The following is a 56,539-nucleotide window of genomic DNA, read 5'->3' as shown; positions in this document are numbered from 1 at the left end:
GAGCTGACTCACGGCAGCACCGCCGGGACCATCGGCGGCGCCGTGGTGGGCGGCGTGATTGGTCACGAACTGGGCAAGTAAGCAAACCCTGGCCCCTGAGCCCAACAAGCAGAAAGGCCGCTTCGTGCGGCCTTTCTGCTTGTTTTGCGGGATGCCGTTCAGGCTTTCGGCCGGCACGACGCACCGCCGGTCGCCCGCCGCAGCCGCTGCCACACCAGTACCGGCAGCCGCAGCACGAAGCCGGCCAGCAGCCGCAGATGCATGCCGGTCAGCAACAGGTTGTCGCGCAGATAGCGGAAATGCGATACCCCACCCTCGCGCTGGCCGAAGTAGCGCACCGGCGCATCGGCGTTGATGGGGCGCACGCCGCGCCAGCACAGGCGCACCGCTACTTCCGGATCAAAGTCGAAGCGCCGCATCCAGCGGCTCTCGCGCATGACCGCGCGCAGCGGCGCGACCGGGTAGACGCGAAAACCGTACAGGGAATCCCCGATGCCTGCCCAGAGCGTCTCGACATCCACCCAGAAGTTGGACATGCGCCGCCAGTAGACCCGCTCGCGCGGTGCGCTGGCGTCGAACACGGGCCGGCCCAGCACCATGGCGCCGGGGTTGCGCTGCGATATCGCCATGAACTGCGGAATCAGGTGTGCAGGATGCTGCCCGTCCGAATCCATCACCAGCACATGCGTAAAGCCAGCGGCGGCGGCGGCGTCGATGCCGTGCAGCACTGCGGTGCCCTTGCCCTGGTTGCGCGGCAGCACCAGTACGCGCAGCCCGGGATCGGTGGCCGCCTGCGCCAGCAGCCACTGGTCGCTGCCATCGGTGCTGCCGTCCACGACCACCCAGACCGGCGTCCAGGCGGCGCGCGCCGCGCGCAGCACTTCATGCAGGCGCACGCCGGGGTTATAGCTGGGGATCAGCACCAGGTGCGTGGCGGACGGCTCGGTGCCACCCATGGGGCAGACGCTGCCGCCGGTCACCAGTGCGGGCCCGGGCATGGCTTGCTGCGGCATGTCGTGCTCCGGTCCTGGCTTTGGGAAAGGGCGAAAGGGTGGGTGCGGCGAGCCGGGGCTAGCGCGTGCGGTGTTCCGCCAGGTAGGTGGCCAGGCTGCCCAGCGAGGCAAAGATGGTCTTGTTGTCGGGGTTGTCCGAACGCAGTTCGACCCCGTACTTGCGCGACACCAGCAGTGCGATCTCAAGGATATCGATGGAATCCAGCCCGAAGCCTTCGCCATAGAGCGGCGTGGTGGCATGGATGTCCTCCAGCCGCAACTCGACAATGTCGAGTTCGTCGATGATCAGGCGGGCAAGTTCGGTTTCGAGTTCGGTCATGTCGCTAGGTGGCTGGAATGCCGCTGCGGCATGGGTCCGGGCAAGGTTGTCCAGTCCGCACGGCAGGGCAACCGATGCTATCAAAAGGGGCAAATCCCAGCCAGTTGAGAGAAGTTTAGTAACAACAAAGGCGGCCCTTTTGGGAATCATCATCACGTCGGGCCGGTCTTTTGGGGTATAAAGCGTTCGCTTCGCGCACCATGCAGCGTCATTTCCGGCAACGCTTTGCGCCAAGCGACTTACGCTACACACAATATACCCTCGCAGATGCCATCGAGCCAGCAATTCGACCGCCCCTCCACGCCCGCCGCGCCGGCCATGCCTTTGCGGCAGGATGCCGTGCCGCCAGGCCAGCGCCATGGCTGGATTGCCGCGGTAGCCGCCTTTGTCGCCTACGAATCCGCCCTGCACCGTGCAGCACACCAGCCGGGTGCCGAAATCGCCGCCTTGTGGCTCGGGGCGGCGCCGTTCCTGCTAATCGGCTTCCTTGCCTGCCGCCGCGCCGGGTGGCGCCTCCCTGCGCTGGCTGGCTTGCTGGCAGCCTGCGCCGCCTTGTGGATCTGGCGCTTGCCGCTGGCCACGCATTTCGGCTGGACCTATTTCCTGCAGCACGCCGGCATCAACGCCGCGCTGGGCGTGATGTTCGCGCTGAGCCTGCGCCCCGGCCACACGCCACTGTGCACGCAGATCGCGACGGCAATCCATGGCCAACTGCCCCCCGCGCACCTGCGCTACACGCTGCGCGTGACCCAGGCCTGGACGCTGTTCTTTGCCGCGATGGTGGGTATATCGACGCTGCTGTTCGTGCTGGCGCCGGTGGCAACCTGGTCCAGCTTCGCCAATCTGGCCACGCCGCTGCTGATCGCGCTGATGTTCGTGGGCGAGGCCGTGTGCCGCCGCATCGCTTTCCCGGGCATGGCCCACGGCGGCCTGCTGGACGCGGTGCATGGCTATCGCGCAGTCATGGCTGCCCGTGCGGGCCGGCCCGGTTTGCCGCGCTGACGCGCCGCACCCCGGCCCCTACACTGGCAACAGGCACAGGCTCCGCCCCATGACCACGCTCCCCATCGTCGCGCATGCCTCGCCCGAAGACATCATCGCCTGGGCGCACGGGCGGCCTGTCAGCGTGCGCCAGTTCCTGGCCGATGCGTCCAGCCTGGCCACCGCGCTGCCGGCAGGCGGGCACGTATTCAACGCCTGCACCGACCGCTACAGCTTCGCCGTCGGCCTGTGCGCCGCGCTGCTGGCGGGCAAGGCCACCCTGCTGCCGCCGTCCCATACGCCGGAGATGGTGCGCCAGCTGGCCGACTTTGCCCCGGACGCCTTCTGCCTGCATGACCAGCCTGACGCGGCGTGCGCCATGCCGGCGTTCCGCTATCACGACGGCCTGCGCGGCGCCGCCACGGACGGGCCGACCGAGATCCCGCAGATTGCCGCGACCCAGGTCATGGCGTACGTGTTCACGTCAGGCTCGACCGGCACGCCGGTGCCGCACCGCAAGACCTGGGGCGCGATGGCCCGGTGCGCGCATGCCGCGGCACAGCGGCTAGGCCTGCTGGATGGGCGTGCCTGGACCGTGGTGGGCACGGTGCCGCCACAGCATATGTTCGGGCTGGAAGCCACGGTCATGCTGGTGCTGCAGGGCCGCGCGGCACTGGTGGCGGCCCCGGCCTTCTATCCGGCCGACGTGCGCGATGCCCTCGCCTCGGTGCCGGCGCCGCGTGCGCTGGTCAGCTCGCCCGTGCACCTGCGCACGCTGGTGCAGGCGGGCATGGCGATGCCGCCGGCAGACCTGGTGCTGTGCGCGACCGCCCCGCTTGGCCGCCAGCTGGCGGGCGAGACCGAGACCCTGTTCGGCGCTCCGCTGTGCGAGATCTACGGCAGCACCGAGACCGGCCAGGTCGCCACGCGCCGCACCGCGCAGACCGATGCCTGGACACTGGTGCCTGGCGTGCGGCTGGAGGCACGCCAGGGCGACGGCGGCGACACCGAGACCTGGGCCGAAGGCGGCCATATCGAACAGCCGGTGTCGCTGGGCGACGCCATCGCACCGCTGGATGCCGGCCACTTCCTGCTCCATGGCCGCAAGGCCGACATGCTGAATATCGCCGGCAAGCGCACCTCGCTGGCTTACCTGAACCACCAGCTCACGGCCATTGACGGCGTGCGCGACGGCGCGTTCTTCATGCCCGATGATGCGCACGAAGGCGACACGCATGGCCACGTGGTGCGGCTGGTGGCGGTGGCGGTGGCGCCAGGCGTCGCCCCGGCGCAGCTCCAGCAGGCGCTGCGCGCGCGCATCGACCCGGCCTTCCTGCCACGCCCGCTGCTCTTTGCCGACAGCCTGCCGCGCAATGCCTCCGGCAAGCTGCCGCGCGAAGCCCTGGCGGCGCTGGTCGCAAGGCTTGCCGCGGCACACCACGGCGAGAGCGTGGCAAGGCCCGGCTTTGTCATCGACGCCGATCACCCGGCCATCGCCGGCCACTTTCCCGGCCATCCGATCGTGCCGGGGGTGGTGCTGCTGGACCACGCGGTGCTGGCACTCGGCGCGGCGCTGGGCCGCCGCCTTGCCGTCACCCAGGCCGGCGCCATCAAGTTCCTGAGCCCGGTGACCCCGGGCGAGCGCGTGGAGATCCTTCACCAGGCCGACGCAGCGGCCGATGGCAGCGAGAGTATCCGCTTCACGCTGCGCAGCGCCGGACGCGATGTCGCCAGCGGCACGCTGCAAGTGCGTGGCGCCGCGCCGCAAGCGGGGGCATCGGCATGCTGAGCTGGCTGTGGAAGCGGCAGCCGCCGCTGGAATCCGAATGGTCGCACCGCGAGGAGCGCGGCAGCATCACGCTGCTGCGCGTCATGACGTGGATCTCGCTGGCACTCGGCCGCCCCGTCGGGCGCGTGGTGCTGCGGGGGATTGCGGCGTACTTCATGCTGTTCGCACCGGCGGCACGCCATGCCTCGCGCGCCTACATGGACCGCGCCCTCGGGCGCGAGGCCAACTGGGTCGATGGCTACCGGCATGTGTTCACCTTCGCCTCGACCATCCATGACCGCATCTACCTGCTCAACGGCCGCTTCGACCTGTTCGATATCCGCCTGCACGGAGAGGCGCAGCTGGAAGCCGCGATGGCGCGCGGCCGTGGCGCAATCCTGCTGGGTGCGCACCTGGGCAGCTTCGAGGTGGTGCGCGCGCTCGGGCGGCGGCACCCGGAGATGGAAGTCGCGATCACCATGTACGAGGAGAATGCGCACAAGCTCAACGACGTGCTGCAGTCGATCAACCCGGCGATGCGCCAGGACGTGATCGCGCTGGGTCGCTTCGACACCATGCTGCGGGTGCGCGACTACCTGGACCGCGGCTACATGATCGGCATGCTGGCCGACCGCACGCTGTCGCAGCGCGCCACCGACCCGGTGCAGCAGTGCAGCTTCCTCGGCACGCCCACGGGCCTTCCGACCGGCCCGCTGCGCATGGCGGCGATGCTGCGCCGGCCGGTGTTCTTCATCACCGGCCTGTACCGCGGCGGCAACCGCTACGATGTGCACTTCGTGCCGCTGGCGGACTTCACCGACACCGCGCGCGGCCAGCGCGAGGCAGCCGTGCAGACCGCGCTGGCGGAATACGTGCGCCTGCTGGAGCAGTTCTGCCGCAGCGCCCCATACAACTGGTTCAACTTCTACGATTTCTGGCACGCCGGCCCGCCGCTGTCTGAACAGCCGCCGCCGGGCAACGAGCCATGACCCGCGAGCCGTGAGCAGCCCCTGATGTCCCTTTCCAGACGCCCTTTCCGCTTCCTGCTGTCAATGCTGCTGGCCGGCGCCATGCTTGCGCTGGCCGCACCGTCCGGCGCCGCCACGTTTGGCGTCGACCAGCTGATGTCCACCCTGGCGCAACGCAAGTCGGGGCGCGTGCTGTTCACCGAGACCAAGTACCTGGCGATAGTCGACAAGCCGGTGCAGTCGACCGGCGAACTGCTGTTCACGGCGCCCGACCACCTGGAGAAGCGCACACTGGCGCCCAAGGCCGAGAACATGGTGCTCGACGGCGACATGCTGACGGTCGAGCGCGACGGCAAGCGCTACACCATGCCGCTGCAGAACTACCCCGAGCTGGCCGCCTTTATCGAAAGCATCCGCGGCACGCTGGCAGGCAACCGCCAGACGCTGGAGCGCTACTACAAGCTCGGCCTGGAAGGCCGCGCCAGCCGCTGGACGCTGACGCTGACACCGGCGGACTCGCGCATGGCCGCTGTGATCAGCCAAGTGCGCATCGACGGCAGCCAGGATGTGCTCGACCGCGTCGAGATCCGGCAGGCCGACGGCGACCGCTCGGTGATGAAGATCCGACCTGCCGGCCGCCCATGAGCGCAGCGCCGCCCGCAACGATGCGCCCAGCGACGCGCCGGATCGCGCTGGCACTGTGGATCTTCGCCATGCTCGCCTGCGCGGCCGTCATCAGCCGCACCACCTTCACGGCCGACCTCTCGGCCTTCCTGCCGCGGCTGCCCAGCGCCGAGCAGCAGTTGCTGGTGAACCAGCTGCGCGACGGACTGGTATCGCGCCTGGTCCTGGTCGGGATCGAAGGCGGCGATGCCGATGGCCGCGCCGCGGTATCGCGTGCCATGGCGGCACAGTTGCGCGGCGACCCGCGCTTCACGGCGATCCAGAACGGCGAGCCGGTCAACCAGGCCGCAGACCGCCAATACGTGTTTGCGCACCGCTACCTGCTCAGCCCCGCGGTCACGCCGGAGCGCTTCAGTGAACGCGGCCTGGCGCAGGCGCTAAATGAATCGTTCGAGCTGCTGGCTTCGTCCGCCGGGCTCTTCACCAAGTCGCTGCTGCCGAGCGATCCCACCGGCGAAGTGGCCGCGATGCTGGCACAGCTGGATGCCGGGCAGCGCGTGCCCATGCACGCCGGCGCCTGGGCGTCGCGCGACGGCAAGCGCGCGGTGCTGCTGGCCCAGACCGCCGCCGCGGGGTCTGACACGGATGCGCAGGCACAAGCCATCGGGGCCGTGCGCGAGGCGTTTGCCAAGGCCGCGACGGCTGGCCAGTACCAGCTGGTGATGACCGGGCCGGGCGTGTTTTCCGTCAATGCACGCGACACCATCCGCCATGATGTGGAGCGCCTGTCGACCATCGGCGTGGCTATCATCGTCACGCTGCTGCTGCTGGTCTACCGCTCGGTGCCGCTGCTGGTGCTGGGGCTGGTGCCGGTACTGAGCGGCGCGCTGGCGGGCATTGCCGCGGTCAGCCTGGGCTTCGGCGGCTCGGTGCACGGCCTGACGCTGGGCTTCGGCACCACGCTGATCGGCGAGGCGGTCGACTATTCGATCTACCTGTTCGTACAGTCCGCGCAGTACACGCGCGACGGCCGGCGCGACGAGCGCGCCTGGCTGCGCGGCTTCTGGCCAACGGTGCGCCTGGGCGTGCTGACCTCGGTCTGCGGCTTTGCCTCGCTGCTGCTGTCGGGCTTTCCGGGGCTGGCGCAGCTGGGGCTGTATTCGATTGCCGGGCTGACGACCGCGGCGCTGGTGACGCGCTTCGTGCTGCCGCAGCTGGTGCCGGCCACGCTGCACCTGCGCGACGTGGCGCCGCTGGGCCGCCGGCTGCAGTGGCTGGCGGCGCGCGCGCACCGGGTGCGCTGGCTGGTGCTCGTGCTGGTGGTGGCAGCCGGCACGGTGCTGGCCATGCACCGCGGCACGCTGTGGGGCCGCGAGCTGCAGGCGCTGAGCCCGGTGTCGGCCAGCGACCAGGCCCTCGACACCCGCTTGCGCGAGGACCTTGGCGCACCCGACGTGCGCTACCTGGTGGTGCTGTCCGGGCCGGACCAGGAGTCCGTGCTGCAGGGCGCGGAGCGCGTGGCACGTGAACTGGACCCGCTGGTGGCGCAGAATTTCATCGGCGGCTACGAGAGCCCGGCGCGCTACCTGCCCAGCGCGGCGACCCAGCGCGAGCGCCAGGCCAGCCTGCCGCCGCCCGACGAGCTGGCGCAGCGCCTGCGCGCCGCCATCGCCACGCAGCCGGTGCGCGCGTCCCTGTTCGCGCCGTTCCTGGCGCAGGCCGAGGCGGCGCGCACCGGGGCGCTGCTGCGGCGCGAGGACTTGCGCGGCACATCGATGGCGCTGGCTGTCGACGCGTTGCTGGCGCGGCGCGACGGGCGCTGGAGCGCCACGCTGCCGCTGCGTGCACCGGCCCACACCCCGCAAAGCACCGGCGCGGCCGACGGCGTCGACACCAGCGCAGTGCGGGCCGCGGTCGCGCGGGCCGGCGTCGCTGACACGCTGTTCGTCGACCTCAAGGGCGAATCCGACCGCCTCTACACCGGCTACCTACGCGAGGCCTTGCTGCTGTCGCTGGCCGGCCTGCTGGCGATCATCGTGCTGCTGGCCGTGGCGTTGCGCTCGGCACGGCGCGTCGTGGCCACGGTGTTGCCACTGGCCGCGGCGGCGCTGGTGGTGCTGGGCGGGCTGGCAGCGCTCGGCCAGCCGCTGACGCTGCTGCACCTGGTGGGCCTGCTGCTGCTGATGGCCGTGGGTTCCAATTACGCGCTATTCTTCAACGGCCCCGCGGCGGGCAGCCAGGTGGCGGGCGCTTCACCGCATACACTGGTGTCGCTGCTGCTGGCCAACCTGACCACGGTGGCCGCCTTCGGCCTGCTGGCGCTGTCGAGCCTGCCGCTGCTCAAGGCCTTCGGCCTGACGGTAGGTCCAGGTGCCGTGCTGGCCCTGTGGTTTTCGGCGATCCTGGCGCGCCCCGCGGCGCCGGACATAGCCGGGAGTGCAATATGAATTCGTATCCCGCACCGCGCGTTGCCTTGCGCGGCACCTCCAACAGCCGCCCCTGGCGCCCCACCCCGCTGCTTTATGGCACCGCCGCCGTGCACCTGGGTGCCGCCGGCGCGATCCTGGCGTACCCTGAAGCCATGGGCATGGCGCTGGCCGGCGTTGGCGCCGCCCATGCGGCAATGTGCGCCGCCGGCCTGTGGCCGCGCAGCCGGTGGCTTGGCCCCAACCTGCTGCGCCTGCCGCCCTCGGCCAGTGACTGTGTGGCACTGACGTTCGACGACGGCCCCAACCCGGCGTTGACGCCGCGCGTGCTCGACATGCTGGACCAGCATGGCGCGCGCGCGACCTTCTTCTGCGTCGGCGCGCGCGCCGCGGCGCATCCGGAACTAGTGCGCGAAATCGTCCGCCGCGGCCACGCCGTGGAAAACCACAGCATGTACCACCGGCTGCACTTCTCCGTCTTCGGTCCCGGACGCATACTGCGCGACATCGGTGCCGCGCAGCAGGTGCTGACCGACCTCACCGGCCAGGCGCCGCGCTTCTTCCGCGCGCCCGCGGGGCTGCGCAATCCCTTCCTTGAGCCGGTGCTGTGCCGGCTCGGGCTTCAGCTTGCCGCCTGGACCCGGCGCGGCTTCGATACCCGTTGCGGCGACCACGCGGCACGCGTGGCACAGCGCCTCACCGGCAAGCTCGCCGGGCGCGACATCCTGCTGCTGCACGACGGCAATCCCGGCACCGATGCCGCCGGCAACGCGCACTGCACCACGGTGCTGCCGGGCCTGCTCACCGCCATCGAACAAGCCGGCCTGCGCTGCGTCACGCTGCGCGCGGCCGTGCCGCCGGCCTGAGTGAGCTGCTGCTTGTTACAATTGGCACAGCCTTCCGAGATTCCTTTCCATTCGTTCCACCTAAGCCGTGTCCCCCCTCCTGTTCTCGCATTTCACGGCCACCAGCTGCCTGGGCGCCGGTGTAGACGCCACCCTGTCGGCACTGCGTGCGCAGCGCGGCGGCCTGGCGCCCTGCCGCTTCGGCGGCGTCGAGCTCGATACCTTCGTCGGCGAGGTACCCGGCCTGGACGCCGTGGCACTTCCGCCCGCACTGGCCGAATTCGACTGCCGCAACAACCAGCTGGCGCAACTGGCGCTGGAGCAGGACGGCTTTGCCGCGCGCGTGCGCGAAGCGGCGGCGCGCTACGGCGCCCACCGGGTCGGCGTCTTCCTGGGCACCAGCACCGCGGGCGTGCTGCAGACGGAACTGGCCTATCGCCAGCGGGATCCTGCCAGCGGCGCGCTGCCGCCGGGCTTCCACTACGCCACCACCCACAACCCCTACTCGCTGCCCGCTTTCCTGCGCCAATACCTGGGGCTGGCCGGCCCGGCGGCTGCGGTATCTTCGGCCTGTTCATCCGGCGCCAAGGTGTTCAGTTCGGCACGGCGCATGCTGGAGGCCGGGCTGATCGATGTAGCCGTGGTCGGCGGCGTCGATTCGCTGTGCTACACGACCCTGTACGGCTTCAATTCGCTGGAGCTGTTGTCCGACCAGCCGTGCCGGCCCTATGACGTGGCGCGCAACGGCATCTCGATCGGCGAGGGAGCGGCATTCGGCCTGCTCGAGCGCGTGGCCGGCACCGCGCAAGCCGATGCCATCCTGCTGGCCGGCATCGGCGAATCGAGCGATGCGCACCATATGTCGACCCCGCACCCCGACGGGCTGGGCGCGCGACTGGCGCTGGAGCAGGCACTGGCCAGCGCGGGCGTAGCGCGGACACAGGTCGGCTACGTCAACCTGCATGGCACCGCCACGCGCAGCAACGACGCAGCGGAGGCGATGGCCATGGCCGCGGTGCTGCCCGGCACGCCTTGCAGCTCCACCAAAGGCGCCACCGGGCATGCGCTGGGTGCCGCCGGCGCGCTCGAAGCCGTCATTTGCGCGCTGGCGCTGCGCCACGGCCTGGTGCCCGGTGGCATCAACACCACGCAGGTGGATCCGGCGCTGGACGTGAACTACCAGCTCGCCAACCGCGAAGCACCGCTGCGCTATGCAATGACCAATGCTTTCGGCTTCGGCGGATCCAACTGCACCCTGCTGTTCGCCCGCGCGGACGCAGCATCCCACTGAGCATCGCCATGCCGCAGCACGTGTATATCGAAAGCATCGGCCTGCTCGGCCCCGGCCTGACCGGCTGGCAGCAGGCCACTGAAGTCCTTGCCGGCCGCGTGCCGTATGCGCACGCGCCGACCGAGCTGCCGCCACCCGCGGGCCTGCCGCCGGCAGAGCGCCGCCGCACCGGCCCGACCGTACGGCTGGCGCTGGGGGTGGGCCAACAGGCCGTTGCCGCCAGCGACTGCGAAGCCGCGCAGCTGCCGACGATCTTTGCCTCGTCCAGCAGCGACGGCTTCAACTTCCATGCGATCTGCGAAGCGCTGGCCGAGCCTGAGCCGCTGATGTCGCCCACGCGCTTCCACAACTCCGTGCATAACGCGACCGCCGGCTACTGGTCGATCGCCGCGGGCGCGATGCGCACCTCCAATGTGCTGTGCGCCATGGATGGCAGTGGCAGCGCGGGCTTGCTCGAATGCGTGCTGCAGGCCGCCGCCGATGCCGAGCCCTGCCTGCTGATCGCCTATGACACCGGCTATCCCGCGCCGTTGCACAGCCACCGCCCGATCCCCGATCCCTTCGGCGTGGCCCTGCTGCTCACGCCGCGGCAGACCGCGCGTTCGCTCGCGCGCATCGGCGTGGCGCTGAAGCAGGCACCGGCCACGGTGATGCCGGACGCCGCGCTGGAAGCGCTGCGCAGGTCGGCGCCGGCTGCACGCATGCTACCGTTGCTGACGGCCATCGCCCGCGGCGAGACTACCACCGTGGTGCTCGATTATCTGGACACGCTGCAGCTAGAAGCGGAGGTGGAATGCCTCGGTGGCCAGGCGAATGGCTGAGCTGCTGAAAGACCGCGACTGGATCGCGGCACGCATTCCGCACCAGGGCACGATGTGCCTGCTCGACGGCGTGCTGGCCTGGGATGCGACATCGGTTCGCTGCACGTCCGCCACGCATACGCGCGCGGACAACCCGCTGCGCGCGCAGGGCCGGCTGGCCGCAGTCAGCGGGATTGAATATGCGGCACAGGCCATGGCCGTGCACGGCGCATTGCTGGCGGAAGCGGCGCCAGGCAAGGACGCGCAGCGCCCGCGCTCGGGCTACCTGGCCAGCGTGCGCAGGCTGGTGCTGCATGTGGAGCGGCTCGACGATATCGACGCGCCGTTGCAGGTTGAGGCGCAGCGTATCAGCGGTGAAGGCAGCAGCGTGCTGTACGCCTTCACCGTCAGCGCCGCGGGCCGGGCACTGCTGTCAGGCCGCGCGGCGGTCATCCTGGATGCCGCCGCAGCCGGTCAAAGCGCCGACCGCAGCGCCGGCTGAAACACTTCAGCGCGCCGGCAGGATCTTGCCCGACACCGCGCCGAAGCCGACGCGATAGCCTTCGCCCTGGCAGTAGCCGGTCATGATCACGTCGTCGCCATCCTCCAGGAAGCCGCGGCGGCTGCCGTCGGCCAGCGTCACCGGTTCGGCGCCGTTGCGGGTCATTTCCAGCAGGCTGCCGTAGGAATCCGGCGTGGTGCCGCTGATCGTGCCCGATCCCATCAGGTCGCCCACGCGCACATTGCAGCCCGACACCGTGTGGTGGGCCAGCTGCTGCGCCATGGTCCAGTACATCGCCTTGAAGTTGGTGCGGCAGATGGTGCTGGGGGCCGCGGCTCCCTGCGGCTGCAGCGCGACTTCCAGCGCGATGTCATAGGCGTTCTTGTCCTGCTGCTGCAGGTACGGCAGCGGCTGCGGCGACTGCTCGGGGTTGTCGCGGCGGAACGGCTCAAGCGCTTCCATCGTCACCACCCACGGCGAGATCGAGGTGCCGAAGCCCTTGCTGTTGAACGGCCCCAGCGGCACGTACTCCCACTGCTGGATATCCCGCGCGCTCCAGTCGTTGAGCAGCACCATGCCGAACATATGCGCCGGCGCATCGGCGGTGCTGATGGGCTCGCCCAGCGCCGATTCCTTGCCGACGATAAAGCCCATCTCCAGTTCGAAATCCAGCTTGCGGCAGGCGCTGAACACCGGGCGCGCCTCGTTCGGCAGCTTGATCTGGCCGTTGGGGCGATGCAGCGGCGTGCCGCTCACCACCACCGAGCTGGCGCGGCCGTTGTAGCCGATGGGGATTTCCAGCCAGTTCGGCAGCAGCGCGTTGTCCGGGTCGCGGAACATGCGGCCGACGTTGGTGGCGTGCTCCTTGGACGAATAGAAGTCCGTGTAGCCCGGGATCTCCACCGGCAGGTGCAGCGTTGCGGCCGCCATCGGCACCAGTGCCTTGTCGCGCAGTGCGGCGTTGTCGCGCAGCGCGGCGTCATCACCGGACAGCAGCGCGCCCAGGCGCTTGCGGGTTTCGCTCCACACCGGCTTGCCCAGGGCGATAAAGCGGTTCAGGCTGCCAGCGGCAAACGTGCCTTTGGCAGCGGCCGGCAGGAGGCCGGCTTCATCCAGCGCGGCAAGGTCCAGCACCTGGTCGCCGATGGCAACGCCGACGCGCGGGGCCTGGCCCTTGGTCGAAAACACGCCATACGGCAGGTTCTGCAGCGGGAAGTGGGACTGGCCGTCGTTGGCGGAAGCGATCCAGCTGGTCTTGGGGGCGGTCATTGGGATACTCCGAAAATTTGGTGGCACTTGTCGCGTGTGGTGACGCGTCATGCTTGACGAGCGCCTGCCCTCTCCCCCGGCCCCTCGCCCGCTTGCGGGAGAGGAGAGAAAACCGGGCGGGGGGCCAGGCGCCCGGGATTAGCGAGTGTTCGGGTTGAAGTGTTTCTTCAGGCCCTGCCAGCACGTGTAGTAGTCCTGCTGCAGCGAGGCCGACTGCGCGGCATACGGCGTCGGGCGGATCACGCCCGGGGTCTCGAACATGAAGGCCATGGAGTCCTCGATGTGGTGCGGCTGCGAGGTATCGGCGGCGCTGGCCTTCTCGAAGGTTTCCGCATCCGGGCCGTGGCCGCTCATGCAGTTGTGCAGGCTGGCGCCGCCCGGGGCAAAGCCTTCGGCCTTGGCGTCGTAGACGCCAGTGACCAGGCCCATGAATTCGCTGGCGATATTGCGGTGGAACCAGGGCGGGCGGAACGAGTCCTGCATCGCCAGCCAGCGCGGCCCGAAGATGACGAAGTCGATGGTGTCCACGCCCGGCGTGGCCGACGGCGACTGCAGCACCAGGAAGATCGACGGGTCCGGGTGGTCGAAGCTGATCGAACCGATGGTATTGAAGTGGCGCAGGTCGTACTTGTACGGGGTGTAGTTGCCATGCCAGGCCACCACGTCGAGCGGCGAGTGGCCGATCCCGGCGCGCCACAGGTTGCCCTGGAACTTGGCCACCAGTTCGAAATCACCCTCACGGTCTTCATAGCTGGCAACCGGCGACAGGAAGTCGCGCGGGTTGGCCAGGCCGTTGGAGCCGATCACGCCCAGGTCGGGCAGTTGGAACAACGCGCCGTAGTTCTCGCAGATATAGCCGCGCGCCTCGCCCTCGGGCAGCTCCACGCGGAAGCGCACGCCGCGCGGGATCACCACGATCTCCTGCGGCTCCACTTCCAGCCGGCCCAGCTCGGTCACCATCAGCAGGCGGCCCTGCTGCGGCACGATCAGCATCTCGCCGTCGGCGTTGTAGAAGAAGCGGTCCTGCATCGACTGGTTGGCCAGGTACAGGTGGATGCCGCAGCCGGTCATGGCCTCGGGGCCGCCGTTGCCGGCCATAGTGACGATGCCATCGACAAAGTCGGTCGGCACCGACGGCATTGCCGGCGGGCTCCAGCGCATCTGGTTGGGCGACGGCGGCACCTGGTCGAAACGGCTCAGGAAACGCGACTGCTCGATCTGCGTGAACGGCGTATGCATCGCGGCCGGGCGGATGCGGTACAGCCACGAGCGCCGGTTGTGCGCGCGCGGCGCGGTAAAGGCCGTGCCGGACAGCTGCTCGGCGTACAGGCCGTAGGGCGCGCGCTGGGGCGAGTTCCGGCCCACGGGCAGCGCACCGGGCAGCGCCTCGGTGGCGAATTCATTGGCGAAGCCGGACATATAGCCGTTCTCGGCGAGCTGGGTGTGCGTGAGTGTCATGGTGTCGTCAGCGTTCCTGGGTCTCGATCCATCTGGCGCTGCGCTGGCGCCTAGCGGCCTCTTGCTGGGAGTGCCTGCCGGTTCGTATTCAGCCTGTGCGTGGTGCACGAGGCAAAAATTACGGAATACGTAATGCATTTACCATATCGTAATCTCCAGCATCGGACGTGTCAAACGGCATCGCGTGCGCATGCGCCGGACGCCGCTTGCATTGCAGTTGTAGGTGGGAAACGGGAAAAGCGGGAAGAAACCAGCCAGGCGCTGGGACGCGCGCTGACGCCGGCGCGGCAGCAATCGCTCACGCAGCTGAAAGGGGAAAACCGGGAAAGGCGGGAAAGCGCCGAAGCAGGCAGCCGGGCCTGCGGCGTCATCCACGCCGGGCGTCGTTCGAACGGCGCTCAGGACAATAGCGACCGGCGCGGTGCGGAACGCCCCGCGCCGGTTGTCATGCGGTGGCCTGGAGGCCAGCTGCCGGTGCCGGCGCGTTGCGAACCCGGCCGGCCAGGCAGCGGCGGGTCAGACCGGCTTGTGGCCCTCTCCGGTTCCGGAGCCGAAAGCGCCTCCGGAAGCCGGCGCCGCAGCCGGCGCGGCCGTGCTTCCGGCGGCCGGCTGGCCTGCCATGGAAGCTGCCGTCACGCCGCCATTGCGGCTGGCAATAAATGCGTTGACGTCTGCAGCAAGATGCTGCGGGGCCAGCACGACTTCCAGGCCCAGCGCCTCGCAGGCGGCCAGGAACGTCGACATGCGGGGATCGGCCTGACCCGACTCCGCCCGCAGGTAGGCTTCCCGGGAAATCCCCGCTTTACGGGCGACGTCCTCCTGCTTTAGCTTGCGCGCGCGACGCAACGCCCGCAGTTGCCGGAACGGTTCGCTAGCGCCTCTTGGCACGGCTGTACTGTTCATGTCGGTCTCCAGTCACCAGTGAAAAAAAGTGCGCGGACGTGCATTCGAGTATAGAGCACGCAAAGCGTTCCGTATGTAACCGCAGAAACACTTTGTGCAGATTTCTTAGAAGTCCGCCATCCCGCCCTGACATCGGCCGACTGGCGAACGTCAAAGAGCCGGATCGTGCACAACATCGCTGAGCCGCCCAATCTCTAACGGGCCTTGGCGGTTTGCGTTGACGTCACATGCCTATCCATATGACGTTATGGCCTCGCGGACACAAGTGCGCAAGTCGGGGCAAATACCATGCATCTGGTTTCGTTGACAAACCGACCGGTCGTGCTATTCTCCAGACCATGCAAAAAGGACAACTCACCCGCAACGCCATCGTCGAACAGGCACTGGACACCGCTGCCAAGGTCGGCTTCGAACAGTTGTCGCTGGCCACGCTGGCCGCGGACACCAATATGTCGAAGAGCGGCCTGTATGCGCACTTCAAATCCAAGGAGGTGTTGCAGCAGGCAGTGCTCGACCTGGCCGTGGAGCGCTTCGGCGAGATCGTGATCCGGCCGGCGATGCGCCAGCCGCGCGGGATGCCGCGGCTGCAGGGGCTGTTTGAAGGTTACCTGGAATGGCTGGGCGGCACGGTGACGCAGGGACGTTGCCTGTTCACGGCGCTGGGCCAGGAATACCGCGATCGGCCGGGCTCGATCCGCGACCTGGTGGTGCAGTCGCTGAAGGATTGGCACAGCACGGTTGCGCGCGTGGTGGGCGACGCCATCGATGAGGGCCATTTCGGGCCGGACACCGATCCGCGGCAATTTGCTTTCGAACTCGCGGGCATCGGCATGGCCTTCCAGCAATCCTTCAAGCTGCTTGGCCGCGAGGATGCCGAGACCATGGCGCGGCGCGCATTTGCGGCACTGGTGGCCCGTGCCGCCGAGGGCGCCCGCCGCCACTGAGCCACACATTGGCGCCGGCGCTACCCCGCCGGCGGGCAGCAACCGCTCGGGCGGGCTTTTTTTGTACATTAAAAAGCACGACTGGTCGGTCTTAACAACAGCACGGAATGCCGCCGGCGGGGCCGGTGCCGATGATGCCGTGCCATCCAGAATCCATTGGAGGTGCAGGTCGTGACGCAAGCAGTCTCTTCTCCTTCCCCGGTTTCCTCATCCCCCGCCGCCGCACCCTTGCCCGCGCGCGCCGGCAACGCGCCGCTGCGCACCGGCAAGTCCGGCCCGGTGGAGCGGGCCTTTCAGGGCTGGCAGCGGTTGCGCTGGCAGGCGGGCAGCGTGGTCAGGCCCGGCGCGACAGCGCGCGCGCTGGAGCACATCTGGTTCAAGCCGCCGCGCGCCGCAGCCACATCCGCAGCGCGGCACTTGCTGGACAGTGCGCGCGCCGACTGGGCGCTGGTGACGGGCCAGGGCCCGAGCCGGCGCGTGCGCGTCTATCGCTGGGGCACGTCCGGTCCCGTGGTGATGCTCGCGCACGGCTGGGGCGGCCATGCCGGCCAGTGGCATGCGGTGGTCGAAGGCCTGCTGGCAGCCGGCATGCGGGTGGTGGCCTTCGATGCGCTCTCGCACGGCGCCTCCGATGCCGGCGCGCGCGGCGCGGCGCAGACCTCGGTGCTGGAAATGTCGCGCTCGCTGCTCGCCGCAGCCTGGCACGCGGGGCAGGTACACGCCGTGGTGGCGCACTCACTCGGCGGCGCAGCCACCGCGCTGGCGCTGCGCGAAGGCCTGCCCGCCCGCGCCGCCGTGCTGGTCGGATCGCCGGCCGACATGCACGCCGCGTGTGCGTCGCTGGCCTGGCAAATGGGCTTCACCCCCGGCGTGCTGGCGCGCATGCAGCGCCAGAGCGAGCGCTGGCTGGGACTGCCATGGTCGGCTTTCAACGTGCCCGACGTCGGCCGCACCCGGCCGGTCCCGCCAACGCTGGTGATCCATGACCGCGACGACAAGGAAGTGCGCTGGGAAGACGGCGCCGCCATCGCCGGCGCCTGGCCCGGCGCGCAACTGGTCACGACCAGCGGCCTGGGGCATCGCCGCATCCTGCAGGATCCCGGCGTGATCCGGCGCATCGCCGATTTCATCCGGCCCGGCACAGCCCCCGCGCGCGCGGTGATCCCGCCCGCCTTGCACGGCCTGGCCGTCGACTGAACCTGGAGACCATCATGTTCCTGGTGAGCAATGACATGACCGCCACCCTGCCCGCACGCAGTTCGCTGCGGCTGGTGGCGGGCCCCGGCGAACACGTCGCCGTGCGCTGCACCGAAGGCGAGCTCTGGCTGATCCGCGACGGCGACCCGAAGGACGCGGCGCTGACGGCCAGCGAATGCTTTACGTTGTCCGACAGCGGCCATATCGAGCTGTATGCCGTCACCACGGCATCGCTGCACGTAACGCGCTGCCGGCAAGGCGCCGGGCCGGCAGCGGGCGCCTGGCGGCAATGGCTGCGGCGCTTGCTGGCGCCGCATGGGCGCGGCTATACCGGTGCAGGCCGGTGACAGGTGGAGCTGGACACCCTCGCCCTGCCAGCCCTGGCGCGAATGCGCGGTCGTGGTGGGGTGCAATGCTTGGCGGTTAATTGCGCTTTTTGCGTTGCGCGGCGGCCGGCGCCCCGGCCACCGCTGCGCCAGGTTCAGGACGGGTCGCCGCGCAGCATCTCGCGCAGCCGGAATTTCTGGATTTTCCCGGCGGGCGTGGCCGGCAGTGCGTCCCGCACCACGAGCTTCTCGGGGATGTACTGCAGCGCCATCTTCTGCGCCTTGAGCCAGTCCACCATCGCCGCCTGGTCGAACGCCTGGCCGGCGCGCGGCACGACAAAGGCGCAGGCGCGCTCGCCCAGCCGTTCATCCGGGTAGGCGACGATAGCCACCTGCGACACCGCGGGATGGCGGTACAGCAGGGTCTCGACCTCGAGCACGGGGATGTTCTCGCCGCCGCGGATGATCACGTCCTTGCTGCGCCCGGCGATGCGCAGGTAGCCGTGCGCATCGAGCCGCGCCAGGTCGCCGGTGTCGAACCAGCCATCGGCATCGGTGCTGTTCAGATGTGGCCGCTTCAGGTAACCGCCGAAGTTGGAACACGCCCGCACCAGCAGGCGGCCGGTCTCCCCGGTGGGCACGTCGGCATCGGCGCCGTCCACCACCCTCACCTCCACGCCCGGCAGCGGGCGACCATCGGTGGTCGATGCGCGCGCGTCGGGATCGTCCGGCAGCGTGGTGGTGACCGCGCCGTTCTCCGACATGCCCCACGCCGACACGATCGTGGCGCCCAGCGCCAGGCGCGCGCTCTCCACCAGCGCGCCCGGGATCGGCGCGCCGGCGCACAGGAAGGTGCGCAGGCTTGGCACGGGCGTGCCGGACTCCGACACCACGCGGGCAAGGTCCGTCAGGAACGGTGTCGATCCCATGGTGAAGGTCACGCCTTCCTCGCGGATCAGCGCGGCCGCGCGCGCCGGGTCCCAGATGTCCTGCAGCACCGCATGCGCGCCCAGCATCACCGGCATCATCAGTCCGTACATGAAGCCAGTCTGGTGCGCCATCGGCGAGGCCATCAGCACCACATCGTCGACCGTCAGGCGCAGCCGATCGGCATAGGCAACGATATTGGAGAACAGCGTGTTGGCGCTATGCATCACGCCCTTGGGCTCGCCGGTGGTGCCGGAGGTGTAGATCAGTTGCGTGACGTCGTCAGCGCCCGGGCGGCCGCGCAGCAGGATGTCCGGCGCATCGGGCTCATCCTCCCAGCGCGGACCGCTGAGCAATGCGTCGAAGCTGTCCGCTCCAGCGCCGCCCGTGACAACGACGTGGCGCAGCGCCGGCAATACGTCGCGCAAGCCCTGCACCATCTGCGCATGCCCGAAGCCCCGGAAACCCTGCGGCACCACCATCACCTTGCATTGCGCATGCGCCAGCATGAACGACAACTCGCGCTCGCGGAAGATCGGCATCAACGGGTTGAGCACCGCGCCCAGCCGTGCGCACGCCAGGTACAGCACCGTCAGGTGCCAGCCGTTGGGCAACTGGCAGGACACGACATCCTGCGCACCGACGCCGAGGCGGCTCAGCCCCACCGCCACCCGGTCGGCCATCCGGTCCAGCTCGGACCAGGTAAAGCGGGCCACGGTGCCGCTGTCGAGGCTTACCGCAGTCAGGGCCGGCGCGTCGGGCCGGCCGCTCACGCAGGCGGCAAGGTAGTCGTTGACGGTGCGGTCGTGCCAGTGGCCTGCCGCCACGCTGGCGGCTCGGCGGGGCGCAACCAGTACGGCGTCGAAATCCATGGCTTGTCTCCTCGTTATGCGATGCCGCGTGCGAGCGCGGCTTCAGGCCGGCACAGCTTCGCGCCCGGCGCGTCCGCGGGCAATGATGGTCTTCATGATCTGCGCGGTGCCGTCGCCGATCTGGAAGCCGAGCACATCGCGCAGCCGCTGCTCCATCACGCCGCGGTCATAGCCGCCGTGGCCGAAGGACAGCAGGCACTGGTGCACCACGTCGTAGGCCAGCTTGGGCGCCCACCACTTGCACATCGCGGCTTCGGCGGTGTGTGGCTGGCCATGGTCCTTCAGCCACAGCGTCTGCAGGCACAGCAGCCGGGCCGCGGTCACCTGGGTCTGGAAATCGGCCAGCGGGTGCGAGACCCCCTGGAAGGCCGAAAGCGGCTTGCCAAAGGCCTGCCGTTCCGCCACGTAGGCCCAGGTCTCGTCCAGCGCGGCCTGCGCCACCGCCAGCACCTGCAGGCCGATCAGCGCGCGCGAGAAGTCGAAGCCCTGCATCACCTGCACGAAGCCCTGGCCTTCCTCGCCCAGCAGGTGGCTGGCCGGCACGCGCACGTTCTCGAAGAAGATCGAGCCGCGGCCGATGGCGCGCTGGCCGTGGCAGTCGAAACGGTTGCGAGTGATGCCAGGCAGGTCCATCGGCACCAGCATGGCTGAGACGCCGCGCGCGCCGGCATCGACCGGGCCGGTGCGGGCAAAGACCACCGCGGCATCGGCTTGGTCCGCGGCGGAGATCGAAGTCTTCTCGCCATTGAGCACATAGGCGTCGCCGTCGCGCTCCATGCGCAGGCGCAGGTTGGCCGCGTCGGAGCCGCCGCGCGGCTCGGTCAGCGCGATCGCCAGCAGCGCTTCGCCGCGCGTGAGCCGCTGCAGCCACGGCCCGCCGATTTCAGGACGCGCGTGCTGTGCCAGGATCTGGCCGTTGAGCGAAGCCAGCAGGTTGATATACGACAGGCTCAGGTCGGCGCGCGCCACCGCTTCATGAATCACGCCGGCCGCGAGCGAGCCCATGCCCTGGCCGCCGCAGGCCTCGGGCAGTTCCGGCGCGATAAAGCCCATCTCGCCCATCTCGCGCATTAGCGCGCGGTCCAGCACGCGGGTCTGGTCCCGCTCCAGGTAGCCAGGCGCCACGCGCGCATCGGCAAAACGGCGCGCATGCTCCGCCAGCGCCATCAGGTCTTCGTCAAGGTAGGGGTTCATGGTTGTCTCCGCTTGGTCGGATGCCAGCGCTTATCTGGCGTACTTGCGGAAGTCGGGCTTGCGCTTTTCCTGGAAGGCCTTCACGCCCTCGCGCGATTCCTCGGTGTCGTAGTAGAGCTTGAGCGCGTACATGCCCATGCCGGCGATACCACCCTGATGCGCGGTGTCCATGTTGAACGAGCGCTTGGCGATGGCGATGGCGGTCGGGCTCTTGTCCAGGATCTCGTCGCACCACTTCTGCACTTCGGCGTCGAGCTGGTCATGCGGCACCACGGCGTTCACCAGCCCCATCGCCAGTGCCTCGGCGGCCGGGTAGCGACGGCACAGGTACCAGATCTCGCGCGCCTTTTTTTCACCGACCACGCGCGCCAGGAAGGCCGTGCCATAGCCCGGGTCGACCGAGCCCACCTTTGGCCCTACCTGACCGAACACGGCCTTTTCAGAGGCGATGGTGAAATCGCAGATCGTGCACAGCACGTTGCCGCCGCCGATGGCAAAGCCCTGCACCCGCGCGATCACCGGCTTGGGCACGTCGCGGATGGCGTTGTGCAGTTCTTCCATCGGCAAGCCGATGGTGCCGCGGCCGTCGTACTGCCCTTCATGCGCGGACTGGTCGCCGCCGGTGCAGAACGCCTTGTCGCCGGCACCCGCCAGCACGATGGCACCGATCTCGCGGTCGTAGCCGGCGCGGTTGATGGCGTGGATCAGCTCGTCGCAGGTGTGGCCGCGGAAGGCGTTCATCTTTTCCGGGCGGTTGATGGTGATCCAGGCGGCGCCGTTGCGCACTTCGTACAGGATGTCTTCGTATTGCATGGTGGTCTCCGTTTTCTGGTGTTTGCTTGCTCAGCCGTTCATGGTCAGGCCGCCCGACACGCTCAGCACCTGGCCGGTGATAAAGCCGGCGTCGTCGCTGGCAAAGAACAGCACCGCGCCGGGCAGGTCGTCGGGCTGGCCGATGCGGCCCAGCGGGATCGAGCGGGTAAAGGCCTCGACCAGCTTCTCGGGGTTGCCCGCGCCCTGCTTGTAGTCTTCGAACAGCGCGGTCTCGGTCGGCCCCGGGCACACCACGTTGACGGTGATGCCGTGGCGAGCGTGTTCGCGGGCAATCGTCTTGGAGAACGACACCAGCCCGCCCTTGCACGCGGCATAGACCGCTTCGCCGGACGAACCCACGCGCGCGGCGTCGGAGGCGATATTGATGATGCGGCCGCGCTTGCGCTCGATCATGCCGGGCAGCACCGCGTGGTGCATGTGCAGCGCGCCGGTCAGGTTGATGGCGATCAGCCGCTCCCATTGCGCGGGCTCGGTCTTGATGAACGGCTTGAACACATCCCAGCCGGCGTTGTTGACCAGCACGTCCACCGGGCCCAGGCCCTGCTCCACCGCCGCCACCGCGGCATCCACGCTGGCGCGCTCGGTGATATCGCAGCGAAGGGCCAGCGCGCGCCCGCCAGCCTCTCGGATCTGGCCGGCGACGCGCTCGGCCGCTTCCGGGTTCAGGTCGAGCACGCCCACCACCGCCCCGGCGCGCGCAAAGCGCAAACAGGTTGCGCCGCCGATACCTCCGCCACCACCGGTCACGATGACCGTCTTGCCTTCAAGTCCTTGCACAGCGTTCTCCTTTCAGGATTCCGGTGCTATCGTGCCGGCCATGGCGCCGTCACATCGCACTACCAAATAGGTAAATATGTTTACCTATAGTAGGAGGTAGCCGCTGCCTACGCAAGACGCCAACACTGTGGAAAAGACTATGGTTAACCCGGAATCAGGGGCAGATTTCCCGACAAACGCACGCATGGAACTGGCCAACCGGCTTTTCTTCCGGCTGTACCAATGCGCAAATATGTTGCATAAAACGGGATCGCGAGCCGTCGAGGCAGAGGGCCTGACGACGCAGCAGTGGGCCGTGCTCGGCGCGTTGTCGCGCCCGGAAGCCGCTGATGGCATGAGCGTGGGCGACCTGGCCCGCTACCTGATGGTGAGCCGGCAGAACCTGTCAGGACTGGTCAGCCGGATGGAACGCGACGGCCACGTCACGCTGGCCCCGGACGGCCGCGACCGCCGCTCACGGTTGATCCGGATGAGCGAGCCGGGACGGGAGGTCTGGCTGCACCAGGCGCAGCCGAAGATCCGGGCTTATTACGAGCAGGCGCTGACGGGGTTTTCTACCAATGACCTGACGCACACACTGCATTACCTGCTCAAGTTGCTGGATAACATGCGCGCGCTTGACACGCCCGACAGCGCGGACGGTGGCAGTCCACAGGACTGAGCCGCACGCAGTATCGCAACTGAAACACACCGGCCGGCCGGAACAGCCGGCCGCGAGCCCGCGGCCCGCATCCTGGCCTGCCGCGCCGACTGGCGCGCAATATGCGTTGGCATGAAGTTGCTCAGACGTCGCGAGCATCAACGGCGAAGCGCCATGCCATTCGCGCCTCGCCACGCCCCGAAGCCCTGAACCACTGCCCCGGCCGTTTGCGCCGTGCACACCGCCGGGACGGCGACCAATCCAACCATAACCGGAGGTCCCGCCATGACCCGCTACATCGTGCTAGCCAGCTTCACCGACCAGGGCATCCGCACTGTCAAGGACACCACCAAGCGCGCCGCCGCGGTGCGCGAGATGGGGGCGCGCCTGGGCGTGCAGATGAAAGACATCTACTGGACGCTGGGCGAATACGACATCGTGCTCACCGTCGAAGCGCCCGACGACGAGACCATGACCAGCTTCGGGCTGACCATCGGCGCGGCCGGCAACGTACGCACCCAAACCCTGCGCGCCTTCAACAGCGACGAGATGCAGGGCATTCTCGGCAAGATGGGCTGACCCCTGCCCCAGAAACGCACAACGCCCGCCGGGGCCATCCCGGCGGGCGTTGTTGTTTGCCGAGCGCAGCCCGCCAGCTCAGAACCCTTCCAGCACCAGCTTGCCGATGGTCCGCCCGCCTTCCAGCATGGCGTGCGCGCGCCGCAGGTTCTCCGCGTTGATGCTCCCCAGGTTCTCGCCCAGCGTGGTCTGCAGGCGGCCGGCATCGACCAGCCGCGCGACCTCGTTAAGCAGACGATGCTGCGCGACCATGTCGGGCGTGCTGAACATGGCGCGCGTGAACATGAATTCCCAGACGAAGGTGGCGCTCTTGTTCTTGAGCAATTCCACCGGCAACGGCCGCGTATTCGAGACGATCGTGCAGATCTTGCCCTGCGGGGCGACCAGTTCAGTCATCGCCGCGAAATGGCCGTCGATATCGTTGAAGCAGAGGATGTAGTCGACCTCGGCAAAACCCAGCGCCTTCAACTGCGCCGGCAGGTCGCCACGATGGTCAACGGTATGGTCGGCGCCAAGGCGGCGGCACCATTCCTGCGACTCGGGCCGCGACGCGGTGGCGATCACGGTCAGCCCGGCCAGCACCTTGGCCAACTGGATGCCGATCGAGCCCACGCCGCCCGCGCCGCCGATGATCAGCACCGAGCGGCCGGCGTGATCCCCCTTGGGCGAAATGCCCAGCCGGTCGAACAGAGCCTCCCAGGCGGTGATCGCCGTCAGCGGCAGCGCCGCCGCGTTGGCGAAATCCAGCGAGGCGGGCTTGTGGCCGACGATGCGCTCATCGACCAGGTGGAATTCGGCGTTGGCACCGGACCGCGTGATGCTGCCCGCGTAGTAGACCGGGTCGCCGACCTTGAACAGGGTCACCTCAGGCCCCACCGCCGCCACAGTGCCGGCCGCGTCCCAGCCCAGCACGCGCGGCGTGGGCTCTACCTGCGCCTTGGGCGCGCGCACCTTGGTGTCGACCGGGTTGACCGAGACGGCCTCAACCTTCACCAGCAGGTCGCGGCCGCCGGGGCTGGGCATGTCGATCTCCACGTCCTGCAGCGAACGCGGGTCGGAGATGGGCAGGTACTGGGTCAGGCCGATGGCTTTCATGGCGGGCTCCGGGATGTGTAGGGAATGATCTGAAGCGTAGCCCGTCACGATTGATTTGATTAGCTGAAAACCACAACAATCAATTTCCCGAAATTCAGGATAATCACCCAACAAAAAAGGCCGCCTGCGCTACCCGCGCAGACGGCCCCGTCAGGTCTTGCCGTTGCCCTACACCGCCAGGATCTGCCCGCCGCCGTAGCTCGACTGCTCCGGCGCCTCGCCGCCCAGAGCCATCTTCACCGCGCAGTACTTGAACTCCGGGATCTTGCCGAAGGGGTCCAGCGCCGCATTGGTCAGCTTGTTGATCGCCGCCTCGTAATAGCAGAACGGCACGAACACCGCCCCGCGCGGCGTGCCGGCGTCGGCCCGCGCGTACAGCGTGACTTCGCCGCGGCGCGATGCCAGCGTGACCACGTCGCCCGGCTTGCCGCCCAGCGCGTCCAGGTCCAGCGGGTGCACCAGCGCCACGGGGTCGGGCTCGATCGCATCGAGCACGCCGGCGCGCCGCGTCATGCTGCCGGTGTGCCAGTGCTCGAGCTGGCGGCCGGTGATCAGCACCATCGGGTAGTCGACATCGGGCCGCTCGGCCGCCGGGATGATATCGGCCGGCACAAAGCGCCCACGGCCGGTCTCGGTCGGGAAGCTGTCGATAAAGATCACCGGTTCGCCCGGGTCGCCCTCTTCCTTGCACGGATAAGTCACAGCATGTTCGCGCTCCAGCCGCTCCCAGGTCACGCCGCCGATGCTGGGCATGGCCTGGCGCATCTCATCGAAGACCTCGGCCACGCCGTCGTAGTGCCAGTCCAGCCCCAGTTGCTCCGCCATCTGCTGGATGATCCACAGGTCCTGGCGCGCCTGCCCCGGCGGGTTCAGCGCCTGGCGGCCGAGCTGAACGGTGCGGTCGGTGTTGGTGAAGGTGCCGGTCTTCTCCGGGAAGGCCGAGGCCGGCAGCACCACGTCGGCCAGGTAGGCGGTCTCGGTCAGGAAGATGTCCTGCACCACCAGGTGGTCGAGCGAGGCCAGCGCCTCGCGCGCGTGCTCGGCGTCGGGATCGGACATGGCCGGGTTCTCACCCATGATGTACATGCCGCGCACCTCGCCGCGCTCGATCGCCTGCATCACTTCGACTACGGTCAGGCCGGGCTGGCGGTCCAGCGGCATGCCCCACAGCGCCTCGAAGCTGGCGATCGCCACGGGATCGTCCACGCGGCGGTAGTCCGGGTACATCATCGGGATCAGTCCGGCGTCGGACGCGCCCTGCACGTTGTTCTGGCCGCGCAGCGGATGCAGGCCGGTGCCGGGACGGCCGATCTGGCCGGTCATCAGCGCCAGCGCGATCAGGCAGCGCGCGTTGTCGGTGCCGTGCACGTGCTGCGACACGCCCATGCCCCACAGGATCATCGAGGCCTTGGACGTGGCATACAGACGCGCGACCTCGCGGATGACCTCGGCCTCGATGCCGCACACTGGCGCCATCAGTTCCGGGCTGTACGCCGCGACATTGCGCTGCAGCTCGTCAAAGCCGATGGTGCGGCTGTCGATGAAGTCCTGGTTCACCAGGCCCTCGGTGACGATGACATGCATCATCGCGTTGAGCAGCGCCACGTCGGCATCGGGCTTGAACTGCATGAAGCGATGGGCAAAGCGCGCCAGGTCCGAGCGGCGCGGATCGGCCACGATCAGCTTGGTGCCGTTCTTCACCGCATTCTTGATCCAGCTGGCCGCGACCGGGTGGTTCACGGTCGGGTTGGCGCCGATCACGATCACCACCTCGGCCTTGTCGACATCCATCACCGGGTTCGACACCGCGCCCGAGCCGATCCCCTCCAGCAGCGCCGCCACCGACGAGGCATGGCACAGCCGCGTGCAGTGGTCGACGTTGTTGCTGCCAAACCCGGTGCGCACCAGCTTCTGGAACAGGTAGGCCTCTTCATTGCTGCCCTTGGCCGAGCCAAACCCTGCCAGCGCGCGCTTGCCGTGGGTGTCGCGGATCTGCGCGAGCTTGCCGCCGGCCAGCGCCAGGGCCTCTTCCCAGGTGGCCTCGCGGAACACGTCCATGACGTGGTCCGGATCCATGACGAAATCGCCCTGCTTGGGCACGCCTTCGCGGCGCACCAGCGGCACCGTCAGGCGCTGCGGATGCTGCACGTAGTCAAAGCCGTAGCGGCCTTTCACGCACAGCCGCTCGTGGTTGGCCGGGCCATCGCGCCCTTCCACGAACAGGATGCGGTTGTCCTTGATGTTGTAGGTCAGCTGGCAGCCCACGCCACAGTACGGGCAGACCGAGTCCACCTGCTTGTCCGGCACCGCCAGCGCGGCGTCGCGCGCGGGCATCAGCGCGCCGGTCGGGCAGGCCTGCACGCATTCGCCGCAGGCCACGCAGGTCGACGCACCCATCGGGTCGTCCATGTCGAACACGATGCGGGCTTCGTCGCCGCGCAGCGCCAGGCCGATCACGTCGTTGACCTGCTCGTCGCGGCAGGCTCGCAGGCAGCGCGTGCACTGGATGCACGCATCCAGGTTGACGGCGATGGCCGGGTGCGACAAATCCGCCGCCACGCGTTCGCGCGGGGCAAAGCGGGGCTTGCCGACTTCCAGCTTCGCGGCCCACTGGTCCAGTTCGTTGTGGCGGGTGTAGTCAGTCTCGGGCATGTCCGACTGCAGCAGTTCCAGCACGGTGCGCTGCGCACGCAGGGCGCGCTCGGACTCGGTCTGTACCTGCATCCCTTCCGCGGGAAAACGGCAGCAGGACGGAGCCAGCACGCGCTCGCCCTGGATTTCGACCATGCAGGCGCGGCAGTTGCCAGCCGGCTCGAGGCCATCCTTGTAGCACAGGTGCGGGACGTCGAAGCCTTCGCGCTGGGCCACCTTGAGCAGGCTTTCGCCGGGTTGCGCGCTCACTTCGCGGCCATTGAGCGTGAAGGTGACGGCTGGCTCGGCGGATTCGACAAGCGCGCGTTCGGCGCGGGTCAGTGCATTCATGTCAGTCTCTCAGGCCAGTTCGTGCGGGAAGTACTTGATGACGCAGTCGACCGGATTGGGCGCGGCTTGCCCCAGCCCGCAGATCGATGCATCGCGCATCACCGCGGACAGGTCATCCAGCGCCGACAGGTCCCACTTGGGCTGGCGGATCAGGTCGAGCGCCTTGGCGGTGCCGGTGCGGCACGGTGTGCATTGCCCGCAGGACTCGTGCTTGAAGAAGTGCATCAGGTTGCGCGCTGCCTGCGTGGCGCTGTCCTGGTCGGACAGGATCACCACCGCGGCCGAGCCGATAAAGCAGCCGTAGGGCTGCAGCGTGTCGAAGTCCAGCGGGATATTGCCCATCGATGCTGGCAGGATGCCGCCAGAGGCGCCACCCGGCAGGTAACCGTAGAACGCATGGCCGTCAAGCATGCCGCCGCAGTATTCGTCGATCAGTTCGCGCACCGTGATACCCGCCGGCGCCAGATGCACGCCGGGCCGTTTCACCCGGCCGGAGACCGAGAACGAACGCAGCCCCTTGCGGCCATTGCGCCCCTGCGAGGCAAACCACTCGGCGCCCTTCTCGATGATGTCGCGCACCCAGTACAGGGTCTCGAAGTTGTGCTCCAGCGTGGGCCGGCCGAACAGGCCCACCTGCGCCACATAGGGCGGGCGCAGCCGCGGCATGCCGCGCTTGCCTTCGATCGACTCGATCATGGCCGACTCTTCGCCGCAGATATAGGCGCCCGCGCCGCGGCGCAGTTCGATCGTCGGCAAGCCGGGGATTGGCGGGTCTTGCTGCAGCCGCCGCAGTTCTTCGGCCAGCAGCGCGCGGCAGCCAGCGTATTCGTCGCGCAGGTAGATATAGATCGCTGACACGTTGACCACCGTCGCCGCGATCAGCATGCCCTCCAGAAACCGGTGCGGATCGCGCTCCAGGTAGACGCGGTCCTTGAAGGTGCCGGGCTCGCCCTCGTCGATGTTGACGGCCATCAGCCGGGGCGCGGGCTCGTTCTGCACGATGCGCCACTTGCGCCCGGTCGGGAAGCCCGCGCCGCCCAGCCCGCGCAGGCCGGAGTCCTCCATCGTGCACAGCACGGCGGCCGGTTCCAGGTCGCCGCTGGCGAGGAACTTCAGCAAGGCATAGCCGCCGTCCTTCTGGTAAGCGTCGTAGCCGATATAAGGCTCGGGCGCATGGCGCACGGCCTTTGCCTGCACGGCGGCGTCGATGGCCTCGGCCGTGGCAGCATCGACCGGATTCTGCCCGACCAGCGCCGCGGGCGCCTTTTCGCAGCGGCCGATGCAGGGCGCGGCCACCACGCGCACTTCAGTGCCGAGCACCGCGGGCAGCTTGTCGATCAGCGCCTGCGCGCCCGCCAGCTCGCAGGCAATGCCTTCGCATACGCGCACGGTCAGCGCCGGCGACGGCGCGATCTGGCCGTCGGCGTCCTCGCGCACCACGTCGAAGTGGTGGTAGAAGGTGGCGACTTCATAGACCTCGGTCATCGACAGCCGCAGTTCGCTGGCCAGCGCCACCAGGTGCGGCATCGCCAACTGGCCGTAGCGGTCGTTGATGCAGTGCAGGTGTTCGATCAGCAGGTCGCGCCGGCGGGGCATGTCGCCCAGCGCCACGCGCACTTCGGCCAGCGCGGCCGCGTCTACCTGCCTGCCCTTGGGCTGGCGGCGCTTGCGCTGCCGGCCGAGCCCCGTCGCCTCGAGTGGAATGACAACCTGGTTCATGGCGTGCCTGGATTCTGTTTGTGGGGTTCCGATGTGCAATCAGGAAGGCGCCCGGCGGGCCGCCCTCCTGTCGCGCTTTGTAGTTGTCGTATTGTGCTACCGGGCGCGGCGTCTGTGCAGGCATCGCAGCCGCCACGTCCGGGTCCTGCCGGCGCCGGGGGGCGCCGTACTGCTTTCTTTATCAGGTCAGGTCTTCCGGCACGGTACGGTAGCCCATCGGTGCCGATGCATTGGCATGCACATATTTACGGGCATGCGCCTCGCGCATCGGCTTGAGCACGAACAGCGCCATTACCGCGGTCAATGCCGCCATGGCGGAGGCCACCATGAAGACCGCATGCCAGCTGCCCGTGACAGTGGTGATCACGCTGGAGAACGGCACCAGCAGCGCGGCCGTGCCCTTGGCGGTGTACAGCAGGCCCGCGTTGGTGGCGGCAAACTTCGGCCCGAAGGTGTCGCCGCAGGTGGCAGGGAACAGGCTGTAGATCTCACCCCAAGCAAAGAACACCACGCCTGTCAGCACCACGAAGGCAACCGGATGGTGGCCGTACTTGGACAGCAGCAGGATGCCGATGGCCTCGACCCCGAAGGCAAAGAACATTGTGCGTTCACGGCCGATATGATCGGAGATCCAGCCGAAGAACGGGCGCGTCAGGCCATTGAGCACGCGGTCGATGGTCAGTGCGAAGGTCAGCGCCGGCAAGGTCAGGCCGAGGATCGAGATCGGGGCGTCGTGCAGGCCGAAGTCCTTGGCGATCGGGCCGAGCTGGGCGGTGGCCATGAGGCCGCCGGCGGCCATCATCACGAACATCGCGTACATGACCCAGAAGATCGGCGACTTCAGCACCTCGCGCGGCGAAGCATTGTAGGTTGCGGCAGCCTTCAGCGTGGACTTGACCTCGCTCAGGACCTTGGCCGACGGCGGGTACAGGGCCATGCCCAGGATGAACACGATCAGGCCCTGGCCAAGACCGAACCACAGGAACGCGGCCTCATAGCCCGAAGTCTTGATCATGTTGGCAATGGGCACCACGGTCAGCGCGGAGCCCGCACCGAAACCGGCTGCGGTAATCCCCGCTGCCAGGCCCCGGCGATTGGGAAACCATTTCAGCGCGTTGCCCACGCAGGTGCCATACACCGCGCCCGCGCCAAGGCCGCCGATCGCCGCCGCGAAGTAAAGCATGGGCAGCGAGGACGCCACCGAGTTCAGGGCCCACGCAATCGCGCACAGCAGGCCACCGCCCACCACCACCGGGCGCGGGCCGTACTTGTCGACCAGGTAGCCTTCAATCGGCACCAGCCAGGTTTCCGTCACGACGAAGATGGTGAAGGCCACCTGGATCGCGGTGCGGCCCCAGTGGTACTTGTCGTCGATCGGGTTGACGAACAGCGTCCAGCCGTATTGCATGTTGGCGATCATCGCCATGCAGATCACGCCGAATACCAGTTGCACCCACGGCGACGCAAAGCGCGACGTGGACTCCCTCTGCTGCAATTCCATGATGTCTCCTTATAGCGGCTTGCCGCCAAGGTGGAAGATGGGCGCCTGTAGACGCCTCTGCGTGACTCTCAGTCAAAGAACAGCTGAGCCGTTCTAGTGCTATACGGTATGTGATATATCAGGTAAGTCAAGCGTATTCGTCGCGGCCCTGCAGCATGAGACCGCGGCGAGCGACACCTGGCTGGCGGTTGCTGCAGTGCGACTGGTGCGCACACTGCATCAATGGCCGGTCCGACAGCATCCCGAGTCGTTGGAAATCAAGCAGTTGCCATGCATCGGCGCATCAATCCGCCGACTGCTGGCACCCGCAAGAATGCCGGGGATCGCGCGTGGGAAAAACCGGGAAAACGATGAGTTGGGGAAAGTCCCTAGATGCATACATTAATGTATTGCACCGCATGTATGGCCTTGGGAACGATGCCTGAGGAGGCGCTGCAGGCATGGCAGGGAGCTGCCGGATTGGGAAAGGCGGCGCAAGACAAGGGTTGCGCGGGGCGATCGCTAGCAGCGATCGGGAGGAAGGTGGTGGCGGCCGCAGGTTCGCGCGGAACCCTGCCCTGGCTCGCGGCGAATGCCGCAGGTCAGGAATCAACCGAGGTACTGCCACAAGGGATGCCGGCCGCTACAACCCTTGCCAGATGCGCTGTTCAGCGCGAAAGGCGCATGGCCCCTGCGCGCATTAAGCGTAAGCCAGTTCACCGGCAGCGGGCACGATGCGCGACGGGCTGGCACGGCCAACGCCATCGCTTTCCTGGTTCGAGCCCAGGCCGGCGAAGCGACCATGCTCCTGCGCGGTCACCAGCACGTCCATCGGCAGGCGCGTGGCCAGCAGCGTGGTCACGCCGACACCGGCAGCAATCAGGCCTAGGCCAAGAGCGAAGAGAAGAGCGACTTCCATTTGAAAACTCCAATAGCGTTGTGGTCAGGAGTTTTCATTATATGCTGCGCTGCACTATGTGTAAATATCCTGTATGTGATATATCAGTAGAAGTTTTGCACTAATACAACGAAAGCCGCCCCAATGCCCCCAGAAGAGCCGATGGCCTCACACCGTGGTCGTTTCACGACGCGCCACCGGTGGCTCCTGATACTCCTGGCCACGCAAGGCATCCCAGATTGCTGCGGCATTGGGCTTGAGCGAACGGCTCTTGCGCCGAACCAGCATCACCGTGGAAGTCACCTGCGGACGCAGCGGCCGCATCACTGCCGCCGGATTCATGCCGCCAACCTGGGCACGCGACGGCACCACGCCGATCCCGAGGCCCAGCGCCACCATGCCGAACACCGCCGCAAAGTGCCCAAGCAACTGCAGCGAGCCCGCACGCACGTGATAGCTGCTGAGCGCCTTCTCCACCGCGGGCTGCATGCCGCACTGCTGGTCCAGGGCCAGCACGCGGGCATCGCTCAGGTCGCCCCACCCTACCGCTTCGCGCATGGCCAGCGGATGCTGGGCGGGCAGGACGGCATGGTAGGCATCGACGCACAGCGGTTCACAATAGAGGTCATCGCTTGGCTGCGGATCGGTGGCAATGCCGAAGTCCACCTCGCCGCTGCGCACGCTTTGCAGCACCGACTCCTGCGAGCGGTCCTTCAGGTGAATGGCAATCGCCGGCCACGCTTGCCGGCAGCCGGCCAGCCACGTCGGCACCGACATCGAGCTGAGCACCGGATCCGAGGCGATCTGCACCAGGCCCTGGCACGGACGGCTGGCGCTCTGGCTGTCGCGCAAGGTCTGCTCCACCTCTTCGATCAGGTGGCAGATGCGCTGCGACAGGTGCTGGCCGGCATCAGTCAGTTCCACCTGGCGCGTGGTACGGTCGAACAGGCGCTGGTCGATCTCATCTTCCAGCTCACGCACGCTGCGGCTGACCGCGGATTGCGTCAGGCCCAGTTCAACCGAGGCACGCGTAAAGCTCTTGTGCCGCGCTACCGCGGCGAAGGCCTTCAGTTGGGGGAGCGAGATATTCATGACCTGCCCCCCTGCCCTGCACCGGCGTGGCTGAGACGGAGCCTGTCTTCAGGCATGGCGGGGTGTCGCGTTGCACGCACCATTGCGTTCAGTCCGGTCACGGTAGTCTCCTTGTGTTTTTTTGTCGTGGCTGTAGGCAGCCATCGTTGTTATCGGCCATGCTTGTGGCCATTGGCGGACTCCTGGCGCAAGCCGGAGGGCCGGATTCGGGGGGCATGCCAATCCGACGATTGATGCTACTTGAATCTAAGATCAGCACTGCATAAAGTTTTTTATCGTTTATATAGTCAATCGCTTATATATCGCACGGGACGAGGATGAGGAACGCCACGCTGCGGCAACTGAAGGTCTTTGAGACCGTTGCCCGCCATATGAGCTTTTCACGCGCTGCCGAGGAACTGCACCTGACCCAGCCCGCGGTATCGACCCAGGTGCGGCAGCTGGAGCACCATGTGGGGCTGCCCCTGTTCGAGCAGTTGGGCAAGAAGATCTACCTGACCCCGGCTGGCCATGAGATGCTGCATTACAGCCGCAGCATCATCCAGCAGTTCCGCGAGGCCGAAGACGCCATGTCCCAGCTCAAGGGCATCTCCGGCGGCCGGCTCAACGTGGCGGTGATCAGCGCCGGCGACTATTTCTTTCCGCGCCTGCTGGCCGAGTTCATGAACCGCCATGAAGGCGTGACGCTGAACCTTGCCGTGCATAACCGCGAGGAATTGCTGCACCAGCTGGCCGGCAACCTGACCGACCTGGCGGTGATGGTGCGTCCGCCCGAAGGCATGGACACCATCAACGAGGTCTTCGCCCCGCACCCCTATGTCATCGTGGCTGCGCCCACCCACCCGCTGGTGGGCCAGCGCAATATCCCGCTGGCGGCGCTGACTGACGAAGCCTTCGTTTCACGCGAGAAAGGCTCGGATACCTGGAATTCGATGCAGGAAGGCTTTGCTGGAAAGCTGTCCAATATGCGCATTGCGATGGAGATCAAAAGCACGGAGACCATCAAGCAGGCGGTGATCGCCAACATGGGCATCGCCTTCCTGTCGGCGCATACGGTGGGGCTGGAGCTGCAGGCCGGCAAGCTCGCGGTGCTGGACATCGAGGGCTTCCCGGTCATGCTCAACTGGTACGTGGTGCACCGCAAGAACAAGCGGCTGCCGCCGGTAGCGCTCGCTTTCAAGCAGTTCCTGATGGAAGACGGCGCGGCACTGATCCAGCGCATCACCGGCGTGGAAGGTTTGATCAGCCAGAATGCATAAACGATTGATTATGGTTTTGCTATGAAACTTTAATTATCGTAAATCATTCCGGGTCCCTATGCTTGTCTCAACCCAACCGCTACCGCGCATTTCAGGAGACGAGCATGAACCAGGTCCAACAGGAAAGCCGCCAAGCTGCCGTCACGGTCGGCACCGATAACCAACCCATTCCGCGCGACACCCAGCTCGCCGCCTACAACGCCGCGTTTATCGAGTTGGGCCTGCGCTTCCGCTGGGACGCCGAGATGTATGAATGGCTGTGCGGCATCGAATGCGAGAAGGCGCGCGTGGCCCGCTATATCGAAGAACACCACGCGCACCTGCTGGCCGCCTATGACGCCGCCTTTCTGAGCGCGCTGATCTTCGAGAAGAAGAACGAATACCTGCGCGCGGTCGGTCATCTCAACTGAGGGGGCCGGTCAGTTCACGGCGAGGCGCGCGAGCGGCCTCGCTTTTTTGCCTGGCCCGCATGTCCCTCAGGCGAGGTCACCATGCCTGCGCACCGCGCAGTCGTCGTAAGATTCGGCATCAACACTCACGCGCCCGGCGCTTGCCCGGCTTGCCACCCGTTTCATGCCGACCCGACGCACCGACGAAGAATTTGCCCACGAACTGACCCGGCTGCTGAGCACCGAAGGCGTGTCGTCGCTGACCATCGGCGAGATTGCCCAACGCATGCGCTGCTCGCGGCGGCGCCTGTACGAAATCGCGCCGACCAAGGAAGCGCTGTTCGTCGGCATCTGCCGCGACGTGCTTGCTGACAACCTGGAAAGGGGCTTTGCCGCGGCGCACCGCGAAAGCGATGCGGCGCGGGCAGTGTCCGCCTACCTGCATGCCGCGCTCCACACATCGGGACTGAGCAAGGCGGCGCTTGCGGACCTGGATGCGATCGACAGCGGCCGGGCGGTATTCGACGACTACCAACTGGCGCGCGTGCGCGGGCTGGAAAGCCTGTTGGACGCAGGCATGCGGCAAGGGCTGATGGCGCAGCACAATCCGCGGCTGGTTTCCGAAGCGATCCTGGGCGCCGCGTACCGGCTGCGCAACCAGCAGTTCCTGAAGGAAACCGGCCTGAAGATGGGCGATGCCTTCAGCGAGTTCTACGAGATCATCCTGAACGGCCTGCTGTGCCGGCCCGAAGCCGGCGCCGGCACCTCTTAGCCGCGCGCCGGCGCGCGGGTCGGCCGGATTGCGTTGAAACGCAAGCGGATTGCCATGGTGGCCTCCTCCATGATTGTTGGTCCGAGCAGGCCGCCGGCCCGCTTGCGGGACCGTGCGGCATGCGGTGAGCGCACTCAGGCCACCTGCCGCTCCTGGCCTCCCCAGTAGCAGCCGCGGATGGCCTTGCGGTCGATCTTGCCCAGCGCGGTCAGCGGCAACTCATCCACGAACACGACCTGCTTGGGCGCGTTGACCACGCCCTTGTGCTGCGTTACGTGGCCGATCACGTCGGCCTCGGTGAGCGTGCCACCGGGCCGCGTCACCACCACGGCGATGACCGCTTCGCCCCACTTGGGGTCGGGGATGCCGATCACCGCGGACATGGCGATGGCCGGGTGCAGCGCCAGGCAATGCTCCACCTCGCTCGGGTACACGTTGAAGCCGCCGCTGATGATCATGTCCTTGGCGCGGTCGACGATGTACAGGAATCCCTCGCTGTCGCAACGGGCCATGTCGCCGGTATGCAGCCAGTCGCCGGCAAAGACCTTGGCGTCTTCCTCGGGCCGGTTCAGGTAGCCCTCCATCACCAGCGGACCGCGCACGCACAGCTCGCCCACCTCGCCCGGCGCGACTTCACGCAGGTCGGGGTCGAGCAGCTTGACCTGGTTGCCCGGGATCACCTTGCCGCACGAGCGCAGGCGCTCGGGGTTGTCCGGATCGTGGTCGCGCTGGCTCAGGTAGCTGATGCACATCGGCACTTCCGCCTGGCCGTACACCTGCCCAAACACCGGGCCGATGCGGCGCAGCGCGTCAGCGAGGCGCACCGGCGCGATCGGCGCCGCGCCGTAGAGCACCAGTTCCAGGCTGGACAGGTCGGCCGCGTCCAGCCCGTCGCAATCGAGCAGGCCATAGATCTGCGTGGGAACCAGGAAGGTCAGGTTGATCCGTTGTTCGGCCACGCGGCGCAGGAAATCGGCGGGACTGAACTTGTCGCACAGGTAAATGGTGCCGCCACGCAGCAGCGTCGGCAGGAACAGGCTGCCGGACGCGTGCGAGATCGGCGTGGTCACCAGGTAGCGGATCTGCTCCGGCCATTCGTAGCTGGCCAGCATGTACTGCAGCACCGTTACCGTGGTCCGGTGCGTATGCAGGATGCCCTTGGAACGGCCGGTGGTGCCGCCGGTATAGGCCAGCCGGCTGATTTCCGTGGGGTCGTCGCCCGGGACCACGGGCGAGCCATCGAACGCAGCCGCCGCACTGGCCAGGCCAGGCCCGAACTCGCCATCGTCCAGCGGCAGGACCTGCAGGCCGGCGCCGGCCGCCAGCACGCGCGCCCGCTCGGTGAAGCGGGCGTTGTCCACCACCAGCGCCCGCACCCCGGCATCCTGCAGCACGAAGGCGTGATCCGCTTCCGATGCCATCGGATGCAGCGACACGTTCTTCAGCCCGGCCAGCTGCGCGGCGATGATGGCGGCGACCGCTTCGGCGCGGTTGCCCACCAGGAAGGCCACGGCATCCTGGCGCGCCAGCCCGCGGGCGGCAAACAGCCGCGCGACGCGCGCGCACTGCTGCGCGAGCGCCTCATAGCTCAGCGTGGTGTCGTCGCCGACGATGGCGGGCACGCCGGGCCGGGCGCGCAGCGCGGCCGCATAAAGCTGGCCCACCGTTGCGCCGCCGTGGACCACCGCAGCGGCCGAAGCTTGACGGGTCATGTTGTCTCCTCGGATCTGTTTTTGTCAGGACTCCCAATGTAGGAGGCATTCGGTACTCCGTCAACGAATCTGGTACCGTAAAAACCAGAATCGGCCACGCCAAAGCGGCGCTGGAAGCGCACGCCGGCCACCTATTCGGGAAAACTCGGGGGACAAACGAGACCTGCGCGGCCGTCCTGGCCAGGCCGCCGCGCTAACAGGAAACGGCCAGGACAGGGCCTGGCCACCGGGCCGCCGCGCTGAGCGGCTGGCCCGGGATCACGGGGAAGGCACGCGCCTCAGGCCTGTTCCTTGACCTGGTTTTCCAGTTCCACCAGCCGCTTCTTCAGCGCCCGCTCCTCCTGGAAGCGCACGGTCTCGTCGCGGATCACGGCGACGATGCCGGTGATGGCGCCCGCGTCATCCTTGAGCAGCGCCACGGTGAAGGCGATTGACATGGACTTGCCGTCCTTGTCGACTGCGGGCACCTTGAGCAGGTCGTGGCCGTAGCGTGTGATGCCCGTCGCCATGGTCTTGTCATAGCCCTCCCAGTGCCGCCCACGCAGGCGCTCCGGGATGATCAGGTCGAGCGACTGGCCCATGGCCTCGGCCTGGGTAAAGCCGAACATGCGCTCGGCCGCGGGGTTCCATAGCGTGATGGCGCCCTTGGCATCGGAGATGATGATGGCGTCGCCGATGGCGGACACCAGTTGCGCGTAGTCGATCTGGTCTGTCATGGGGATTCCCTCGTTATTACCAGGGCCGGTCGGCGCCGGCCTGTCATGGCCATCAAGGTAGCGTGCCTCATGGCCAAGCTGCAAGCAAAAACGCCGGGGCCCGCTATGCGCGAGACCCCGGCGTACGCTCCGGCACAAGTGCCGGCGGGCAGCGTCAGATCACCTGGGACTCGCGCAGGCGCTTGATGTCGTCCGCACCGTAGCCCAGGCCGGCCAGCACTTCATCGCTATGCTCGCCCAGCAGCGGCGACCCCGTGATTTCCGGCTTCATGTCGGAGAACTTGATCGGGCTGCCCACCGTCAGGTAGGTGCCGCGCTCCTTGTGCGGCACCTCGGTGATGCTGCCGCTGGCGCGCAGCGACGGATCATCGGCGATTTCCTTCATCGACAGCACCGGCGAGCACGGGATGTCGAACTTGCGCAGGATGTCCACGGCCTCGTACTTGGTCTTGTCGGCCAGCCATTCCTCGATGGTGTTGAAGATATCGAAGATATGCGGCTGGCGTGCCTTGGCGGTGGCGTAGTTGGGATCTGAAATCCATTCCGGCTTGCCCAGCGCCTTGCAGATCGGCTCCCAGGCATGGCCCTGGATGGTGAAGTAGATATAGGCGTTGGGGTCGGTCTCCCAGCCCTTGCACTTCAGCACCCAGCCCGGCTGGCCGCCGCCGCCCGCGTTGCCGCCGCGCGGCACCACGTCGCTGAAGCTGCCATGCGGATACTGCGGGTACTCTTCCAGGTAGCCCAGGCGGTCCAGGCGCTGCTGGTCGCGCAGCTTGACGCGGCACAGGTTCAGCACCGCATCCTGCATCGACACCGCCACCTTCTGGCCCTTGCCGGTCTTGTCGCGGCCGATCAGCGCGGTCAGGATGCCGATGGCCAGGTGCATGCCGGTGTTGGAATCGCCCAGCGCCGCGGCGGATACCGTCGGCGGGCCGTCCCAAAAACCAGTGGTCGAAGCCGCGCCGCCGGCGCACTGGGCCACGTTCTCATAGACCTTCAGGTCTTCATAGTGGTGGCCGTCGCTGAAGCCCTTGACCGAAGCCACGATCATCTTGGGGTTCAGTTCGTTGATGCGCTCCCACGAGAAGCCCATGCGGTCCAGCGCGCCCGGGCCGAAGTTCTCGACTAGCACGTCCGATTCGCGGATCAGCTGCTCCAGGATCTTCTTGCCTTCCGGCTTCTTGGTATCCAGCGTCAGGCTGCGCTTGTTGGAGTTGAGCATGGTGAAGTACAGCGCATCGACATCCGGGATGTCGCGCAGCTGGGTGCGCGTGACATCGCCGGAACCGGGGCGCTCGACCTTGATCACGTCGGCGCCGAACCAAGCGAGAAGCTGCGTGCAGGCGGGCCCGGCCTGGACGTGCGTGAAGTCGATGATCTTGATGCCGTTGAGCGGGAGGTTCACTTTCGTTCTCCTATTGGATCAGAGGGGTGAAATTCGGGTGAATTACTTCTTGGCCGAGCTTTGCGGATTCAGATTGGTCAGACGACCGCTTTCGGTGCCAGCAGCCGGATCGATGACAGCGTTGACCAGCGTGGGCTTGCCCGAGCGCAGGGCTTCGTTCACCGCAGCTTCGAGTTCCGCCGGCGTGGTGACGTTGTGACCGACGCCACCGAACGCTTCCATCATCTTGTCGTAGCGGGCGCCCGGGACGAATGTCGTGACCGCCGGATCCTTGCCGCCGGTCGGATTCACGTCGATGCCCTTGTAGACGCCGTTGTTGTTGAAAATGACGATGCAGACCGGCAGGTTGTAACGGCAGATCGTCTCGACTTCCATGCCAGAGAAACCGAACGCACTGTCACCGCACAGCGCCAGCACCGGCTTGTTGGTCTCGACCGCCGCGGCGACCGCGTAGCCCATGCCCACGCCCATCACGCCCCAGGTGCCCACGTCCAGGCGCTTGCGCGGCTCGTACATGTCGATCACCGCACGGGCGTAGTCCAGCGTGTTGGCGCCTTCGTTGACAAACGAGATGCCCGGATTGGCCTTGACGACATCCTTCAGCACGCCCAACGCGCCGTGGAAGTTCATCGGCGAGACATCCTTGGACTTGGCCAGGGTCTCGGCCATCTTCGCCAGGTTCGTGTCCCTGCGGTCGGCCACCGCGTTCAGCCACTCGGCGCCCGGCTTGGCAAAGTCATCGCCGACCTTATCGAGGATCGCCGACACGCACGAACCAATGTCACCCACTACCGGCGCGGCGATGGCGACGTTGCTGTCCATCTCGGTCGCCGCGATGTCGATCTGGATGAACTGCTTCGGCTTGCCCCAGGTCTTGCCCTTGCCGTGCGACAGCAGCCAATTCAGGCGGGCGCCGACCAGCAACACCACGTCAGCTTCAGCCAGCACATACGAGCGTGCGGCCGAGGCCGATTGCGGGTGCGTATCGGGCAGCAGGCCCTTGGCCATCGACATCGGCAGGTACGGAATGCCCGTCTTCTCGACCAGCGTGCGGATATCCGCTTCGGCGCGTGCGTACGCGGCACCCTTGCCCAGCAGGATCAGCGGGCGCTTGGCGCTCTTCAGCAGCGCGACGGCACGGTCGACCGAGTCCGGTGCAGGCAGTTGGCGCGGGGCCGGATCCACCACCTTGATCAGCGACTTGCGGCCCTTCTCGGCTTCCATCGACTGGCCCAGCAGCTTGGCCGGCAGGTCCAGGTACACACCGCCCGGACGGCCCGACACGGCGGCACGAATGGCACGTGCGATCCCGACACCAATGTCTTCAGCGTGCAGCACGCGGAAGGCAGCCTTGGCGTGCGGACGGGCGATGGCCAGCTGGTCCATCTCTTCGTAGTCACCCTGCTGCAAATCGACGATCTCGCGCTCGCTCGAGCCGCTGATCAGGATCATCGGGAAGCAGTTGGTGGTCGCATGCGCCAGCGCCGTCAGCCCGTTCAGGAAGCCAGGCGCAGACACGGTCAGGCAGACGCCCGGCTTTTGCGTGAGAAAGCCCGCAATCGCTGCTGCGTTGCCTGCGTTCTGCTCGTGACGGAAGCTGATGACGCGCATGCCGTTGGCCTGCGCCAGACGAGCCAGATCGGTGACCGGAATGCCCGGCAGGCCGTAGATGTTTTCGATGCCATTCAGCTTCAGCGCGTCGATAACCAGATGAAAACCATCGGTTTGTGCCTGATGTTCTTCCGCGGCGTGACGCTGCAACTCGTTTCCGACTTCTGCCATGGTTGCTTCCTTCTATGCAAATTGACTGGGGTTGGAGTTCTCTTATTTCAGGGTGTCTTCCGCGGTGGTGCTCCCGACCCGCTTGGCTGCGACGACTTCGGACATGTCTTGGTCTCCTCGTTGAATTCTTTTCGGGGCGGGGGCTCTCTCGCCTTCTCGCCCTTCACTGTTGCTACACGTTTGCCTTGCGGCGCCCGATCGTTTCCCCTGCTCTTGATGACATACGGTATGTGATATATCAGAACGACGCAAGAGTAATTTCCACTAGTTCTTCAAGTTTCGTCGGTGCAGTGCAGCAATCTTGCAGGTAACTACGGCTAAGTCAGCGCAATTCCTGAAAGGACGCTATTCATGCGCAATCGGCACAGATTCCCGGGCCATGTCGAAGCCTGCGATCTCAGCTGGATTACGCATACAGATATATTACATACCAAAATTCCAGCGACTTTCCGGCCCTCTGGAACACGTTGCCACGCACTGGCGTCCTCCGCGAACACCAGCGCGTCCACTAATAGAAATGATCTGACCTCACTCCGAAGCCCGGCAGACTTCGCCGGGCTCCCCTATCCTTCAGCCTGGGATTACTCCCCCTGACGCGGCGACATGCCAGCCAGGAACGCGGCGTCGGACACGCGCACTGCCTCGGCATGCCCGGTGATAAAGCGCTTGCGCATGGGCGCCAGGAACACCTTGGCCGAGATCCCCGCCGCAATCGTCACCACCGCCGCCACCGAGAACACGGCTCCCCAGCCACCATAGGCCGACAGGATCGATGCCAGCGGCACCACCATCGCCGCCGTGCCCTTCGCCGTGTACAGGGTGCCCGCATTAGCCGCCGCGAACTTGCTGCCGAAGGTATCGGCGCACAAGGCCGGGAAGATCGAGAAGATCTCGCCCCAGAACAGGAAGGTCAGCGCCGCGAAGAACATGAACCAGTACGGGTTGTGCCCCATCTGCATCAGCCCGAGCAGCGCCAGACCTTCGCCGATGAAGATCACGAACATGGTGTTCTCGCGCCCGAACCGGTCCGACAGGAAGCCGCACAAGGGCCGCGTAAAGCCATTGCACAAGTTGTCGATCGACAAGGTCATGGTCAGCAGCGGCAGCGTCATGCCCAGCATCGTCACCGGCATCGAGGCGAAGCCGAAGTCCTTGGCGATGGGCCCGAGCTGGGCCGTCGCCATGATCCCGCCCGCTGCCACGGCCACGAAGCAGACGTAGATCAGCCAGAACACCGGCGTCTTCACCATTTGCCCCGGCGAGAACTCGACCGGATTGGTCAGCACCGCCTTGGCCGCCACCGCGCCCTTGGGCGCCTTGGGCTTCACCAGCAGCAGTGCCAGCACGAAGATGCACACGCCCTGCAGGATGCCGAAGGTCAGGAAGGCCTTTTCATAGCCCGAGCTCTGGATCATGTTGGCGATGGGGATCACCGTGATGGCCGAGCCGGCACCGAAACCCGCCGCCGTCAGCCCCGCTGCCAGGCCGCGCTTGTCCGGGAACCACTTCAGCGCGTTGCCGACGCAGGTCCCGTAGACGCCGCCCGCGCCGATGCCGGCAATCACCGCGGCCGCATACAGCTCCGGCAGCGTGGTCGCATAGGAATTCATCACCCAGGCCAGTCCCGCACAGATGGCCCCGCCCGCCACCACCGGGCGCGGGCCGAACTTGTCCACCAGCCAGCCTTCCAGCGGCACCAGCCAGGTTTCAGTCACGATAAAAATGGAAAATGCCACCTGGATAGCGGACGCGCCCCAGTGATGCTTGGCGTCCATCGGTGACACGAAGAGGGTCCAGCCGTACTGCAAGTTCGCCACCAGCCCCATGCACACCACGCCGATTGCAAGCTGGATCCAACGGTTCTGCAGCCCGCGGCCGTTCACGTTGCCGTGACCGGCCGAGGCCGATGCTTCAAATTGCGCCATCTGTCTTGTCTCCTGGTACCGTTTGTTTGTGCCTCGACGGGCACATCAGGGCTTTGTGGGTTGCCCTTCTCACATCTAGACCGGCGCCTGGCATTGCGGCACATGAAGTCGTGGATTCATGCTACCTGAAGCTTAATTTGACAGGTCTTAAAGTTTTTTATCGTATCTATTCACGATCATTTATATATGACTGAACCGGCATGAATCGCCTCGCGGGTTCCATCGCGGCTCGTCCATGGTCCGGCGCCCGACCAGATGCCTTCGATCCGTACCAGCAACAAAAGCCAGCGTCGCCCCGCAAGAGCAGGGGGCGACGCTGGGTTGAACAAAGCGCGAACGGATCCGGAATGCTCACCTCAGGCCGGGGCTTCCTCCAACTGCCGCAGCAAGGCGTCGACACTGCCCTTGGCGTCGCCAAACCACATCCGCGTGTTGTCCTTGTAGAACAGCGGGTTGTCCACGCCGGCGTAGCCCGCCGCCATGCTGCGCTTGGACACCACCACGGTGCGGGCCTTCCACACCTCCAGCACCGGCATGCCGGCAATGGGGCTGCCTGGGTCTTCCAGCGCGCCGGGGTTGACGATATCGTTGGCGCCCACCACCAGCACCACGTCGGCCTTCTCGAAGTCGTCGTTGATCTCTTCCATCTCCAGCACGATGTCGTACGGCACGCGCGCCTCGGCCAGCAGCACGTTCATGTGCCCGGGCAGGCGGCCCGCCACCGGATGGATGCCGAAGCGGACATTGACCCCCTGCGCCCGCAGCCGCCGCGCGATCTCGCTGATGGTGCCCTGGGCCTGCGCCACGGCCATGCCGTAGCCAGGCACGATGATCACATCGCTGGCGTCCTTGAGCAGGTTACCGACTTCCTCGCTGGACACCGGCAGCACCTCGCCCTGCTCGGTCGCCGCGCCCTGCGCCTGCACCGCGCCGAAGCCGCCCAGGATCACCGACAGGAACTTGCGGTTCATCGCCTTGCACATGATGTAGCTGAGGATGGCGCCGCTCGATCCCACCAGCGCGCCGGTGATGATCAGCAGGTCGTTGCCGAGCATGAAGCCGGTAGCCGCCGCGGCCCAGCCGGAGTAGCTGTTGAGCATCGACACCACCACCGGCATGTCGGCGCCGCCGATGGCCAGCACCAGGTGCGCGCCGACCAGCAGCGCGATCCCAGTCATGATCGCCAGCGGCACCAGCCCCTGCTGCGCGTCGGGCGCGCTCAGGAAGGCATAGCCCAGCCACACGCAAACCAGCAGCGCGATGGCATTCAAGGCATGCCGCCCGGGCAGCAGCATCGGCTTGCCGCCCATGGTGCCCTGCAGCTTCAGGAAGGCGATGATCGAGCCCGTGAACGTGACCGCGCCGATCAGGATGCCAAGGTAGGTCTCCACTTCATGGATGGCCTTCTCCGCGCCGGTCAGCGCATGGGTATCCAGGTAGTTGGCGTAGCCCACCAGCACCGCGGCCAGGCCGACGAAGCTGTGCAGCACCGCCACCAGCTGCGGCATCTGCGTCATTTCCACGCGCTTGGCCAGCATGGCGCCGGCGATGCCGCCCACCAGCATCGCGCCGATGATGATGGCGATGCCGTCCGGGCTGCCCGCCAGCACGGTGGTCAGCACCGCGATCACCATGCCGGCGATGCCGAGCAGGTTGCCGCGGCGCGCGGTGCCGGGGTGGCTCAGCCCGCTCAGGCTGAGGATGAAGAGCGCACTGGCGCCCAGGTAAGCGATATTGCTGATTCCGGATGGCATCCCTGTCTCCCCCCTCTAGTCCCGCTGGAACATCTTGAGCATGCGCTGCGTCACCAGGAAGCCGCCGGCGATATTGATGGTGGCCAGCAGCACCGCGCTGCCGGCAATCACCGCCGTCACCAGCGACGGCTTGCCCAGTTGCACCAGCGCCCCCACCACGATGATCCCGCTGATGGCATTGGTCACGCTCATCAGCGGCGTATGCAGCGCGGCGGTGACGTTCCACACCACCTGGTAGCCGACAAAGATCGCCAGCACGAACACGGTGAAATGCGCCATGAAAGCCGGCGGCGCGACCGCGCCCAGGCCCAGCAACGCAGCCACCGCGATGACCAGCGCGAGCAGCGTCGCGCCGGTGCGGCTGCGCGGCGGCTCGGCCTCGGCCTGCAGCGGCGGCATCGCGGCCGGCGCCTGCTGCTGCGGGATCGCCACCGTCAGTGGCGGCGGCGGCCAGGTCACCGTGCCCTGGTGCAGCACCGTGGCGCCGCGGATCATCTCGTCGTCCATGTCGACCACGAGCTGGCCGTCCTTGCCCGGCGTCAGCTCCGTCAGCAGGTGGCGGATATTGGTGCCATAGAGCTGGCTGGCCTGCGCGGCCATGCGGCTGGGCAGGTCGGTGTAGCCGATGATGGTCACGCCGTGCTGGCGCACCGCTTCGCCCGGCACGGTCAGCACGCAGTTGCCGCCCTGCTCAGCGGCCAGGTCGACCACCACGCTGCCGGCGCGCATCAGGCCCACCGTGCCGGCCTCAAGCAGCTTGGGCGCGGGCCTGCCCGGAATCAGCGCGGTGGTGATGATGATGTCGACCTCGCGCGCCTGTTCGGCAAAGAGACGCATCTCGGCTTCGATAAAGGCCGGGCTCATCTCCTTGGCATAGCCGCCGCTGCCGCTGCCGTCCTCTTCGATCTCGACGGTCAGGAACTCGGCGCCCAGGCTTTCGATCTGCTGGCGCACCACCGGCCGCGTATCGAAGGCGCGCACCACCGCCCCCAGGCTGCGCGCCGCGCCGATGGCCGCCAGCCCCGCCACGCCCGCGCCGATCACCAGCACGCGCGCCGGCGGGATCTTGCCCGCGGCCGTGATCTGCCCGGCAAAGGGCCGGCCAAACGCATGCGCGGCTTCGATCACCGCGCGGTAGCCCGCCATATTGGCCATCGAGCTGAGCGCGTCCAGCTTCTGCGCGCGCGAGATGCGCGGCACGCAGTCCATCGCCAGCACGGTTGCGCCGCGCTGCGTCAGCCGCTCCAGCATCGCCATCTGCTGCGCCGGCCAGACAAAGCCGATCAGCGTGGCATGCTTCTTCAGCAGCGCCGCCTCTTCCACGCCCAGGCTGGGATGGACCTGCGGCGGGCGCACCTTGATCACTACATCGACCGAGGCCCACAGGCTGGCCGCGTCGACAATGGCCGCACCGGCGGCACTGTAGTCAGCGTCGGAGAACGACGCTTCCTGGCCGGCGCCGGTCTCCACCACCACCTGGTAGCCCAGCTTGAGCAGTTCCCTGACCGAGTCGGGCGTGGCGGCAACGCGCCGCTCGCCCGGGTGGACTTCGCGTGGCACACCGATCGTCATTGGCATGGCATTCACCGTTTTATGGAAGGAATCGGGCGCCGGCTCAGCCGCGCACGTGGTTGACCAGCGAGCCGATGCCCGCGATCGCCACCTCGACCACCGCACCGTCCTTCATCGACCCCACGCCGATCGAGGTGCCGCACGCAATCACGTCGCCGGGCATCAGCGTCAGGTCCTGCGAGATCCGGCTGACCTGTTCCTCGGGCGAGAAGATCATGTCCGACAGCGGGTAGTTCTGCCGCTCCACGCCATCGAGCCGCGTGATGACGCTGGCGGCTTTCCAGTTGAAGCTGCAGACAATGGCCGGGCCGATGCAGCCGAAGGTGTCGAAGCCCTTGGCGCGCGTCCACTGCGGGAAGTTGGGGTCGGCTGTGATCAGCTCGGCCGCGGTCACGTCGTTGACGACGGTGTAGCCGAAGATATGCGCGCCGGCCTCGGCCACCGACACATTGCGCGCCTTGCTGCCGATCACGATGCCCAGCTCGCCCTCATAGACGATCTTGCCGTCGTAGCTCTTGGGGCGCAGCACGGCATCGCCCGGCCCGGCCAGCGACGAGGCCGGCTTGAGCAGGAACAGCGGATGCGTGGGCACAGGCTTTTCCAGCTTGCGCGCGAGCGCATGGAAGTTGTTCCACAGCGCCACCACCTTGCCCGGCGCACAGGGCGCGAGCAGCGTCAGCAACGCGCGGTCATGCACGGCCCCCGTGGGGGCGGGGTCGTTGAAACCGTCGCCGTCATATTCGATGACACGGTTGCCATCGGCTTCGTCGATGCGGCCATGGCCGATGCTGCCGTCGGCGCGGCGAAATCGTATCCAGGTTTGCACAGCATGCTCCTTGCGCAGGCAAAGGGAGACCCTGCCTGCTCGGATGTCGGTTGCAGGATCTTGGAAGAAATGGGATCGCGGGCGGCTCGCGCCCGGAATCGTCATTCCCGCACAGGCGGGAATGACGTCAGGCTTGCGTCATACCGCGCCGGCCAGCTTCATCGCGGCGATCTGCGCGGGCGAGCGCCCCAGCCACTCGAGGATCTCTTCGGTATGCTCGCCCAGCAGCGGCGAGCGCTCGATCTCCACCGGCGACGCCGAGAGCGTGATCGGGCAGCCCAGCTGCACGTAGCTGCCGCGCTGCGGGTGCTCCAGCTCCTTCAGGTAGCCGCGCTGGTACAGCGACTCGTCCTCGATCAGGTCTTTCATCGACAGGATCGGGCCGCACGGCACATCGACCTCGTTGAGCGCCGCCATCACGTCGAACTTGCTGCGGCCGCCGGTCCATTTCTCGATCACGGCGAAGCAGTCGGTCAGGTGTTTGAGGCGTGCCTCGGGCGTGGCGTAGTCCGGATTGGTGATCAGGTCCTCGCGCCCGCACAGGCGCATCAGCGGCTCCCAGCCCTGCGGCTGGATGATGACGTAGACATAGTCGTTGGGGCCGCCCGGCGCGCAGCGCAGCGCCGCGCCCGGCTGGCCGCCGCCCGAGGCATTGCCGGCGCGCGGCACGTGGTCGCCAAACTCTTCGTTGGGGTACTCGCGCAGCGGGCCGTTGGACAGGCGCTGCTGGTCGCGCAGCTTGACGCGGCACAGGTTCAGCACCGCGTCCTGCATCGCCACTTCCACGCGCTGGCCGCGGCCGGTGTGCTCGCGCTGCAGCAGCGCGGCTAGGATGCCGACCACGCAATGCACGCCCGTGCCTGAATCACCGATCTGCGCGCCGGTGACGGTGGGCACGCCCTCGGCATCGCCCGTGGTGGAGGCCGACCCGCCCATGCACTGGGCCACGTTCTCATACGCCTTGCAGTCCGCGTACGGCCCCGGGCCGAAGCCCTTGATCGAGGCATAGACCAGCCGCGGGTTCAGGTCCTGCAGGTGGTCCCAGTCAAAGCCGGCGCGCTCCAGCACGCCCGGCCCGAAGTTCTCGATCAGCACGTCGCAGCGCTGGACCAGGTCTTCGAGCAGCGCCTTGCCTTCGGGCGTCTTCATGTTCAGCGTCAGGCTGCGCTTGTTGCTGTTGAGCATGGTGAAGTACAGGCTGTCGGCATTGGGCACGTCGCGCAGCTGGCTGCGGGTAATGTCCCCGCGGCCGGGCATTTCCACCTTGATCACGTCCGCGCCCAGCCACGCCATCAGCTGCGTGGCCGAGGGGCCCGCCTGGACGTGGGTCATGTCCAGGATGCGAACGCCTTGCAGTGCCTTGGTTTCCATTTCGGATGTCTCCTCGGGCGATGGTTTCACTTGTATATGGTCTGATTCCTGGTGCTCGGCGCGTACTCACTTGGGTCCGTTCCGGCCTCTTGATGACATACGGTATGTGATATATCATAAGAGAGCAAGAGGAGTTTGCCCGGTGCTACACAAATTTCGACGATGCAATGCAGCAATCGGCCGGTTTCGCCTGTCGGAAGTGGGAAACCCAGGGAAATCCCGAATCAATCAGCCAGGATTTTTTCGCATTGATATATCACATACCATAGCGCGAAACGCTCGCCCGCCATCCGGAAACGCACAAAAGCAAAACGGCGGACCCAGGTCCGCCGTTTTGCCGCCCTGCCCCGCACGCCTTCAGTCGAGGAAGTCGCAGTGCCGTTCCACGTAGTCAGCCAGGTCCAGCGAATGCTGCCGCACCAGGCGCTCGGCCAGCTCGGTATCGCGCTTCTCAAGCGCCTCGATGATGCGCAGGTGGTCCACGATGGAGCGTGCCGCCCGGTCGCTCTGCGAGATCGTCATCTTCCGGATCGCGCGCACGTGGATAAAGATATTGCGGATCGTGTCCATGATGATGTGCGACTTGGACAGCTGCACGATCGCCTGGTGGAACGCGATATTGGCGTCGGAATACTCTTCGATATGCTCGGCCGGGGTGGAATCGCGGAAGCTGTCGAACATGCTGCGCAGCTGGGCGATCTCGGCATCGGTGGCGTTCTCCGTGGCCAGCCGCGCCGCCATGCTTTCCAGCGCGGCCCACATCTGGATCATCTCCACGATCTCGCGCTTGGTCTTGCGCATGATGTAGATGCCGCGCCGGGGCACGGTGCGCAGGAAGCCTTCCTGCTCCAGCAGCGTCATGGCTTCGCGGATGGGCGTGCGGCTGACACCCATGGCCTCGCTCAGCACCCGCTCATCGAGGCGGATCTCGTCGCGCGACTGGTAGATGTCAGCGTCGGCGATGGCCTGGCGCAACATGGCGTAGGCCTGGTCGCGCAGGCTTGCGCCGGCGTTGATCGGTTGCACGGACAAGGCCAGCCCGTTGGGCTGGACGATGGATTGGCTTTGCGCAGACATGAATGAGCTCGTGTGAGACCAGCGGCAGGGTGGCCGGAATGGCTACCCCCGCATTGCCGCACAGCTTAGCAAAAACGCCTGACCCATTACGAAAACGCATCAAACAATGCGTTGTTGTCATGCATCGGCACAGTAGCGGTGCGCGGTCTGTCGTATATGGTATATCACTATCGCCCTGCCTTTCTCGCTTCGCAAGCCCGGCGCACGCCATCTTGGCGCGCCTGGCGTGCGCCAGGGGATACCTGACCCGGCGGTATCCCCTGTTTCCAGCCGCGCTCAGGCAGCCAGCTTGGCCATCGTGTCGCGCTGCTTGATCAGCCCCAGCACGGCGTCGCACATCGGCGTGGGCTGCGCGACCAGGCGTCCCATTTCCTGCACCACGGTCAGCAGCGGGTCGATTTCCATGGCCCGCCCGGCCTCCAGGTCCTGCAGCATCGAGGTCTTGTGCGCGCCCACCGCACCGGCGCCGTCGATGCGCCGCTCCACGTCGACGCGGAACTTCACCCCGAAGCGCTCGGCGATGCCCTGCGCCTCCACCATCATCTGGCGCGACAGCGCCCGCGTGGCCGGGTCGGCGGTGATGACGTCGAGCGTGGCATGCGTGAGCGCGCTGATCGGGTTGAAGCACAGGTTGCCCCACAGCTTGAGCCAGATCTCGTCGCGGATGTTGTCGCGCACCGGGGCGTCCAGGTCGGCGGCCATCATCATTTCGCTCAGCCGGGTCACGCGCGCGGAGCGGCTGCCATCCGGCTCGCCCAGCGGAAACTTCTTGCCGTAGACATGCTTGATCACGCCGGGCGCAACGATCTCGGCCGCGGGATATACCACGCAGCCGATCGCCCGCTCCGGCCCCAGTCCCTTCCATTGGCGCCCGCCGGGATCGACGCTTTCCAGCGTGCTGCCGGCCAGCTCGCCGCCATGCTTGTAGAAGTACCAGTACGGAATGCCGTTGACGCCGGTGACGACCGCGGTTTCCGGCCCCAGCAGCGGCTGCATCTGGTCCACCACGCCCGGCACGGAATGCGCCTTGAGGGTGATGAACACATAGTCCTGGTGCCCGAGCTCGCGCGGGTCGCTGGTGCATCGCACCTTGGCCACACGCTCCTCGCCGTCGATCTGCAGTTTGACGCCATGTTCCTGCATTGCCGCGAGATGGGGGCCGCGCGCGACGAAGCTGACCTCCGCCCCCGCGCGCGCCAGCTGCGCCCCGACATAGCCGCCGATGGCGCCTGCACCGTAGATACACACTTTCATTGCTGTCTCCTTGATGGCCCGATTTAGATGCTTTGATATATCACATACTATATTCCATAGAGGCGCATGGCAACCGCGTCAAACAACCTTTATCTTTCCGGATCACACTGCGCGTGCAAGCGGCGCTGCGCTAACATGACGCCTGCATGTGCCCCGGGCGGACCACCGTCCGGCGCCAGCCTGCAACCTGACACCCGGAGCCCTCATGGAAGCGTCGTTGGCATTGCTGCAGGACCCCGCCGCGTGGGCGGCGCTGGCCACCCTGGTGGCCATGGAAATCGTGCTTGGGATCGACAACCTGATCTTCATCTCGATCCTGACCAACAAGCTGCCAGAAGCCATGCGCGAAAAGGCACGCAAGATCGGCATCAGCCTGGCGCTGGTGATGCGCCTGGGCCTGCTGGCCACCATCGCCTTCATCGTCAAGCTCACCGAGCCGGTGTTCACCATCCTGGGCCAGGGGCTGTCGTGGCGCGACATCATCCTGATTGCGGGCGGCGCCTTCCTGGTCTGGAAGGCCACGCGCGAAATCCACCACCATGTCTCGGCGGACGAGGAAGCCGAGGAAGGCGGCACGGCCAAGGCGGTGCAGAGCTTTGCCTCGGCCATCGGCCAGATCCTGGTGCTGGACCTGGTGTTCTCGATCGACAGCATCATTACCGCGGTCGGCATGACCGAGCATGTGCAGATCATGTTCGTGGCGGTGATCGCCGCGGTGATGGCGATGCTGTTCGCGGCCACACCGCTGGCCAACTTCATCAACCGCAACCCGACCATCGTGATGCTGGCGCTGGCCTTCCTGATGATGATCGGCATGACACTGGTCGCGGAGGGCCTCGGCACCCATGTGCCCAAGGGCTATATCTATACGGCGATGGCGTTCTCGGCCGCGGTCGAGGGGCTGAATATGCTGGCGCGGCAACGGCGCCAGCGGCGCCGGGCCGGCGGGCAGGCGCACTGATGTGCGGCGGCGGCCGCTTGCAGTCAGGCTGCGGGCGGCTGCCTGTAACAGAGGGTGTCCGAACTTTTCGCGGACGGCGGCGTCTCTTACAGTTCTGCACAACCCCCGGACAATAAAAGGACGCTCTCGCCACATGATGAACCGCCGAACCCTGCTGGTCTCCGCCACTGCCTCCGCCGCGCTCGCCGCACTGGGCATTACCCCGTCGGTGCTGGCAGCCAGCCGGATCAAGCTCGGCGAGGCCCAGCCATTCGGTTTCGACGCCCTGATCGAACGGGCCCGCGCGCTGGCCGGCAAGCCCTACGCGCCGCCGCCGTCGCCGCCCGCGGACGTGCTGTCCCGCATCGACTACGACGCCCACGGCAAGATCCGCTTCCGCACCGACGACGCGCTCTTTGCCAGTGGCCCCGGGCAGTTCCCGGTTACCTTCTTTCACCTCGGCACGTACTTCCGCACGCCGGTGCGCATGCACGTGATCGAGCGCGCCAAGGGCAGCCCCGCCAAGGCCCGCGAGATCGTCTACGACGACGCCTACTTCGACATGCCGGCCGACAGCCCCGCGCACAAGCTGCCGCCGGGCAGCGGCTTTGCCGGCTTCCGCTTCCAGGAAAGCCGCCTCGGCGACCAGAAAACGCGCGACTGGCGCAAGAACGACTGGGTTGCCTTCCTCGGGGCATCGTATTTCCGCGCCATCGGCGACCTGTACCAGTATGGGCTGTCCGCGCGCGGCGTTGCCATCGACGTGGCCGAAGCCGGCAAGTCCGAGGAATTCCCGGCCTTCACCCATTTCTGGTTCGAAACGCCTGAGGGCAACGGCGATACCGTCACGGTCTATGCCCTGCTGGATGGCCCCAGCATCGCCGGCGCCTACCGCTTCGTCATGCAGCGTGGCAAGGCCGTGATCATGGATGTGGAATGCGCGCTGTTCCTGCGCAAGGATGTGGGCCGGCTGGGGCTGGCGCCGCTGACCTCGATGTTCTGGTTCTCTGAAGGCATCAAGGGCACCGCCGTCGACTGGCGCCCGGAGGTGCACGACTCCGACGGCCTGGCGCTGTGGAACGGCGCCGGCGAGCATATCTGGCGCCCGCTGAACAACCCGCCGCAGACCACGGCCTCGGCGTTTTCCGACGACAACCCCAAGGGCTTCGGGCTGCTGCAGCGCGACCGCCTGTTCGACCACTACCAGGACGGCGTCAACTATGAGCGCCGCCCGAGCCTGTGGGTCGAGCCGCGCGACGGCTGGGGCGCCGGTTCGGTGCAGCTGGTTGAGCTGCGCACCGATGACGAGATCCACGACAACATCGTCGCCATGTGGGTGCCCAAGGCCCCGGCCAAGGCCGGCAGCACCTACCGCCTGCGCTACCGGCTGCACTGGCAGGCCGACGAGCCCTTCCCCTCGCCGCTGGCGCGCTGCGTGGCCACGCGCCTGGGCAATGGCGGCCAGCCGGGCCAGCCGCGGCCAAAGGGCGTGCGCAAGTTCATGGTTGAGTTCAAGGGCGCGCCGCTGGAAAAACTGCCCTTCGGCGTCAAACCCGAGGCCGTGCTGACCGCCTCGCGCGGCACCTTCTCCTACGTCTTCACCGAGGCCGTTCCCAACGGCGTGCCGGGCCACTGGCGTGCCCAGTTCGACCTGACCGCCGACGGCAACCAGCCGGTCGATATCCGCCTGTTCCTGAGGATGAACGGCAAGCCGCTGTCCGAGACCTGGCTCTATCAATACCATCCGTTCCAGTCACCGGCGGGCTGAAGCGCCCGGCACGGCCGCGCGCCAGGCCCCTTTACCCCATATTGCGTCGCCGTGATGTCAGCCGCGCACGAGCGGGTATGATGGCTGGCTACGACAGTCCAACCGCATCAGCCAGCCTCACATGATTTCTCAAGAGTTCGCCGGCGCCGCCGAGAGTGGCCAGGCCGCATCGCTCCCGCGCTCAGAGCGCGCCTACCAGCAACTGCGCGCCGCCATCCAGGCCGGCCAGCTGTCCCCCGGCACGCGGCTGCGCGAGGTGGAACTGGCCGAATCCCTGGGCCTGTCGCGCACGCCGGTGCGTGAAGCGCTGTCGCGGCTGGAGTCCGAAGGGCTGGTCGTCAACGAGCCCAACCGCGGCATGATGGTCACCCAGCTCGACGCCAGCATGGTCAGCGAGCTGTACGTGATGCGCGAAGTGCTGGAAGGCACCGCCGCCGCGCTGGCCGCGCGCCACGCCACCGACGTGGAGATCTCGCTGCTGCGCGATATCGTCGAGCGCGACCTGGCCATCGCCGACGATCCCGACCGGCTCGCGCTGAACAACCGGCTCTTCCACGAAACCCTGCACCGCTGCGCCCACAACCGCTACCTGCTGAAGACGCTGCGCTCGCTGCATGAGTCGATGGCACTGCTGGGACGCACCACGCTGGCGGTGCCGGGGCGCGCGCGCAGCTCCTACGAAGAACACATCTCGCTGGTCGAGGCGCTGGAAAAGCGCGACCCGGCACTGGCCGAGCAGATCGCGCGCCGGCATATCCAGCAGGCCTACAAGGTGCGGCTGTCGCTCTGGATCCAGGAACAGTCGGGCAGTTGATCTGCCCGGTGGCAGTCGGCAGTATCAGGCCGCCTGAGTCCGCGCCGTCCGCAGCGTGCCCAGGCTAAGCACGGCCAGCGCCACCAGGATCAGCATCACCGCACCCAGCGTCTGCGGGGCGATCTGCTCGCCGCCCAGCCACGCGCCCATCGCCAGCGCCACCGGCGGGTTCACATAGACATAGCTGGCCGACAGCGTCTGGCTGACCGTGGACACCAGGTACATATAGGCAGAGAACGCCACCAGCGACCCCGCCACTACCAGGTAGATCCAGGCCCATCCGGCCTGCGCGCTGACCGATGCCGGCCACGGCTCCTGCCGCAGCGCCGACAGCACCATCAACACCGCGCCGCCGATCAGCATCTCCGCGGCAAATGCCGCGGCGCCCTGGGGCAGTTCCAGCCGGCGCGCCAGCTGCGAGCCGAACGACCAGCTCGCCACGGCCAGCATCAGCGCCACCACGCCCCCGGTACTGACGCGGAATTCCGCCCCCGCGGTCAGCACCAGGATGCCCAGGCTGCCAATCGCGATCGCCACGTACTCATGCCATTTCGGCCGGTTGCCGAAGCAGGCACTCCAGATCAGCGCGAAGATCGGCATCGACCCGATCATCACCGTGGTGGCGCCGGAAGAAATCGTCTGCTCGGCAATCGCGGTCAAGCCCATGCCGCCCACCAGCAGGAACAGCGCCGGCACCGCGCAGTTGCGCAACAGCCGCCACGGCGGCATCGGCGTGCCCCGCCACGCCAGCCAGGCGGCCAGCAGCAAGCCCGCGCACAGGAAGCGCGTGCCCATCATGAACAGCGGCGGAAAGCTCTCCAGCGTAAAGCGGATCGCCAGGTAGGTCGTGCCCCAGACTACATAGGTGATCAGCAGGCACAGCAGGACAAGCGGGGGCATGGTCGGGAAGGCGTATTGCGAAGGCATCCACGATAGCCCCCTGCCGGGTCCCGGCCAAACGAAAAGGTCTGGCAAGCCTTGCGAAAGTTCTTCACAAAGCACGCAAAAAGCCGCGGGCAAAACAAAACCGGCCGCGTCTGCCCGGGCGGGCGCACGTATGGCCGGTTCTACAACGCAGCCCGCAACGGGCCGCAACTACTATGCTGCAAACAACACTTTAGCCGTTGGCGTAGACCACCTTGGCCTTGCGGGCCTGGGTCTGCAGGCGCTCGATCGCGTTCTGGACGAAGGCGATGGCGCGCTTCACGTCGTGGGCGAAGCCCAGGCTTTGCGTACCGAGTTCACGGTCGATCAGGTCGCGTTCGAGTTGGTCAGTCAGCTTGATATCGGATTGGGTGTTCATGGCGTCCTTCCTTTCGGGATTACCCTTATGGGGTTTTCCCTGATTGTAGCAAAAGAATTGTCGCAATGCAGCATTAGGTGAAAGTACGTATGTGGGTGAGCAACGATTTGTGAGGTTCGAGCAGCTTATTGCGATCGCTTCAGCGAAACCGTCCTGGGCACCGTATATTCCAGCAGCCCTTCGACACCGTTCTCGATGCCGACGCCCGATTGCTTGTGGCCGGCCATGGGCTTGCGGGGCCCAAGGGTGTGAATCTGGTTGACCCAGACGGTACCGGTGTTGAGCCGCAACGCGACTTGCATGGCGGCCTCCGCGTCGCGGCCCCAGACCGAACCTCCCAGTCCGTATTCGCTGTCATTCGCGCGCGCGATGGCATCGTCCACGTCGCGGAACTTGAGCAAGGGAAGGATCGGGCCGAATGGTTCTTCGCGGACCACGCGCGCGCTGTCCGGCGGGTTGTCCACCAGCGTGACAGGGAAGAAATAGCCGCTTCCGTCCGCCACTTCGCCGCCGGCGAGGATACGATAGCCAGCACTGCGTGTGTCCTCCAGCAGCGCCTTCAGCCGCTCGAACTGGCGGCGGTTCTGCACCGGGCCAAGCTGGACGCCTTCCATGTCACCCGGGCCAACGCGCGTTTCCTGCGCCAGCTTGACGAGGGCATGCGCCAGCCGGTCGTAGACATCCTCATGGATATACAGCCGCTTGATGGCCAGGCAGTACTGCGCGTTGTTGGCAAACGCGCCCCAGAAGATCGCAGGCGCGATGGCCTCGACATCGGCATCGGACAGGACAATGGCGGCGTCATTGCCGCCCAGCTCCAGCGTCAGCCGTTTCAGGTTGACCGCCGCTGAGGCCATCACTGCGCGGCCGGTCTGGGTAGAGCCCGTAAAGCTCAGCTTGTCGATGCCGGGGTGGGCCGACATCGACGGCCCAAGGGCATCGCCGCCACTGATGACATTGAGCACGCCAGCCGGCAGGACATCGCGCAGCAGTTCGCCCAACTTCAGCGTCGTCAGTGGCGTGAATGGCGATGGCTTGAGCACCATCGTATTGCCGGTAAGCAGGGCCGGCGCCACCTTCCACATGGCGAGTGCCAGCGGGAAGTTCCAGGGCACGATGCCGCCAACGACGCCGAGCGGCACGCGCAGGACACGAACCTGCTCGGTGGCAGACTCGC

General features: G+C 67.0%; 50 protein-coding genes (2 of these 50 cut by a window edge). 21 read left to right on the top strand and 29 right to left on the bottom strand.

Annotation, left to right across the window (positions count from 1 at the left end):
- Positions 1 to 81 carry the final stretch of a glycine zipper 2TM domain-containing protein gene (locus AC3WL8_RS08335; protein WP_013953295.1) on the top strand. It extends 96 nt beyond the left edge of the window, so the window shows 81 of its 177 coding nt (coding positions 97–177); its start codon lies off the left edge, out of view; its stop codon occupies positions 79 to 81.
- A gap of 77 nt (positions 82 to 158) precedes the next feature.
- Here the strand turns inward: AC3WL8_RS08335 and AC3WL8_RS08330 are convergent, their stop codons facing one another.
- Both AC3WL8_RS08330 and AC3WL8_RS08325 read right to left on the bottom strand, forming a co-directional pair.
- The gene (locus tag AC3WL8_RS08330; protein WP_211981676.1) at positions 159 to 1,013 is read right to left on the bottom strand and encodes a glycosyltransferase family 2 protein; all 855 of its coding nucleotides are present in this window, start codon (positions 1,011 to 1,013) and stop codon (positions 159 to 161) included.
- Positions 1,014 to 1,071: 58 nt separating this feature from the next.
- A complete protein-coding gene (locus AC3WL8_RS08325; protein WP_211981683.1) occupies positions 1,072 to 1,332 on the bottom strand; it encodes a phosphopantetheine-binding protein in 261 nt (86 codons plus the stop codon).
- A 318-nt stretch (positions 1,333 to 1,650) separates the two neighbouring features.
- On the opposite strand from AC3WL8_RS08325, the gene AC3WL8_RS08320 reads away from it, so the two are divergent.
- The 9 genes from AC3WL8_RS08320 (at position 1,651) to AC3WL8_RS08280 (ending at position 11,537) form a co-directional block, all read left to right on the top strand.
- Positions 1,651 to 2,334, top strand: a complete 684-nt coding sequence (locus tag AC3WL8_RS08320) for a COG4648 family protein (protein ID WP_211981685.1) — start codon at positions 1,651 to 1,653, stop codon at positions 2,332 to 2,334.
- 49 nt (positions 2,335 to 2,383) lie between these two features.
- Complete coding sequence (locus AC3WL8_RS08315) at positions 2,384 to 4,102, top strand: ApeI family dehydratase (RefSeq protein WP_492378134.1); 1,719 nt, start codon at positions 2,384 to 2,386, stop codon at positions 4,100 to 4,102.
- Positions 4,096 to 5,070 carry a lysophospholipid acyltransferase family protein gene (locus tag AC3WL8_RS08310; RefSeq protein ID WP_013953300.1) on the top strand — a complete coding sequence of 325 codons (975 nt, stop codon included), beginning with the start codon at positions 4,096 to 4,098 and terminating at the stop codon, positions 5,068 to 5,070. Before AC3WL8_RS08315 ends, AC3WL8_RS08310 begins: the two co-directional genes overlap by 7 nt.
- 24 nt (positions 5,071 to 5,094) lie before the next feature.
- The gene (locus AC3WL8_RS08305; protein WP_211981690.1) at positions 5,095 to 5,694 is read left to right on the top strand and encodes a LolA-related protein; all 600 of its coding nucleotides are present in this window, start codon (positions 5,095 to 5,097) and stop codon (positions 5,692 to 5,694) included.
- Positions 5,695 to 5,714: 20 nt separating this feature from the next.
- A complete protein-coding gene (locus tag AC3WL8_RS08300; protein WP_211982197.1) occupies positions 5,715 to 8,120 on the top strand; it encodes an MMPL family transporter in 2,406 nt (801 codons plus the stop codon).
- A complete protein-coding gene (locus tag AC3WL8_RS08295; protein ID WP_013953303.1) occupies positions 8,117 to 8,965 on the top strand; it encodes a polysaccharide deacetylase family protein in 849 nt (282 codons plus the stop codon). The genes AC3WL8_RS08300 and AC3WL8_RS08295 overlap by 4 nt, the downstream gene beginning before the upstream one ends.
- A gap of 67 nt (positions 8,966 to 9,032) precedes the next feature.
- Entirely contained in the window at positions 9,033 to 10,235 is a 1,203-nt protein-coding gene (locus AC3WL8_RS08290) for a beta-ketoacyl-[acyl-carrier-protein] synthase family protein (RefSeq protein ID WP_211981692.1), read from the top strand.
- A gap of 8 nt (positions 10,236 to 10,243) precedes the next feature.
- Positions 10,244 to 11,056 (top strand): beta-ketoacyl synthase chain length factor, encoded by an 813-nt coding sequence (locus tag AC3WL8_RS08285; RefSeq protein WP_013953305.1) that lies wholly within the window; start codon positions 10,244 to 10,246, stop codon positions 11,054 to 11,056.
- On the top strand, positions 11,049 to 11,537 hold the full coding sequence (locus tag AC3WL8_RS08280; RefSeq protein WP_211981694.1) for a hotdog family protein: 489 nt from the start codon (positions 11,049 to 11,051) through the stop codon (positions 11,535 to 11,537). Before AC3WL8_RS08285 ends, AC3WL8_RS08280 begins: the two co-directional genes overlap by 8 nt.
- 6 nt (positions 11,538 to 11,543) lie before the next feature.
- On the opposite strand, the gene fahA is transcribed toward AC3WL8_RS08280, so the two are convergent.
- The 3 genes from fahA to AC3WL8_RS08265 all read right to left on the bottom strand — a co-directional run bounded on the left by fahA (position 11,544) and on the right by AC3WL8_RS08265 (position 15,167).
- Positions 11,544 to 12,806, bottom strand: a complete 1,263-nt coding sequence (gene fahA / locus AC3WL8_RS08275) for a fumarylacetoacetase (RefSeq protein ID WP_211981698.1) — start codon at positions 12,804 to 12,806, stop codon at positions 11,544 to 11,546.
- Positions 12,807 to 12,944: 138 nt separating this feature from the next.
- Positions 12,945 to 14,264 (bottom strand): homogentisate 1,2-dioxygenase, encoded by a 1,320-nt coding sequence (hmgA, locus tag AC3WL8_RS08270; protein WP_492378133.1) that lies wholly within the window; start codon positions 14,262 to 14,264, stop codon positions 12,945 to 12,947.
- A gap of 516 nt (positions 14,265 to 14,780) precedes the next feature.
- The gene (locus AC3WL8_RS08265) at positions 14,781 to 15,167 is read right to left on the bottom strand and encodes a helix-turn-helix domain-containing protein (protein WP_013953309.1); all 387 of its coding nucleotides are present in this window, start codon (positions 15,165 to 15,167) and stop codon (positions 14,781 to 14,783) included.
- A gap of 338 nt (positions 15,168 to 15,505) precedes the next feature.
- Between AC3WL8_RS08265 and AC3WL8_RS08260 the strand changes: the two genes are divergently transcribed.
- From AC3WL8_RS08260 to AC3WL8_RS08250, 3 genes are all read left to right on the top strand, one after another.
- Complete coding sequence (locus AC3WL8_RS08260; protein WP_041228671.1) at positions 15,506 to 16,111, top strand: TetR/AcrR family transcriptional regulator; 606 nt, start codon at positions 15,506 to 15,508, stop codon at positions 16,109 to 16,111.
- 171 nt (positions 16,112 to 16,282) lie between these two features.
- Entirely contained in the window at positions 16,283 to 17,308 is a 1,026-nt protein-coding gene (locus tag AC3WL8_RS08255) for an alpha/beta fold hydrolase (RefSeq protein WP_249679198.1), read from the top strand.
- Between the two features lie 14 nt (positions 17,309 to 17,322).
- On the top strand, positions 17,323 to 17,655 hold the full coding sequence (locus tag AC3WL8_RS08250) for a DUF2917 domain-containing protein (protein ID WP_492378132.1): 333 nt from the start codon (positions 17,323 to 17,325) through the stop codon (positions 17,653 to 17,655).
- A 134-nt stretch (positions 17,656 to 17,789) separates the two neighbouring features.
- Here AC3WL8_RS08250 and aliA read toward each other — a convergent pair whose 3' ends face one another.
- The 4 genes from aliA to badH are packed head-to-tail and all read right to left on the bottom strand — an operon-like array spanning position 17,790 to position 22,238.
- Positions 17,790 to 19,433, bottom strand: coding sequence for a cyclohexanecarboxylate-CoA ligase (aliA, locus tag AC3WL8_RS08245; protein WP_492378131.1), 1,644 nt, complete (start codon positions 19,431 to 19,433; stop codon positions 17,790 to 17,792).
- A gap of 42 nt (positions 19,434 to 19,475) precedes the next feature.
- Positions 19,476 to 20,627, bottom strand: a complete 1,152-nt coding sequence (gene aliB, locus AC3WL8_RS08240; protein ID WP_013953314.1) for a cyclohexanecarboxyl-CoA dehydrogenase — start codon at positions 20,625 to 20,627, stop codon at positions 19,476 to 19,478.
- Between the two features lie 30 nt (positions 20,628 to 20,657).
- Positions 20,658 to 21,440, bottom strand: coding sequence for a 2-ketocyclohexanecarboxyl-CoA hydrolase (gene badI, locus AC3WL8_RS08235; protein WP_211981707.1), 783 nt, complete (start codon positions 21,438 to 21,440; stop codon positions 20,658 to 20,660).
- Positions 21,441 to 21,470: 30 nt separating this feature from the next.
- Positions 21,471 to 22,238, bottom strand: a complete 768-nt coding sequence (gene badH, locus AC3WL8_RS08230) for a 2-hydroxycyclohexanecarboxyl-CoA dehydrogenase (RefSeq protein ID WP_013953316.1) — start codon at positions 22,236 to 22,238, stop codon at positions 21,471 to 21,473.
- Between the two features lie 139 nt (positions 22,239 to 22,377).
- On the opposite strand from badH, the gene AC3WL8_RS08225 reads away from it, so the two are divergent.
- Together AC3WL8_RS08225 and AC3WL8_RS08220 are read left to right on the top strand one after the other, a co-directional pair.
- Positions 22,378 to 22,899, top strand: a complete 522-nt coding sequence (locus AC3WL8_RS08225; RefSeq protein WP_153953446.1) for a MarR family winged helix-turn-helix transcriptional regulator — start codon at positions 22,378 to 22,380, stop codon at positions 22,897 to 22,899.
- 264 nt (positions 22,900 to 23,163) lie between these two features.
- Positions 23,164 to 23,457, top strand: coding sequence for a GYD domain-containing protein (locus tag AC3WL8_RS08220; protein ID WP_013953318.1), 294 nt, complete (start codon positions 23,164 to 23,166; stop codon positions 23,455 to 23,457).
- A gap of 78 nt (positions 23,458 to 23,535) precedes the next feature.
- Here the strand turns inward: AC3WL8_RS08220 and AC3WL8_RS08215 are convergent, their stop codons facing one another.
- From AC3WL8_RS08215 to AC3WL8_RS08190, 6 genes are all read right to left on the bottom strand, one after another.
- The gene (locus AC3WL8_RS08215; RefSeq protein WP_153953445.1) at positions 23,536 to 24,552 is read right to left on the bottom strand and encodes a zinc-binding alcohol dehydrogenase family protein; all 1,017 of its coding nucleotides are present in this window, start codon (positions 24,550 to 24,552) and stop codon (positions 23,536 to 23,538) included.
- 168 nt (positions 24,553 to 24,720) lie between these two features.
- Positions 24,721 to 27,534 (bottom strand): formate dehydrogenase subunit alpha, encoded by a 2,814-nt coding sequence (gene fdhF, locus AC3WL8_RS08210; RefSeq protein ID WP_492378130.1) that lies wholly within the window; start codon positions 27,532 to 27,534, stop codon positions 24,721 to 24,723.
- Positions 27,535 to 27,543: 9 nt separating this feature from the next.
- Positions 27,544 to 29,253 carry an NADH-ubiquinone oxidoreductase-F iron-sulfur binding region domain-containing protein gene (locus AC3WL8_RS08205; protein WP_153953443.1) on the bottom strand — a complete coding sequence of 570 codons (1,710 nt, stop codon included), beginning with the start codon at positions 29,251 to 29,253 and terminating at the stop codon, positions 27,544 to 27,546.
- A gap of 181 nt (positions 29,254 to 29,434) precedes the next feature.
- On the bottom strand, positions 29,435 to 30,754 hold the full coding sequence (oxlT, locus tag AC3WL8_RS08200) for an oxalate/formate MFS antiporter (RefSeq protein WP_211981712.1): 1,320 nt from the start codon (positions 30,752 to 30,754) through the stop codon (positions 29,435 to 29,437).
- Positions 30,755 to 31,433: 679 nt separating this feature from the next.
- Positions 31,434 to 31,652 (bottom strand): hypothetical protein, encoded by a 219-nt coding sequence (locus AC3WL8_RS08195; RefSeq protein ID WP_013953323.1) that lies wholly within the window; start codon positions 31,650 to 31,652, stop codon positions 31,434 to 31,436.
- Between the two features lie 147 nt (positions 31,653 to 31,799).
- Complete coding sequence (locus AC3WL8_RS08190; RefSeq protein WP_013953324.1) at positions 31,800 to 32,723, bottom strand: LysR family transcriptional regulator; 924 nt, start codon at positions 32,721 to 32,723, stop codon at positions 31,800 to 31,802.
- 317 nt (positions 32,724 to 33,040) lie between these two features.
- Here AC3WL8_RS08190 and AC3WL8_RS08185 point away from each other — a divergent pair, with 317 nt between their 5' ends.
- The 3 genes from AC3WL8_RS08185 (at position 33,041) to AC3WL8_RS08175 (ending at position 35,143) form a co-directional block, all read left to right on the top strand.
- Entirely contained in the window at positions 33,041 to 33,982 is a 942-nt protein-coding gene (locus AC3WL8_RS08185; protein WP_013953325.1) for a LysR family transcriptional regulator, read from the top strand.
- A 104-nt stretch (positions 33,983 to 34,086) separates the two neighbouring features.
- Entirely contained in the window at positions 34,087 to 34,392 is a 306-nt protein-coding gene (locus AC3WL8_RS08180) for an HAD family hydrolase (RefSeq protein ID WP_013953326.1), read from the top strand.
- Between the two features lie 163 nt (positions 34,393 to 34,555).
- Positions 34,556 to 35,143 carry a TetR/AcrR family transcriptional regulator gene (locus AC3WL8_RS08175; RefSeq protein ID WP_013953327.1) on the top strand — a complete coding sequence of 196 codons (588 nt, stop codon included), beginning with the start codon at positions 34,556 to 34,558 and terminating at the stop codon, positions 35,141 to 35,143.
- Positions 35,144 to 35,277: 134 nt separating this feature from the next.
- Here AC3WL8_RS08175 and AC3WL8_RS08170 read toward each other — a convergent pair whose 3' ends face one another.
- The 11 genes from AC3WL8_RS08170 to AC3WL8_RS08120 all read right to left on the bottom strand — a co-directional run bounded on the left by AC3WL8_RS08170 (position 35,278) and on the right by AC3WL8_RS08120 (position 50,537).
- Positions 35,278 to 36,855 carry an AMP-binding protein gene (locus AC3WL8_RS08170; protein WP_153953441.1) on the bottom strand — a complete coding sequence of 526 codons (1,578 nt, stop codon included), beginning with the start codon at positions 36,853 to 36,855 and terminating at the stop codon, positions 35,278 to 35,280.
- A gap of 278 nt (positions 36,856 to 37,133) precedes the next feature.
- Positions 37,134 to 37,571 carry a PAS domain-containing protein gene (locus tag AC3WL8_RS08165; protein WP_013953329.1) on the bottom strand — a complete coding sequence of 146 codons (438 nt, stop codon included), beginning with the start codon at positions 37,569 to 37,571 and terminating at the stop codon, positions 37,134 to 37,136.
- A 154-nt stretch (positions 37,572 to 37,725) separates the two neighbouring features.
- Complete coding sequence (gene frc, locus AC3WL8_RS08160; RefSeq protein WP_013953330.1) at positions 37,726 to 38,976, bottom strand: formyl-CoA transferase; 1,251 nt, start codon at positions 38,974 to 38,976, stop codon at positions 37,726 to 37,728.
- Between the two features lie 42 nt (positions 38,977 to 39,018).
- Complete coding sequence (gene oxc / locus AC3WL8_RS08155; protein ID WP_013953331.1) at positions 39,019 to 40,758, bottom strand: oxalyl-CoA decarboxylase; 1,740 nt, start codon at positions 40,756 to 40,758, stop codon at positions 39,019 to 39,021.
- 581 nt (positions 40,759 to 41,339) lie between these two features.
- The gene (oxlT, locus tag AC3WL8_RS08150; RefSeq protein WP_013953332.1) at positions 41,340 to 42,683 is read right to left on the bottom strand and encodes an oxalate/formate MFS antiporter; all 1,344 of its coding nucleotides are present in this window, start codon (positions 42,681 to 42,683) and stop codon (positions 41,340 to 41,342) included.
- A 356-nt stretch (positions 42,684 to 43,039) separates the two neighbouring features.
- Positions 43,040 to 44,437, bottom strand: coding sequence for a Re/Si-specific NAD(P)(+) transhydrogenase subunit beta (gene pntB, locus AC3WL8_RS08145; RefSeq protein ID WP_013953333.1), 1,398 nt, complete (start codon positions 44,435 to 44,437; stop codon positions 43,040 to 43,042).
- Between the two features lie 15 nt (positions 44,438 to 44,452).
- Complete coding sequence (locus AC3WL8_RS08140; protein WP_153953439.1) at positions 44,453 to 46,015, bottom strand: Re/Si-specific NAD(P)(+) transhydrogenase subunit alpha; 1,563 nt, start codon at positions 46,013 to 46,015, stop codon at positions 44,453 to 44,455.
- Positions 46,016 to 46,052: 37 nt separating this feature from the next.
- On the bottom strand, positions 46,053 to 46,835 hold the full coding sequence (locus AC3WL8_RS08135; protein WP_211981718.1) for a fumarylacetoacetate hydrolase family protein: 783 nt from the start codon (positions 46,833 to 46,835) through the stop codon (positions 46,053 to 46,055).
- Between the two features lie 138 nt (positions 46,836 to 46,973).
- Positions 46,974 to 48,206, bottom strand: coding sequence for a formyl-CoA transferase (gene frc, locus AC3WL8_RS08130; RefSeq protein WP_153953438.1), 1,233 nt, complete (start codon positions 48,204 to 48,206; stop codon positions 46,974 to 46,976).
- A 357-nt stretch (positions 48,207 to 48,563) separates the two neighbouring features.
- The gene (locus tag AC3WL8_RS08125; RefSeq protein ID WP_011617427.1) at positions 48,564 to 49,283 is read right to left on the bottom strand and encodes a GntR family transcriptional regulator; all 720 of its coding nucleotides are present in this window, start codon (positions 49,281 to 49,283) and stop codon (positions 48,564 to 48,566) included.
- Between the two features lie 276 nt (positions 49,284 to 49,559).
- Positions 49,560 to 50,537, bottom strand: a complete 978-nt coding sequence (locus AC3WL8_RS08120; RefSeq protein ID WP_013953337.1) for a 2-dehydropantoate 2-reductase — start codon at positions 50,535 to 50,537, stop codon at positions 49,560 to 49,562.
- Positions 50,538 to 50,742: 205 nt separating this feature from the next.
- Between AC3WL8_RS08120 and AC3WL8_RS08115 the strand changes: the two genes are divergently transcribed.
- The 3 genes from AC3WL8_RS08115 to AC3WL8_RS08105 all read left to right on the top strand — a co-directional run bounded on the left by AC3WL8_RS08115 (position 50,743) and on the right by AC3WL8_RS08105 (position 54,059).
- The gene (locus tag AC3WL8_RS08115) at positions 50,743 to 51,498 is read left to right on the top strand and encodes a TerC family protein (protein ID WP_013953338.1); all 756 of its coding nucleotides are present in this window, start codon (positions 50,743 to 50,745) and stop codon (positions 51,496 to 51,498) included.
- A 133-nt stretch (positions 51,499 to 51,631) separates the two neighbouring features.
- Positions 51,632 to 53,245, top strand: a complete 1,614-nt coding sequence (locus AC3WL8_RS08110; RefSeq protein ID WP_013953339.1) for an OpgD/OpgG family glucan biosynthesis protein — start codon at positions 51,632 to 51,634, stop codon at positions 53,243 to 53,245.
- Positions 53,246 to 53,366: 121 nt separating this feature from the next.
- A complete protein-coding gene (locus AC3WL8_RS08105; protein ID WP_013953340.1) occupies positions 53,367 to 54,059 on the top strand; it encodes a GntR family transcriptional regulator in 693 nt (230 codons plus the stop codon).
- 24 nt (positions 54,060 to 54,083) lie between these two features.
- Here the strand turns inward: AC3WL8_RS08105 and yedA are convergent, their stop codons facing one another.
- The 3 genes from yedA to AC3WL8_RS08090 all read right to left on the bottom strand — a co-directional run.
- Positions 54,084 to 54,959: a drug/metabolite exporter YedA gene (yedA, locus tag AC3WL8_RS08100; RefSeq protein WP_492378142.1), complete on the bottom strand. Its 876-nt coding sequence runs from the start codon at positions 54,957 to 54,959 to the stop codon at positions 54,084 to 54,086.
- A 217-nt stretch (positions 54,960 to 55,176) separates the two neighbouring features.
- A complete protein-coding gene (locus tag AC3WL8_RS08095; protein ID WP_492378129.1) occupies positions 55,177 to 55,362 on the bottom strand; it encodes a hypothetical protein in 186 nt (61 codons plus the stop codon).
- Positions 55,363 to 55,487: 125 nt separating this feature from the next.
- Positions 55,488 to 56,539: the 3' portion of an aldehyde dehydrogenase family protein gene (locus tag AC3WL8_RS08090; protein WP_492378128.1), read on the bottom strand. Its footprint extends 370 nt past the window's final position; only the last 1,052 of its 1,422 coding nucleotides appear in the window; its start codon lies beyond the right edge, outside the window; the stop codon is at positions 55,488 to 55,490.

Source organism: Cupriavidus sp. FW305-F7 (assembly GCF_058782875.1).
Note: the sequence above shows the minus strand (reverse complement) of the source record. Positions and strands in the feature narration are given on the sequence as shown.

Excerpts from the sequence above, each read along its gene's own strand:
- AC3WL8_RS08330 (WP_211981676.1), bottom strand. The coding sequence starts at position 1,013 with ATGCCGCAGCAAGCCATGCCCGGGCCCGCACTGGTGACCGGCGGCAGC.
- AC3WL8_RS08325 (WP_211981683.1), bottom strand. The coding sequence starts at position 1,332 with ATGACCGAACTCGAAACCGAACTTGCCCGCCTGATCATCGACGAACTC.
- AC3WL8_RS08320 (WP_211981685.1), top strand. The coding sequence starts at position 1,651 with ATGCCTTTGCGGCAGGATGCCGTGCCGCCAGGCCAGCGCCATGGCTGG.
- AC3WL8_RS08315 (WP_492378134.1), top strand. The coding sequence starts at position 2,384 with ATGACCACGCTCCCCATCGTCGCGCATGCCTCGCCCGAAGACATCATC.
- AC3WL8_RS08310 (WP_013953300.1), top strand. The coding sequence starts at position 4,096 with ATGCTGAGCTGGCTGTGGAAGCGGCAGCCGCCGCTGGAATCCGAATGG.
- AC3WL8_RS08305 (WP_211981690.1), top strand. The coding sequence starts at position 5,095 with ATGTCCCTTTCCAGACGCCCTTTCCGCTTCCTGCTGTCAATGCTGCTG.
- AC3WL8_RS08300 (WP_211982197.1), top strand. The coding sequence starts at position 5,715 with ATGCGCCCAGCGACGCGCCGGATCGCGCTGGCACTGTGGATCTTCGCC.
- AC3WL8_RS08295 (WP_013953303.1), top strand. The coding sequence starts at position 8,117 with ATGAATTCGTATCCCGCACCGCGCGTTGCCTTGCGCGGCACCTCCAAC.
- AC3WL8_RS08285 (WP_013953305.1), top strand. The coding sequence starts at position 10,244 with ATGCCGCAGCACGTGTATATCGAAAGCATCGGCCTGCTCGGCCCCGGC.
- AC3WL8_RS08280 (WP_211981694.1), top strand. The coding sequence starts at position 11,049 with ATGGCTGAGCTGCTGAAAGACCGCGACTGGATCGCGGCACGCATTCCG.
- fahA (WP_211981698.1), bottom strand. The coding sequence starts at position 12,806 with ATGACCGCCCCCAAGACCAGCTGGATCGCTTCCGCCAACGACGGCCAG.
- hmgA (WP_492378133.1), bottom strand. The coding sequence starts at position 14,264 with ATGACACTCACGCACACCCAGCTCGCCGAGAACGGCTATATGTCCGGC.
- AC3WL8_RS08265 (WP_013953309.1), bottom strand. The coding sequence starts at position 15,167 with ATGAACAGTACAGCCGTGCCAAGAGGCGCTAGCGAACCGTTCCGGCAA.
- AC3WL8_RS08260 (WP_041228671.1), top strand. The coding sequence starts at position 15,506 with ATGCAAAAAGGACAACTCACCCGCAACGCCATCGTCGAACAGGCACTG.
- AC3WL8_RS08250 (WP_492378132.1), top strand. The coding sequence starts at position 17,323 with ATGTTCCTGGTGAGCAATGACATGACCGCCACCCTGCCCGCACGCAGT.
- aliA (WP_492378131.1), bottom strand. The coding sequence starts at position 19,433 with ATGGATTTCGACGCCGTACTGGTTGCGCCCCGCCGAGCCGCCAGCGTG.
- aliB (WP_013953314.1), bottom strand. The coding sequence starts at position 20,627 with ATGAACCCCTACCTTGACGAAGACCTGATGGCGCTGGCGGAGCATGCG.
- badI (WP_211981707.1), bottom strand. The coding sequence starts at position 21,440 with ATGCAATACGAAGACATCCTGTACGAAGTGCGCAACGGCGCCGCCTGG.
- AC3WL8_RS08225 (WP_153953446.1), top strand. The coding sequence starts at position 22,378 with ATGGTTAACCCGGAATCAGGGGCAGATTTCCCGACAAACGCACGCATG.
- AC3WL8_RS08220 (WP_013953318.1), top strand. The coding sequence starts at position 23,164 with ATGACCCGCTACATCGTGCTAGCCAGCTTCACCGACCAGGGCATCCGC.
- AC3WL8_RS08215 (WP_153953445.1), bottom strand. The coding sequence starts at position 24,552 with ATGAAAGCCATCGGCCTGACCCAGTACCTGCCCATCTCCGACCCGCGT.
- fdhF (WP_492378130.1), bottom strand. The coding sequence starts at position 27,534 with ATGAATGCACTGACCCGCGCCGAACGCGCGCTTGTCGAATCCGCCGAG.
- AC3WL8_RS08205 (WP_153953443.1), bottom strand. The coding sequence starts at position 29,253 with ATGAACCAGGTTGTCATTCCACTCGAGGCGACGGGGCTCGGCCGGCAG.
- oxlT (WP_211981712.1), bottom strand. The coding sequence starts at position 30,754 with ATGGAATTGCAGCAGAGGGAGTCCACGTCGCGCTTTGCGTCGCCGTGG.
- AC3WL8_RS08195 (WP_013953323.1), bottom strand. The coding sequence starts at position 31,652 with ATGGAAGTCGCTCTTCTCTTCGCTCTTGGCCTAGGCCTGATTGCTGCC.
- AC3WL8_RS08190 (WP_013953324.1), bottom strand. The coding sequence starts at position 32,723 with ATGAATATCTCGCTCCCCCAACTGAAGGCCTTCGCCGCGGTAGCGCGG.
- AC3WL8_RS08185 (WP_013953325.1), top strand. The coding sequence starts at position 33,041 with ATGAGGAACGCCACGCTGCGGCAACTGAAGGTCTTTGAGACCGTTGCC.
- AC3WL8_RS08180 (WP_013953326.1), top strand. The coding sequence starts at position 34,087 with ATGAACCAGGTCCAACAGGAAAGCCGCCAAGCTGCCGTCACGGTCGGC.
- AC3WL8_RS08175 (WP_013953327.1), top strand. The coding sequence starts at position 34,556 with ATGCCGACCCGACGCACCGACGAAGAATTTGCCCACGAACTGACCCGG.
- AC3WL8_RS08170 (WP_153953441.1), bottom strand. The coding sequence starts at position 36,855 with ATGACCCGTCAAGCTTCGGCCGCTGCGGTGGTCCACGGCGGCGCAACG.
- AC3WL8_RS08165 (WP_013953329.1), bottom strand. The coding sequence starts at position 37,571 with ATGACAGACCAGATCGACTACGCGCAACTGGTGTCCGCCATCGGCGAC.
- oxc (WP_013953331.1), bottom strand. The coding sequence starts at position 40,758 with ATGGCAGAAGTCGGAAACGAGTTGCAGCGTCACGCCGCGGAAGAACAT.
- oxlT (WP_013953332.1), bottom strand. The coding sequence starts at position 42,683 with ATGGCGCAATTTGAAGCATCGGCCTCGGCCGGTCACGGCAACGTGAAC.
- pntB (WP_013953333.1), bottom strand. The coding sequence starts at position 44,437 with ATGCCATCCGGAATCAGCAATATCGCTTACCTGGGCGCCAGTGCGCTC.
- AC3WL8_RS08140 (WP_153953439.1), bottom strand. The coding sequence starts at position 46,015 with ATGCCAATGACGATCGGTGTGCCACGCGAAGTCCACCCGGGCGAGCGG.
- frc (WP_153953438.1), bottom strand. The coding sequence starts at position 48,206 with ATGGAAACCAAGGCACTGCAAGGCGTTCGCATCCTGGACATGACCCAC.
- AC3WL8_RS08125 (WP_011617427.1), bottom strand. The coding sequence starts at position 49,283 with ATGTCTGCGCAAAGCCAATCCATCGTCCAGCCCAACGGGCTGGCCTTG.
- AC3WL8_RS08120 (WP_013953337.1), bottom strand. The coding sequence starts at position 50,537 with ATGAAAGTGTGTATCTACGGTGCAGGCGCCATCGGCGGCTATGTCGGG.
- AC3WL8_RS08115 (WP_013953338.1), top strand. The coding sequence starts at position 50,743 with ATGGAAGCGTCGTTGGCATTGCTGCAGGACCCCGCCGCGTGGGCGGCG.
- AC3WL8_RS08110 (WP_013953339.1), top strand. The coding sequence starts at position 51,632 with ATGATGAACCGCCGAACCCTGCTGGTCTCCGCCACTGCCTCCGCCGCG.
- AC3WL8_RS08105 (WP_013953340.1), top strand. The coding sequence starts at position 53,367 with ATGATTTCTCAAGAGTTCGCCGGCGCCGCCGAGAGTGGCCAGGCCGCA.
- yedA (WP_492378142.1), bottom strand. The coding sequence starts at position 54,959 with ATGCCCCCGCTTGTCCTGCTGTGCCTGCTGATCACCTATGTAGTCTGG.
- AC3WL8_RS08095 (WP_492378129.1), bottom strand. The coding sequence starts at position 55,362 with ATGAACACCCAATCCGATATCAAGCTGACTGACCAACTCGAACGCGAC.